53 protein-coding genes and 1 pseudogene (1 of these 54 only partly in view) are annotated in these 55389 nt (G+C 68.3%); 28 read left to right on the top strand and 26 right to left on the bottom strand.

Features of this window, described 5'->3' with window-relative positions; translation table 11 throughout:
* From NNZ72_RS05635 to glyA, 9 genes are all read right to left on the bottom strand, one after another.
* A protein-coding gene (locus NNZ72_RS05635) for a sodium-translocating pyrophosphatase (protein ID WP_257313870.1) crosses the window boundary here: on the bottom strand, positions 1 to 1431 show its 5' portion. Its footprint begins 705 nt before the window's first position; only the first 1431 of its 2136 coding nucleotides appear in the window; it begins with the start codon at positions 1429 to 1431; its stop codon lies beyond the left edge, outside the window.
* Between the two features lie 175 nt (positions 1432 to 1606).
* Positions 1607 to 2833, bottom strand: coding sequence for an MFS transporter (locus NNZ72_RS05630; protein WP_257313868.1), 1227 nt, complete (start codon positions 2831 to 2833; stop codon positions 1607 to 1609).
* A 14-nt stretch (positions 2834 to 2847) separates the two neighbouring features.
* Positions 2848 to 3336, bottom strand: coding sequence for a transcription antitermination factor NusB (gene nusB, locus NNZ72_RS05625; protein ID WP_257313866.1), 489 nt, complete (start codon positions 3334 to 3336; stop codon positions 2848 to 2850).
* A complete protein-coding gene (ribH, locus tag NNZ72_RS05620) occupies positions 3333 to 3794 on the bottom strand; it encodes a 6,7-dimethyl-8-ribityllumazine synthase (RefSeq protein WP_257313864.1) in 462 nt (153 codons plus the stop codon). The genes nusB and ribH overlap by 4 nt, the downstream gene beginning before the upstream one ends.
* Before the next feature lie 119 nt (positions 3795 to 3913).
* Positions 3914 to 5068 carry a GGDEF domain-containing protein gene (locus NNZ72_RS05615; RefSeq protein WP_257313863.1) on the bottom strand — a complete coding sequence of 385 codons (1155 nt, stop codon included), beginning with the start codon at positions 5066 to 5068 and terminating at the stop codon, positions 3914 to 3916.
* Between the two features lie 103 nt (positions 5069 to 5171).
* The gene (locus NNZ72_RS05610) at positions 5172 to 5789 is read right to left on the bottom strand and encodes a riboflavin synthase (protein ID WP_257313861.1); all 618 of its coding nucleotides are present in this window, start codon (positions 5787 to 5789) and stop codon (positions 5172 to 5174) included.
* Positions 5789 to 7009, bottom strand: coding sequence for a bifunctional diaminohydroxyphosphoribosylaminopyrimidine deaminase/5-amino-6-(5-phosphoribosylamino)uracil reductase RibD (ribD, locus tag NNZ72_RS05605; protein ID WP_257313858.1), 1221 nt, complete (start codon positions 7007 to 7009; stop codon positions 5789 to 5791). Before ribD ends, NNZ72_RS05610 begins: the two co-directional genes overlap by 1 nt.
* Positions 7010 to 7489 carry a transcriptional regulator NrdR gene (gene nrdR, locus NNZ72_RS05600; RefSeq protein WP_257313856.1) on the bottom strand — a complete coding sequence of 160 codons (480 nt, stop codon included), beginning with the start codon at positions 7487 to 7489 and terminating at the stop codon, positions 7010 to 7012. It lies immediately after the preceding gene.
* A gap of 17 nt (positions 7490 to 7506) precedes the next feature.
* Positions 7507 to 8805: a serine hydroxymethyltransferase gene (glyA, locus tag NNZ72_RS05595; RefSeq protein ID WP_257313854.1), complete on the bottom strand. Its 1299-nt coding sequence runs from the start codon at positions 8803 to 8805 to the stop codon at positions 7507 to 7509.
* Positions 8806 to 9009: 204 nt separating this feature from the next.
* Here glyA and chrA point away from each other — a divergent pair, with 204 nt between their 5' ends.
* Positions 9010 to 10227 (top strand): chromate efflux transporter, encoded by a 1218-nt coding sequence (chrA, locus tag NNZ72_RS05590; RefSeq protein ID WP_257313853.1) that lies wholly within the window; start codon positions 9010 to 9012, stop codon positions 10225 to 10227.
* A 65-nt stretch (positions 10228 to 10292) separates the two neighbouring features.
* Here the strand turns inward: chrA and NNZ72_RS05585 are convergent, their stop codons facing one another.
* The 3 genes from NNZ72_RS05585 to NNZ72_RS05575 form a co-directional block, all read right to left on the bottom strand.
* The gene (locus tag NNZ72_RS05585) at positions 10293 to 11624 is read right to left on the bottom strand and encodes a L,D-transpeptidase family protein (protein WP_257313852.1); all 1332 of its coding nucleotides are present in this window, start codon (positions 11622 to 11624) and stop codon (positions 10293 to 10295) included.
* Between the two features lie 252 nt (positions 11625 to 11876).
* Positions 11877 to 12386: a transcriptional regulator LdtR gene (ldtR, locus tag NNZ72_RS05580; RefSeq protein ID WP_257313850.1), complete on the bottom strand. Its 510-nt coding sequence runs from the start codon at positions 12384 to 12386 to the stop codon at positions 11877 to 11879.
* A gap of 129 nt (positions 12387 to 12515) precedes the next feature.
* Entirely contained in the window at positions 12516 to 12899 is a 384-nt protein-coding gene (locus tag NNZ72_RS05575) for a DUF6163 family protein (RefSeq protein WP_503473618.1), read from the bottom strand.
* 195 nt (positions 12900 to 13094) lie between these two features.
* On the opposite strand from NNZ72_RS05575, the gene hemB reads away from it, so the two are divergent.
* The 6 genes from hemB to NNZ72_RS05545 all read left to right on the top strand — a co-directional run bounded on the left by hemB (position 13095) and on the right by NNZ72_RS05545 (position 17300).
* Positions 13095 to 14111 carry a porphobilinogen synthase gene (gene hemB / locus NNZ72_RS05570; protein ID WP_257313846.1) on the top strand — a complete coding sequence of 339 codons (1017 nt, stop codon included), beginning with the start codon at positions 13095 to 13097 and terminating at the stop codon, positions 14109 to 14111.
* A gap of 265 nt (positions 14112 to 14376) precedes the next feature.
* Positions 14377 to 14838 (top strand): RDD family protein, encoded by a 462-nt coding sequence (locus NNZ72_RS05565; protein ID WP_257313844.1) that lies wholly within the window; start codon positions 14377 to 14379, stop codon positions 14836 to 14838.
* Between the two features lie 92 nt (positions 14839 to 14930).
* Entirely contained in the window at positions 14931 to 15701 is a 771-nt protein-coding gene (locus NNZ72_RS05560) for an arginyltransferase (protein ID WP_257313841.1), read from the top strand.
* Between the two features lie 9 nt (positions 15702 to 15710).
* The gene (locus NNZ72_RS05555; protein WP_257313839.1) at positions 15711 to 16628 is read left to right on the top strand and encodes a DMT family transporter; all 918 of its coding nucleotides are present in this window, start codon (positions 15711 to 15713) and stop codon (positions 16626 to 16628) included.
* A 58-nt stretch (positions 16629 to 16686) separates the two neighbouring features.
* Positions 16687 to 16908: an AbrB/MazE/SpoVT family DNA-binding domain-containing protein gene (locus tag NNZ72_RS05550; RefSeq protein WP_257313837.1), complete on the top strand. Its 222-nt coding sequence runs from the start codon at positions 16687 to 16689 to the stop codon at positions 16906 to 16908.
* A complete protein-coding gene (locus NNZ72_RS05545; RefSeq protein WP_257313834.1) occupies positions 16905 to 17300 on the top strand; it encodes a type II toxin-antitoxin system death-on-curing family toxin in 396 nt (131 codons plus the stop codon). Before NNZ72_RS05550 ends, NNZ72_RS05545 begins: the two co-directional genes overlap by 4 nt.
* Here the strand turns inward: NNZ72_RS05545 and parC are convergent, their stop codons facing one another.
* The gene (gene parC / locus NNZ72_RS05540; RefSeq protein WP_257313831.1) at positions 17301 to 19553 is read right to left on the bottom strand and encodes a DNA topoisomerase IV subunit A; all 2253 of its coding nucleotides are present in this window, start codon (positions 19551 to 19553) and stop codon (positions 17301 to 17303) included.
* A gap of 189 nt (positions 19554 to 19742) precedes the next feature.
* Here parC and NNZ72_RS05535 point away from each other — a divergent pair, with 189 nt between their 5' ends.
* From NNZ72_RS05535 to NNZ72_RS05525, 3 genes are all read left to right on the top strand, one after another.
* A complete protein-coding gene (locus NNZ72_RS05535) occupies positions 19743 to 20936 on the top strand; it encodes an aq_1923 C-terminal domain (protein WP_257313828.1) in 1194 nt (397 codons plus the stop codon).
* 187 nt (positions 20937 to 21123) lie between these two features.
* Entirely contained in the window at positions 21124 to 22539 is a 1416-nt protein-coding gene (locus NNZ72_RS05530) for a cytochrome P450 (RefSeq protein WP_257313825.1), read from the top strand.
* Positions 22536 to 23540: a lysophospholipid acyltransferase family protein gene (locus NNZ72_RS05525; protein WP_257313823.1), complete on the top strand. Its 1005-nt coding sequence runs from the start codon at positions 22536 to 22538 to the stop codon at positions 23538 to 23540. Before NNZ72_RS05530 ends, NNZ72_RS05525 begins: the two co-directional genes overlap by 4 nt.
* A 144-nt stretch (positions 23541 to 23684) precedes the next feature.
* Here the strand turns inward: NNZ72_RS05525 and aspS are convergent, their stop codons facing one another.
* Positions 23685 to 25472: an aspartate--tRNA ligase gene (gene aspS / locus NNZ72_RS05520; RefSeq protein ID WP_257313820.1), complete on the bottom strand. Its 1788-nt coding sequence runs from the start codon at positions 25470 to 25472 to the stop codon at positions 23685 to 23687.
* A 131-nt stretch (positions 25473 to 25603) separates the two neighbouring features.
* On the bottom strand, positions 25604 to 26773 hold the full coding sequence (locus tag NNZ72_RS05515; RefSeq protein ID WP_257313818.1) for a hypothetical protein: 1170 nt from the start codon (positions 26771 to 26773) through the stop codon (positions 25604 to 25606).
* A 155-nt stretch (positions 26774 to 26928) separates the two neighbouring features.
* On the opposite strand from NNZ72_RS05515, the gene NNZ72_RS05510 reads away from it, so the two are divergent.
* The 3 genes from NNZ72_RS05510 (at position 26929) to rnd (ending at position 30867) form a co-directional block, all read left to right on the top strand.
* Complete coding sequence (locus NNZ72_RS05510) at positions 26929 to 28176, top strand: MFS transporter (RefSeq protein ID WP_257313816.1); 1248 nt, start codon at positions 26929 to 26931, stop codon at positions 28174 to 28176.
* Positions 28177 to 28250: 74 nt separating this feature from the next.
* Positions 28251 to 29633, top strand: a complete 1383-nt coding sequence (locus tag NNZ72_RS05505) for a multicopper oxidase family protein (protein WP_257313814.1) — start codon at positions 28251 to 28253, stop codon at positions 29631 to 29633.
* Positions 29634 to 29721: 88 nt separating this feature from the next.
* Positions 29722 to 30867: a ribonuclease D gene (rnd, locus tag NNZ72_RS05500; protein ID WP_257314217.1), complete on the top strand. Its 1146-nt coding sequence runs from the start codon at positions 29722 to 29724 to the stop codon at positions 30865 to 30867.
* 43 nt (positions 30868 to 30910) lie between these two features.
* Here the strand turns inward: rnd and NNZ72_RS05495 are convergent, their stop codons facing one another.
* The 6 genes from NNZ72_RS05495 to NNZ72_RS05470 all read right to left on the bottom strand — a co-directional run bounded on the left by NNZ72_RS05495 (position 30911) and on the right by NNZ72_RS05470 (position 38364).
* Positions 30911 to 31984, bottom strand: a complete 1074-nt coding sequence (locus tag NNZ72_RS05495) for a calcium-binding protein (RefSeq protein ID WP_257313811.1) — start codon at positions 31982 to 31984, stop codon at positions 30911 to 30913.
* Positions 31985 to 32073: 89 nt separating this feature from the next.
* Positions 32074 to 32664 carry a DUF922 domain-containing Zn-dependent protease gene (locus NNZ72_RS05490; RefSeq protein ID WP_257313808.1) on the bottom strand — a complete coding sequence of 197 codons (591 nt, stop codon included), beginning with the start codon at positions 32662 to 32664 and terminating at the stop codon, positions 32074 to 32076.
* Between the two features lie 11 nt (positions 32665 to 32675).
* Positions 32676 to 34196 carry an exopolyphosphatase gene (ppx, locus tag NNZ72_RS05485; protein WP_257313805.1) on the bottom strand — a complete coding sequence of 507 codons (1521 nt, stop codon included), beginning with the start codon at positions 34194 to 34196 and terminating at the stop codon, positions 32676 to 32678.
* An 11-nt stretch (positions 34197 to 34207) separates the two neighbouring features.
* A complete protein-coding gene (locus NNZ72_RS05480) occupies positions 34208 to 36421 on the bottom strand; it encodes an RNA degradosome polyphosphate kinase (RefSeq protein WP_257313803.1) in 2214 nt (737 codons plus the stop codon).
* A 130-nt stretch (positions 36422 to 36551) separates the two neighbouring features.
* Entirely contained in the window at positions 36552 to 37238 is a 687-nt protein-coding gene (gene hdaA, locus NNZ72_RS05475) for a DnaA regulatory inactivator HdaA (protein ID WP_257313800.1), read from the bottom strand.
* A 7-nt stretch (positions 37239 to 37245) separates the two neighbouring features.
* Entirely contained in the window at positions 37246 to 38364 is a 1119-nt protein-coding gene (locus NNZ72_RS05470) for an AI-2E family transporter (protein WP_257313796.1), read from the bottom strand.
* A 562-nt stretch (positions 38365 to 38926) separates the two neighbouring features.
* On the opposite strand from NNZ72_RS05470, the gene purM reads away from it, so the two are divergent.
* The 3 genes from purM (at position 38927) to NNZ72_RS05455 (ending at position 40979) form a co-directional block, all read left to right on the top strand.
* Complete coding sequence (gene purM, locus NNZ72_RS05465; protein ID WP_257313795.1) at positions 38927 to 40000, top strand: phosphoribosylformylglycinamidine cyclo-ligase; 1074 nt, start codon at positions 38927 to 38929, stop codon at positions 39998 to 40000.
* Positions 39997 to 40662, top strand: a complete 666-nt coding sequence (purN, locus tag NNZ72_RS05460) for a phosphoribosylglycinamide formyltransferase (RefSeq protein WP_257313793.1) — start codon at positions 39997 to 39999, stop codon at positions 40660 to 40662. The genes purM and purN overlap by 4 nt, the downstream gene beginning before the upstream one ends.
* A 65-nt stretch (positions 40663 to 40727) precedes the next feature.
* Positions 40728 to 40979, top strand: coding sequence for a hypothetical protein (locus tag NNZ72_RS05455; protein WP_257313791.1), 252 nt, complete (start codon positions 40728 to 40730; stop codon positions 40977 to 40979).
* Between the two features lie 96 nt (positions 40980 to 41075).
* Here the strand turns inward: NNZ72_RS05455 and NNZ72_RS05450 are convergent, their stop codons facing one another.
* Both NNZ72_RS05450 and NNZ72_RS05445 read right to left on the bottom strand, forming a co-directional pair.
* Positions 41076 to 41681, bottom strand: coding sequence for an NUDIX domain-containing protein (locus NNZ72_RS05450; RefSeq protein WP_257313789.1), 606 nt, complete (start codon positions 41679 to 41681; stop codon positions 41076 to 41078).
* A gap of 26 nt (positions 41682 to 41707) precedes the next feature.
* Entirely contained in the window at positions 41708 to 43834 is a 2127-nt protein-coding gene (locus NNZ72_RS05445) for a molybdopterin-containing oxidoreductase family protein (protein ID WP_257314214.1), read from the bottom strand.
* Positions 43835 to 43884: 50 nt separating this feature from the next.
* Here NNZ72_RS05445 and NNZ72_RS05440 point away from each other — a divergent pair, with 50 nt between their 5' ends.
* Genes NNZ72_RS05440 through NNZ72_RS05425 form a run of 4 tightly spaced genes read left to right on the top strand, consistent with a single transcriptional unit; the run spans position 43885 to position 46498 of the window.
* A complete protein-coding gene (locus tag NNZ72_RS05440; RefSeq protein ID WP_257313787.1) occupies positions 43885 to 44742 on the top strand; it encodes a 23S rRNA (adenine(2030)-N(6))-methyltransferase RlmJ in 858 nt (285 codons plus the stop codon).
* A gap of 49 nt (positions 44743 to 44791) precedes the next feature.
* On the top strand, positions 44792 to 45187 hold the full coding sequence (locus NNZ72_RS05435) for a hypothetical protein (RefSeq protein ID WP_257313785.1): 396 nt from the start codon (positions 44792 to 44794) through the stop codon (positions 45185 to 45187).
* A 3-nt stretch (positions 45188 to 45190) separates the two neighbouring features.
* Positions 45191 to 45892, top strand: coding sequence for a ribonuclease T2 family protein (locus NNZ72_RS05430; protein ID WP_257313783.1), 702 nt, complete (start codon positions 45191 to 45193; stop codon positions 45890 to 45892).
* 15 nt (positions 45893 to 45907) lie between these two features.
* Positions 45908 to 46498, top strand: coding sequence for a glutathione S-transferase (locus NNZ72_RS05425; protein WP_257313782.1), 591 nt, complete (start codon positions 45908 to 45910; stop codon positions 46496 to 46498).
* A 58-nt stretch (positions 46499 to 46556) separates the two neighbouring features.
* On the opposite strand, the gene NNZ72_RS05420 is transcribed toward NNZ72_RS05425, so the two are convergent.
* A complete protein-coding gene (locus NNZ72_RS05420) occupies positions 46557 to 47195 on the bottom strand; it encodes an outer membrane protein (RefSeq protein WP_257313779.1) in 639 nt (212 codons plus the stop codon).
* 357 nt (positions 47196 to 47552) lie between these two features.
* Here NNZ72_RS05420 and NNZ72_RS05415 point away from each other — a divergent pair, with 357 nt between their 5' ends.
* From NNZ72_RS05415 to NNZ72_RS05395, 5 genes are all read left to right on the top strand, one after another.
* The gene (locus tag NNZ72_RS05415; RefSeq protein ID WP_257313777.1) at positions 47553 to 48317 is read left to right on the top strand and encodes an SDR family oxidoreductase; all 765 of its coding nucleotides are present in this window, start codon (positions 47553 to 47555) and stop codon (positions 48315 to 48317) included.
* Positions 48314 to 50350, top strand: coding sequence for an excinuclease ABC subunit UvrC (gene uvrC, locus NNZ72_RS05410; protein WP_257313775.1), 2037 nt, complete (start codon positions 48314 to 48316; stop codon positions 50348 to 50350). The genes NNZ72_RS05415 and uvrC overlap by 4 nt, the downstream gene beginning before the upstream one ends.
* 100 nt (positions 50351 to 50450) lie before the next feature.
* Positions 50451 to 51053 carry a CDP-diacylglycerol--glycerol-3-phosphate 3-phosphatidyltransferase gene (gene pgsA / locus NNZ72_RS05405; RefSeq protein ID WP_257313773.1) on the top strand — a complete coding sequence of 201 codons (603 nt, stop codon included), beginning with the start codon at positions 50451 to 50453 and terminating at the stop codon, positions 51051 to 51053.
* Between the two features lies 1 nt (position 51054).
* Positions 51055 to 51309, top strand: coding sequence for a molybdopterin converting factor subunit 1 (gene moaD / locus NNZ72_RS05400; protein ID WP_257313770.1), 255 nt, complete (start codon positions 51055 to 51057; stop codon positions 51307 to 51309).
* A 4-nt stretch (positions 51310 to 51313) separates the two neighbouring features.
* Positions 51314 to 51766, top strand: coding sequence for a molybdenum cofactor biosynthesis protein MoaE (locus NNZ72_RS05395; RefSeq protein ID WP_257313768.1), 453 nt, complete (start codon positions 51314 to 51316; stop codon positions 51764 to 51766).
* Positions 51767 to 51770: 4 nt separating this feature from the next.
* Here the strand turns inward: NNZ72_RS05395 and NNZ72_RS05390 are convergent, their stop codons facing one another.
* Complete coding sequence (locus NNZ72_RS05390; protein ID WP_257313765.1) at positions 51771 to 52667, bottom strand: branched-chain amino acid ABC transporter permease; 897 nt, start codon at positions 52665 to 52667, stop codon at positions 51771 to 51773.
* A gap of 47 nt (positions 52668 to 52714) precedes the next feature.
* On the opposite strand from NNZ72_RS05390, the gene NNZ72_RS05385 reads away from it, so the two are divergent.
* From NNZ72_RS05385 to NNZ72_RS05375, 3 genes are all read left to right on the top strand, one after another.
* Positions 52715 to 53269, top strand: a complete 555-nt coding sequence (locus NNZ72_RS05385) for a CGNR zinc finger domain-containing protein (protein WP_257313762.1) — start codon at positions 52715 to 52717, stop codon at positions 53267 to 53269.
* Positions 53266 to 53763 (top strand): hypothetical protein, encoded by a 498-nt coding sequence (locus NNZ72_RS05380; protein ID WP_257313758.1) that lies wholly within the window; start codon positions 53266 to 53268, stop codon positions 53761 to 53763. Before NNZ72_RS05385 ends, NNZ72_RS05380 begins: the two co-directional genes overlap by 4 nt.
* Positions 53764 to 53826: 63 nt before the next feature.
* The gene (locus NNZ72_RS05375) at positions 53827 to 55272 is read left to right on the top strand and encodes a hypothetical protein (RefSeq protein ID WP_257313753.1); all 1446 of its coding nucleotides are present in this window, start codon (positions 53827 to 53829) and stop codon (positions 55270 to 55272) included.
* Between the two features lie 26 nt (positions 55273 to 55298).
* On the opposite strand, the pseudogene NNZ72_RS25580 reads toward NNZ72_RS05375, so the two are convergent.
* A pseudogene (locus NNZ72_RS25580) lies at positions 55299 to 55389 on the bottom strand (IS200/IS605 family transposase); the annotation flags it as partial.

Below are 55389 nucleotides of genomic sequence, written 5' to 3'. Positions count from 1 at the left end.
CGAGCCGATCGCATAGCCCTTGGTGACGGCCTTGGTGGTGTTGCCGACGGCGTCGAGCGCGTCGGTGGACTTGCGCACCTCCGGATCGAGGCCGGACATCTCGGCGATGCCGCCGGCATTGTCGGTGACGGGGCCGAAGGCGTCGAGCGCCACGATCATGCCGGCGATGCCGAGCATGGCGGTGACGGCGATGCCGGTGCCGAACAGGCCGGCGAGCTGGTAGGTGCCGATGATGCCGCCGACGATGACGATCGCCGGAAGCGCCGTCGATTCCAGCGAGACCGCGAGCCCCTGGATGACGTTGGTGCCGTGGCCGGTCACCGACGCCTGGGCGATGGAGTTCACCGGGCGCTTGTTGGTGCCGGTGTAGTATTCGGTGATCACCACGATCAGCGCCGTCACGATCAGGCCGATCAGGCCGCAGGCGAAGAGCGCGGAACCGGTGATCTCGATGCCGGCGACCGTGCCGATCGAGCCCCAGCCGATGGTGAGCGAGGTCGCCGCGGCAAGGCCGGCGATGGAGAGCACGCCGGTGACGATCAGGCCCTTGTAGAGCGCGCCCATGATCGAGCCGTTGGCGCCGAGCTTGACGAAGAAGGTGCCGACGATCGAGGTGATCACGCAGGTCGCGCAGATCGCCAGCGGATAGGCCATGGCGGAGGCGAGAACCGGCGTGCCGGCGAAGAAGATCGCCGCGAGCACCATGGTGGCGACGACGGTCACCGCATAGGTCTCGAACAGGTCGGCGGCCATGCCGGCGCAGTCGCCGACATTGTCGCCGACGTTGTCGGCGATGGTGGCCGGGTTGCGCGGGTCGTCCTCCGGAATGCCGGCCTCGACCTTGCCGACGAGGTCGCCGCCGACGTCCGCACCCTTGGTGAAGATGCCGCCGCCGAGACGGGCGAAGATGGAGATCAGCGAGGCGCCGAAGCCGAGCGCCACCAGCGCGTCGATGACGTCACGCGACGCCGGGTCCTGGCCGAGCACGGCGGTGAGATACCAGTAGTAGATCGAGACGCCGAGGAGCGCCAGGCCCGCCACCAGCATGCCGGTGATGGCGCCCGACTTGAAGGCGATGTCGAGGCCGGAGGACAGGCTGACGGATGCGGCCTGGGCCGTGCGGACATTGGCGCGCACGGAGACGTGCATGCCGATGAAGCCGGCGACACCCGAAAGGACGGCGCCGATCAGGAAGCCGATCGCGGCCGTCGCGGAGAGAAGCAGCCAGGCGCCGATGAAGACGACGATCCCGACGATGGCGATGGTCTTGTACTGGCGGGTGAGATAGGCCTGCGCCCCTTCCCGGATATAGCCTGCAATTTCCTGCATGCGGGCATTCCCCTGGTCGGCGGCAAGCACCGACCGCGTCGCCCAGACGGCATAAGCCACCGAGAGCAACCCGCATGCGATAACGCCCAACAATATGGTCATTTCGCTCTGTCCTCCTTGGGGGCTGCGGTTCCCTCCCGCAGCCGACACGCGTCCGCCGCCGCCTGCCCCTCACAGCCGGCGACCGGCGCGGGGCAAGAGTGCGTTTGCGAATCGGTTGCGTCAAGCCGCTGCGCTGCGGCAAGTCGCCCGGAGGCAAGGTTTTTTCGGCCCGCGCTCAGGCGGAGGGGCGGCCGGGGCGCAAAATCAGGAGAAGGACGAGGAAAAGGCTCACGCCCGTCACCGGCCAGAAGACCAGGTTGATGGTTTCCCAGCCGTAGGCGTTGAACACCTTACCCGAGGAGAAGGAGGAGAGCGCCACGGCGCCGAACAGGATGATGTCGTGGAAGCCCTGCACCTTGTCGGCCTCGTGCGGGCGATAGCTCGACGCGACCATGGCGGTGGCGCCGATGAAGCCGAAGTTCCAGCCGACGCCGAGCAGCACCAGCGCGCCCCAGAAGTTCCACAGCTCCACGCCCATGTGCGCGACCGCCGCGCAGGCCATCAGGATGACGAGGCCGGCGGCCACCACCTTCTCCGCGCCGAAGCGCTGGATCAGCATGCCGGTGACGAAGCTCGGCGCGAACATGGCGAGCACGTGCCACTGGATGCCCAGCGTCGCCATCTCCGTCGAGAAGCCGCAGCCGATGACCATGGCGAGCGGCGCGCCGGTCATCATGAAGGTCATCAGCGCGTAGGAGGAGATGCCGCAGACCATGCCGGTCAGGAAGCGCCGGGTCAGCACGATCTCGGCGAGCGGCCGCGCGACCGCGCCGGCGGCGAGCGCCTCCGCCTTGCGGTCGGGCAGGCGCAGCATCAGGAAGAGCAGGACCGCGACGAGGCAGAGCGGCGCGAAGGCGACGAAGGCGCCGGCGAACAGGACCGGCGTAAACAGGTCCTTGGTCAGGATCGCGACCTGCGGGCCGAGCACGGCGGAGACGACGCCGCCGGCGAGGATCCACGAGATCGCCCGCGGCTTGTAGAAGGACGGCGAGGCATCGGCGGCGGCGAAGCGGATCTTTTGCGCGAAGCCGCTCGATATGCCGACGAGCACGAAGCCGATGGAGAAGAGCCAGAAATCGCCGCGGAAGAGCGCGATGGCCGACAGGAGCCCGCCGCCCGCCCCCAGGAGCGCGCCGGCGACGAAGCCGTGGGCGCGGCCGAGCAGGCGCGCGGCGAGCGCCACCAGCGCCGCGCCGAAGGCGACGCCGAGGTTGAAGCCGGTGAGCGGGGCGGTGGCGAGCGACTTGTCGGGGCCGAGCAGGTCGTAGGCCGCAAGCGCCCCGATCGAGAAGACGATCGGCCCCGCCGAGGCGAGCAGCGCCTGCGCCATCGTCAGAAGGAACACGTTGCGGCGGGCGGCCGACAGTTCCCGTTCAAGACCTTCGACCGTACCCGTGCTCATGTCCGTCTACCGTTCTACTTGCGTGCGTCGGGGCGAAGCTGGCGGGCGATGCGATCGAGCACCGCGTTGACGAGCTTCGGTTCCTCGTCCTCGAAGAACGCCTTGGCGATCTCCACATATTCCGTGACGATCACGGCGATCGGTACGTCCTTGCGCTCCTTCAGCTCGAAGGCGCCGGCGCGCAGGATGGCGCGCACGGTGGAATCGAGCCGCGACAGCGCCCAGTCGTCCTGAAGTGCGGCGCCGATCAGCGGGTCGAGCTGGCGCTGGTCGCGCACGACGCCCGAAACGATCGAGCGGAACCAGGAGGCGTCGGCCTTGAGGTAGGTGTCGCCGTCGAGCTCCCGGCCGAGCCGGTGCTCCTCGTATTCGGCGACGGTCTCCAGCACGCCTGTGCCGCCGATGTCCATCTGGTAGAGCGCCTGCACGGCGGCAAGGCGCGCCGCGCCGCGCTGGTTGGCCGGCTTGACCGGATGCTTCTCGTTGTCCTTGTCCGCGCTCACTGTTCGCCGCCCAGTTTCTTCTTCAGCCCGATCATCGTCAGCGCCGCCCGCGCGGCGAAGCCGCCCTTGTCGCCCTCCGAGCGGCGGGCGCGCGCCCAGCCCTGCTCGTCGTTCTCGACCGTCAGGATGCCGTTGCCGATCGGCAGGCTCTCGCTCACCGACAGGTCCATCAGCGCCCGGCTCGACTCGTTTGCGACGATGTCGAAATGGTAGGTCTCGCCGCGGATCACCATGCCGAGCGCGACGAAGCCGTCGTACCAGGTGCCGCCGTTCTCCATGCCGTCGAGCGCCATGGAGATGGCGGCCGGGATCTCCAGCGCGCCCATGACGGTGACGACGTCGTAGGTGGCGCCGGCGGCGTCGAGCGCATGCTTGGCGCCGTCGAGCATCGCATCGGCCATGTCGTCGTAGAAGCGCGCCTCGACGATGAGGAGATGGGGGGTATCGGTATCGGCCATGGGTCTTACCTGAGAACTGGAAGCGGGCCGCGGCAGCCGCGGAGAGAAGCGGCGGTCAAACCACGAGTGCGCCGCCTTGGCAAGCCCCTTTCTCCGTCGCCGGCCCGCCGATGGGCGCCTCAGGCCGTCCGGCGCATCTCCCGCGAGGCCGACACGCGGTTGCGGCCCTCCTGCTTGGAGGCATAGAGCGCCTTGTCGGCGACGGCGAGGAGCGCGTCGAAGGAGAGCGGCTCGTTGCCGGCATGGGCGACGCCGGCGCTGACGGTGCAGGTGAGCGCGATCCCGGAGACCACGATGGGCTCGGCGGCGAAGGCGATGCGGATGCTCTCGGCGGCATGGGCGGCCCGGTCGGGCGGGGTGCGGTCGAGCACGAGCGCGAATTCCTCGCCGCCGAGGCGGGCGGCGATCGCCGCCGTCGGCATGTTCTCCATCAGCACGCGCGCGAAGACCCGCAGCACCGCGTCGCCCGCCGCATGGCCGTGGCGGTCGTTCACCGCCTTGAAGTTGTCGAGGTCGAACGCGATCACCGCCGCATAGGGCCCGACCGGGTCCTCGCCGTAGCGGTCGAAGAGCGCGCGGCGGTTGAGCAGGCCCGTCAGCGCGTCGGTCATGGCGGCACGGCGGTTGCTGCCGGCGATGCGCCACTGGTTGAGCGCCAGCGACATGGCGCCGATGCCGGTGATGCCGATGATCGCCATCACGAGGTTGAGGTCCTCCGCCCAGTTGTTCGGCGCACCGGCGAGCACCCAGGCGCGCGCCTTCACCAGCATGCCGGCGCACAGGAGGAACGAGGCGGCCGTCAGCATGTAGAGCAGGAAGATGCCCGTCAGCGGCAGCGGCGCCTCCTCCCGCCCCTTCCAGTATTCGCACGCCGTCAGGGCGAGCAGGACGGCGACCAGCAGGTTGAAGACGATGAAGGCGATCCCGCTCAGGCCCATCAGCAGGAAGGGCGCCGACGGCGCCATGCAGAGGAGGAAGACGAAGGCGATGCGGTGCCGGCCGGGCGAGGCCGTGCGGAAGCGGTAGGCCGCGCCGTAGATGAAGGCGAAGCCGGCGAACTGCAGGGCGAAGTAGAGGCAGCCGAGGACCGGGTCGGGCCGCTCGACGTAGAGGCCGTAGGCGGCGACGGCGAGCACGATGAAGCCGATGCCCACCGCCCAGGAGAGGAGGAAGCGTTCGACGCGCGCCGAAAGCCACGAGGCGAACAGCGTCGCCGCCAGGCACATGCCGGACAGGCCGATGGCGAGCAGAAGGGTCTTGTAGTCGGGCGCCATGCGGCGAGCGTCTCCAGAAGCGGGCGGCCCACCTTAGAAGCGAAGTGGTATCGATATCGTTACACGCCCGGAGAATGACGGCCCCGGTCCTTCCCGGAACGGGTCAGCCCTTCGGTGCCGGAAATTCCGCGAGTCTCGCCGCATAGCGCGCCATCGTGTCGACCTCGAAATTGACGAAGTCGCCGGCCCTGCGCTCGCCCCAGGTCGTGACCTCCAGCGTGTGGCGGATCAGGAGCACGTCGAAGACGGCGCCGTCGACGGCATTGACGGTCAGCGACGTGCCGTCCAGCGCCACCGAGCCCTTCGGGGCGACGAAGCGCTCCAGCCCCTCAGGCGCGCGGATGCGGAAACGGGTGGCGTCGCCCTCGGGCTCGACCGAGAGGATCTCCGCCTTGCCGTCGACATGGCCGGAGACGATGTGGCCGCCGAGCTCGTCGCCGATCTTCAGCGAGCGCTCGAGGTTGACGCGGGTGCCGGGCTTCCAGCCGGAAATGGTGGTGAGCCGCAGCGCCTCCTCCCAGGCCTCGACCTCGTACCAGCGCTCGTTCGCGCCTTCCTCCGGCAGGGCCGTCACCGTGAGGCAGGTGCCGGAATGGGCGATCGAGGCGCCCATGTCGATGGTCGCGGGATCGTAGCTCGTGCGCACGCGCAGCCGCACGCCCGCGTTCATCGGCTCGACCCGCTCGACCGTTCCGATATCGGTGACAATGCCGGTGAACATCAATCGTCCCTTTCGTATTCTTCGAAGACATCCGCGCCGTAGCGCGCCGTGCGGCGGAGCGAGAACCCGTCCGGCACGCGGCCGGACACACATGGGGATGCGACCCCGTCCTTGCCAATGGCGGCGAGGCCGGTGAAGAGCAGGATCCGGTCGACGAGGCCGGCGTCGAGGAAGGACCGCGCCGTCCGCGCCCCGCCCTCGACCAGCAGCGAGGAGATGCCGCGCGTGGCGAGCGCGGCGAGGAGGGCGTCGAGGCGGTACGGGTCGGCGGGGAGGATCTCGACGCCGGCGGCCTGCAATCTGGCTGCGCTACCCCCCTCTGGCCTGCCGGCCATCTCCCCCTCAAGGGGAGAGATCGGATGGGGGAGCCGGCTTCCCGTATCGGTCGATGGCGAGGAAGCCGCCGCTCCGTCGATCTCCCCCCTTGAGGGGGAGATGGCCGGCAGGCCAGAGGGGGGCGCCTCACCCGCGACCACCCATACCGGGACGTCCCGCGCCGTCCTTGCCAGCCGCGACGTCGCCGGCAGCTCCAGCCGCGGGTCGAGCACGATGCGGACCGGCGAGCGGCTTTCGAGCCCCGGCAGCCGGCAGGTGAGCGCTGGATCGTCGGTAAGCGCCGTGCCGATGCCGACGAGGATCGCGTCCGTCTCGGCGCGCAGCACATGCACCTGCCCGCGCGCCACCGGGCCGGTGATCGCCACCTGCCCCGCGCCCGGCCGGCCGAGCATGCCGTCTGCCGAAACGGCAAGTTTCAGAGTCACATGCGGTCGCTTGCGCACCTGGCGCATGAGGTAGCCGGCGAGCGCCGCCCTGCCCTCCTCCTCCAGCACGCCCGTCTCGACGGCGATGCCGGCGTCGCGCAGCATGGCGAGCCCGCGGCCCGCGACCCGCTCGTCCGGGTCCGTCACCGAGACGACGACGCGGACGACGCCTGCGGCAATCAGCGCGTCGGCGCAGGGCGGCGTCCTGCCGTGATGCGAGCAGGGTTCGAGCGTCACGTAGACCGTCGCGCCGCGCGCGCCCTCGCCCGCCTCGGCCAGCGCCTGCGGCTCGGCATGCGGCCGCCCGCCGGGCGCGGTGACGGCGGCGCCGAGGACGACGCCGTCCCTGACGACGAGGCAGGCGACGGAGGGATTGGTGGCGGTCAGCCCGAGATTGCGGCGGCAGAGGCGGATCGCCGCCGCCATGAAACGGGCGTCATCCTGGGTGACGCCGGACATCTAGCCGTCGGCGCCCGGGTCGCGGGCGATCTTGGCGGCGACCTCGGCAAGGATCTTCTCGAAGTCGTCGACATGGGAGAAGTCGCGGTAGACCGAGGCGTAGCGCACGAAGGCGACGTCATCGAGCGCCTTCAGCGCCTCCAGCACCTGGAGGCCGATCTCCTCGGAGGAGATCTCCGTCTCGCCGGAGCTTTCCAGCCGGCGGACGATGCCGGAGACCGCGCGCTCGATCCGGTCGCGGTCGACGGGCCGCTTGCGCAGCGCGATCTCGAAGGACCGCAACAGCTTGTCGCGGTCGAAGGGGGCCTTGCGGCCCGTCTTCTTGACGACCATCAGCTCGCGCAGCTGCACCCGCTCGAAGGTGGTGAAGCGCCCCCCGCAGTCCGGGCAGATGCGACGGCGGCGAATGGCGGCCCCGTCCTCTGCCGGACGGGAATCCTTCACCTGCGTATCCTCCGAACCGCAATAGGGGCAGCGCATGCACTTTCCTTGCTATCTTACATATACGGGTACATCGGGAACCGGTCCGTCAGCTTGACGACCTTTTCCCGGACGGCGGCTTCCACCGCGGCATTGCCCTCGTCGGAATTGGCGGCCTTGAGGCCGTCGAGCACCTCGACGATCAGGTTGCCGATCTCCTTGAACTCGGCCTCCTTGAAGCCGCGCGTCGTGCCGGCGGGCGTGCCGAGGCGAACGCCGGAGGTGACGAAGGGCTTTTCGGGATCGAAGGGGATGCCGTTCTTGTTGCAGGTGACGTAGGCGCGGCCCAGCGCCGCTTCCGCGCGCTTGCCGGTCGCGTTCTTCTTGCGCAGGTCGACGAGCATCAGGTGGTTGTCGGTGCCGCCCGAGACGATGTCGAGGCCGCCGGAGATCAGCGTCTCGGCGAGCGTCTTGGCGTTCCGGACGATCTGCGCGGCATAGTCCTTGAACTCCGGCTGCAGCGCCTCGCCGAAGGCGACGGCCTTGGCGGCGATGATGTGCATCAGCGGACCGCCCTGCAGGCCGGGGAAGACGGCCGAGTTGATCTTCTTGGCGATGTCCTCGTCGTTGGTCAGGATGATGCCGCCGCGCGGGCCGCGCAGCGACTTGTGCGTGGTCGTGGTGGCGACGTGGCAATGCGGGAAGGGCGAGGGATGCTGGCCGCCGGCGACGAGACCGGCGATATGCGCCATGTCGACCATCAGATACGCGCCCACCTCGTCGGCGATCTCGCGGAAGCGCTGCCAGTCCCAGATGCGCGAATAGGCGGTGCCGCCGGCGATGATCAGCTTCGGCTTGTGCTTGCGCGCCTTCTCGGCGACGTCGTCCATGTCGAGCCGGTGGTCGCCCTCGCGCACGCCGTAGGAGACGACGTTGAACCACTTGCCGGACATGTTGACCGGCGAGCCGTGCGTCAGGTGGCCGCCCGAGTTGAGGTCGAGGCCCATGAAGGTGTCGCCGGGCTGCAAGAGCGCCAGGAACACGGCCTGGTTCATCTGCGAGCCGGAATTCGGCTGGACGTTGGCGAAGTTGACGCCGAACAGCTTCTTGGCGCGCTCGATGGCGAGCTCCTCGGCGATGTCGACGAACTGGCAGCCGCCGTAATAGCGTTTGCCCGGGTAGCCTTCCGCATACTTGTTCGTCATGATCGAGCCCTGGGCCTCGAGCACGGCGCGCGAGACGATGTTCTCCGAGGCGATCAGCTCGATCTCATGGCGCTGGCGGCCGAGTTCCTTCTCGATGGCGCCGAAGATCTCCGGGTCGGTATCGGCGAGCGTCCGGGTGAAGAAAACGTCGGTGGCGGAAGAAAGGCTCATCCTCGAGGCTCCTTGGGCGTTGGTGGCACGGTGTTTATCGTCCTCGCATGGCAAGGGCAATACACGCTCCACGGTTTGCGCCATTTCCGCGCGGCTTATGAAACAAAAGCGACAGCGCCGGCGCGGCGCGAACGGCCGCCTCCCGTCTTCCCGCCGTCGCCTCCGGCTGATAATCCGGGCGGGAGCGCAATCGGGGAGCAGCCGATGACAGACGATGCCGCCGGCCCGCAGGCCGCATCCGGACGGGGGAGCGCCGCAGAAGTCTTCGCCGTCTTCCTCAAGCTGGGCCTCACCTCCTTCGGCGGGCCCGTCGCCCATCTCGGCTACTTCCGCGACGAGCTGGTCGTGCGGCGGCGCTGGCTGGACGAACACGCCTATGCCGACCTGGTCGCCCTCTGCCAGTTCCTGCCCGGCCCGGCATCGAGCCAGGCCGGCTTCGCGCTCGGCATGATGCGGGCGGGATGGGCGGGAGCGTTCGCGGCCTTCGCCGCCTTCACCCTGCCCTCTGCGCTCGTCCTCACGGCCTTCGCGCTGACGGCCGGGGGCATCGCGGGACCCGTCGGCGACGGCGCCCTGCACGGCCTCAAGATCGTCGCCGTCGCCATCGTGGCGCAGGCGGTCTGGGGCATGGCGCGGACGCTCTGCCCCGATCGCGAGCGCGCCGCCATCGCCGCTCTCGCCGTCGCGATCCTCGCCTTCGTGCCGGGCGCCTTCGGCATGGCCGGGGCCATCGCCGCCGGCGCGCTGCTCGGGCTCGCGCTGGACCGGGGCGCGGCGCAGCCGCCGGCCGGCCGGCTCGCCCTGCCCGTCTCCCGCGCCGCGGCCGTCGCGTCGCTCGCGGCCTTCCTCGCCCTGCTGATCCTCCTGCCGATTGCGGCCGGGCGATCCCAGGCGCTCGCCGTCGTCGACGGCTTCTACCGCGCGGGCGCGCTGGTGTTCGGCGGCGGCCACGTCGTGCTGCCGCTGCTCGACGCGGCGGTCGTGCGAAGCGGCTGGGTCACGCCCGACGTCTTCCTTGCGGGCTACGGGGCGGCCCAGGCGGTGCCGGGGCCGCTCTTCACCTTCGCCGCCTATCTCGGCGCGGCGCTCGGCCCCGTGCCGAACGGCTTGGCCGGCGCCGGCCTGGCGCTTGCGGCGATCTTCCTGCCGGGCTTCCTGCTGCTCGTCGGCGTCCTGCCGTTCTGGGATCGGTTCCGGACGATGGCGAAGGCGCGGTCCCTCATGCAGGGCGCCAATGCCGCCGTCGTCGGCATCCTCGGCACAGCCCTCCATTCGCCGGTTTTCACGACCGCGATCGGCGATCCGCGCGATCTCGCGCTCGCGCTCGCCGGCTTCGTCGCGCTGACGGCCTGGAAGGTGCCGCCGTGGATCGTCGTCGGACTGTCCGCGCTGGGCGGCGCGGCCCTCGCATTCGCCGGCTGACGGGATAACGAAAAGGCCGCGCCCTCCCGAGGAGGACGCGGCCGTTGTCCGGGACGGCGGACGAATTATTGCGGCAGGAAGTCGCTCTCGACGGCGCCGACGGCGACGCCGCCCTCCTGGCCGTAGCCGGTCTGGAGCGCCAGCTCCGTCGCGCCGTCCTTGTGGTAGATGTCGTCGCGGAACTGGACCACGCGGTCCTTGGCCGACCAGGCGGTGATGTAGGTGAAGTAGACCGGCACTTCCTCGGCGAGCTTGATCGGCGTGTTGACGCCGCTCTTGATCGTCGCCTCCATCTGCTGGCGCGACCAGCCGGGCGTCTCCTTGAGCAGCCAGACGGACAGGTCGCGCACGTTCTGCACGCGCACGCAGCCCGACGATTCGAAGCGCATCAGCTTGTTGAACAGGCCCTGCTGGGGCGTGTCGTGCATGTAGACCTGGTGCTCGTTGTGGAAGTTGATCTTGGTCGAGGACATGGCGTTGATCTTGCCGGGGTCCTGGCGGAACATCAGGTTCGGCGCCTTCTCGGCGTTCCAGTCCACCGTCTCCGGCGAGACCTCGTTGCCCTGCCCGTCGATCAGGCGGATCGCGTTGCGCTCCAGGTAGGTCGGATCCTTGCGCATCAGCGGCATGATGTCCTTCTGGATGATCGAGCGGGGCGCGGTCCAGTAGGGATTGAGGATGACCTCGTAGATCTTCGAGTTCAGCACCGGCGACTGGCGGTCGATCTTGCCGACGATGGCGGTGTGGCGCAGCGCCACGCGGCCGTTCTCGACGGCCTCGATATAGGCGGCCGGGATGTTGACCACGACGTAGCGGCGGCCGAGGTCGCCGGACATGGCCTGGAGGCGCACGAGGTTCGTCTGCAGCTGGCCGAGGCGCGTGTCCGCCGGCACGTTCAGCGCCTTCAGCGTGTATTCGCCGACCTCGCCGTCCGCCGGCAGGCCGTGGCGGGCCTGGAAGCGCTTGACCGCGCCGTCGACGTAGGAATCGAAGGCGTTCGACAGGCCGGCCGACCGCGGCAGGTCGCCGGAGACGATGAGCCGCTGGCGCAGCTGCTGGACCGCCGGATCGGCCACGCCGATCTTCAGCTTCACCTGCGTGTTGACGCTCGGCCAGCCGCCGCTGCCGACGATGTTCTGGTAGTCGTAGATCGCCTGCTGCAGGTAGTTGGTGCTGCCGGCGCCGAAGATCGGGTTGTTGGAGACGACGGCGGTCGCGGTGCGCGAGGCCTTGGCGTCGAACTGGTCGTCCCAGTTGCCGCGGCGCGGCGCGTTGAGGATATCGTCTATGGCGGTCTGCGCGGCGGCCGGGCCGACGACGGCGGCGGCGCCGAAAGTGGCGGCGGAACGCAGGAATGCGCGGCGCGAGAACACATCAAATCCGGGTTTGCGAGACATCTATCCTACCATCTTCAAAGGGGCGCCGGAAGGCGCCGGGTGCACGGGCCGACCGTCAGGTCCATAAACCATGCAGTTACCATGAACAGGGTTAACAAACGCAAACCGGCCCCGCCGCCCGCGCATACCTTAAGCCCGTCCGCTCGGTGTCACAGCAATATGGCCAATTCGTGTTCCGGGCGGATGCGCGAAAGCCGGACGCGCAGGGACGCGTCCGGCTTTTCGGGAGGAGATCGGCAAAGATCGACGGCGTTACAGCCGGTACAGGATGCTGTCGTTCCAGAAGCGGTCGAGGCGCTGCAGCAGCTTGTTCATCTGCGTGAACTCGTTCTCGCCGATGCCGCCGACCTTCTGGATCGAGCCGATGTGGCGCTCGTAGAGCTTCGCCACGGTCTCGGCGACCTCCTGGCCGGTTTCCGTCAGGCTGATGCGGACCGAGCGGCGGTCGATGCGCGAGCGCTGGTGGTTGATGAAGCCGAGGTCGACCAGCTTCTTGACGTTGTAGGAGACGTTCGAGCCGAGATAGTAGCCGCGCGAGCGGAGCTCGCCGGCGGTCAGCTCCGAATTGCCGATGTTGAAGAGGAGCAGCGCCTGGACGGCGTTGACGTCGGACCGGCCGGCGCGGTCGAACTCGTCCTTGACGACGTCGAGCAGGCGGCGGTGCAGGCGCTCGACGAGATGGAGGGATTCGAGATAGAGATTGCGGATCGCCTCTTCCTGCGGATCGACGGCGACGGCCTGCGGCTTCATCTTGGTGTTCATGTTACTGCCTCACTGTTTCGCTTGGCGGTGTTGGTTCGTTTCCCGCCTTGAGTGAGACCCTATCGAATGCGCCTAAAATTCTACTTAAACCGCAGCCTTAACAGCACCTTACCCGGAGCCGACGCTGTTTCAGGGTGAATCAGTCCTTACCGCGCGCGCCTGGCGGCGCCGCTCGATGAAGAGGGCGACGCGGAAGAGGAGGAAGACGACGGCGACGGCGATGTGCATGAAGACGACGAGCCGGTTCACCCCGAAGATCGAGGGATAGACCTCGTGCATAGCGATCTCGGTGGCCGCCGCGATCAGCCAGATCACCGGCCCCCAGGAGACGAGCAGCCAGAGGCCGACGGCGGCGACGGGGAAGAGCACGGCAAGCGCGGTGGAGGCCGCCTTCCAGGCGGTCGGCAGCAGGTCGAAGCGCCCCTGCCCGCCGAAGCCAAAGCCCGTCAGCATCGCCCAGTATTGCAGCGCGAACCACAGGCAGGCCGCCGACACCAGCCGCAGGAACACCACGAACAGCGTTTCGGTCAGGCTCGGCCTTGGGCCTTTTGCAGAATCAGCAGCCATGGGCGGACAGTAAGGGCAAGACCGCCCCGCATAAAGCCGCAAAGGGGCTGACACCTGTCAATATGTAGCAGTTCGTCCCGGTTTGCCGTGCGCCCCTCGCGTGGTATGAGGCCGCGACGGACAGCGCAAGGACGAACGCCCATGACCGGCAGCATCAACATCGTCGACGAGATCACAGGCCACCGCCGCATGCGGCGCAACCGCAAGGCCGACTGGACCCGCCGCCTCGTGCGGGAGAACCGGCTGACGGTGGACGACCTGATCTGGCCGGTCTTCGTCGTGCCCGGCACGAACGTGGCCGAGCCGGTGCCGGCGATGCCCGGCGTCGAGCGCATGAGCGTCGATCGGCTAGTCGAGGCGGCGAAGGAGGCGGCCGACCTCGGCATCCCGGCGATCGCCACCTTCCCGAACGTCGAGATGGCGCTGCGCGACGAGACCGGCTCCAACAGCCTTTCCGCCGACAACCTGATCAACCGGGCGACGCGGGCGATCAAGCAGGCCGTGCCGGGGATCGGCGTCATCACCGACGTCGCGCTCGACCCCTTCACCAGCCACGGCCACGACGGCGTGCTGCGCGACGGCGTGATCGTCAACGACGAGACGGTCGACCTCATCGCGCGCGCGGCCGTGATCCAGGCGGATGCCGGCGCCGACATCATCGCGCCGTCCGACATGATGGACGGGCGAATCGGCGCGATCCGCCGGGCGCTCGACGCCGCCGGCCACCAGGACGTCGGCATCATGGCCTATGCGGCGAAGTTCGCCTCCGCCTTCTACGGCCCCTATCGCGACGCGATCGGCACCGGCGGCCTGCTCAAGGGCGACAAGAAGACCTACTACCTCGATCCGGCGAACGGCACCGAGGCGCTGCGCGAGGCGGCGCTCGACGTCGAGGAAGGCGCCGACATGCTGATGGTCAAGCCGGGCCTTCCCTATCTCGACCTCTGTTGGCGCATGAAGGATGCCTTCGGCCTGCCGGTCTTCGCCTACCAGGTGTCGGGCGAATACACGCAGATCAAGGCGGCCGCGCTGAACGGCTGGATCGACGGCGAGCGGGTGATTCTGGAGACGCTGCTCTCCTTCAAGCGCGCCGGCTGCGACGGCATCCTCAGTTATTTCGCGATGGACGTGGCGCGGCTGCTGGCGAAGCGGGGATAGCAGGTTTCCTCTCCGTCCGCGGATGCCGGCCGCCTTCTTCGCGCAGGCGGGAAGAAGGGATTTGCCGCATTGCTTTCCCGAACTGCCACCGTTTCCTGCGGGCAAGGCCCCTTCTCCGCTTGCGGGGAGACGTCGGGGCGAGGCGCAAAGCCGCTTCCGCGACAGCCCGGCAGGCAGCGGAGCTATCGGCAGCGCGCACGTCGCCCGTTGTTTTCCGCCGCCCCGTCCCCATATCAGGGGCATGTTCCATTCGGGAGACAGACAGATGAGCGCTGATTTCAACGACACGCGCGCGCCGACCACGGACTGGCGCGCCTATCGCGGCGTGCTTTCGCGCCGGGTGTTCGCCTTCCTGATCGACTACGCGATCGTGGCCCTGCTCTGGGTCCCGGCGGCGGTCATCGTCTTCTTCCTCGGCATCCTGACGCTCGGCCTCGGCTTCTTCCTCTATCCGGCGCTCTTCGCCATCGTCGCCATGCTCTATTTCGGCCTCACCATGGGCGGACCGCGCCAGGCGAGCGCCGGGATGAACGTGATGGGGCTGGCGCTCGCCCGCGTCGACGGCAGGCCGATCGACTTCCTGACGGCGATCGTCCACCTCGTGCTGTTCTGGATCGGCAATGCCGTGCTGACCCCGTTCATCGTCCTCGTCGGCCTCTTCACCGACCGCGGCCGGCTGCTGCACGACCTGCTGCTCGGCACGGTGATGGTGCGCCGCGACTATTGACGGAGCGCGAGAGGGACGATTGACCTTTTCTTCAACTGCGCCATGGTAAGACTCCGGCAACCACGCGGACCGACGGAGTCCCCCGACGAGCAATGAACACGCAAGCCACTCCCTCCCCGCAGTTCTATCTGACCGCGCCGGCGGCTTGCCCATACCTGCCGCAGGAAATGGAGCGGAAGGTCTTCACCCATCTCGTCGGCGAGCGGGCGCCGGAACTGAACGACCTGCTCACCCAGGGCGGCTTCCGCCGCTCGCAGAACATCGCCTACCGGCCGGCCTGCGAGACCTGCCGCGCCTGCATCTCCGTGCGCATCCTCGTCAACGAGTTCAAGCCGAGCCGTTCCATGCGCCGGGTGCTCGCGGCCAATGCCGACCTCGTCTCGCACGAATATCCGGCCGAGCCGTCGAGCGAGCAGTACTCGCTCTTCCGCCGCTATCTCGACGCGCGCCACCAGAAGGGCGGCATGTCGGACATGTCGGTGCTCGACTATGCGATGATGGTCGAGGACACGCATGTCCACACCAAGATCATCGAGTACCGGCTGCGCGAGGAGGGCGCGGGCCTCAAGGAGAAGCCGCAGGGCGAGCTGCTCGCCGCGGCGCTCACCGACCGCATGGGCGACGGCCTGTCGATGGTCTACTCCTTCTACGATCCCGAGCTGACGCCGCGTTCGCTCGGCACCTTCATGATCCTCGACCACATCCGCCGCGCAAGCGCGCTCGGCCTGCCGCACGTCTATCTTGGCTACTGGGTCAAGGGATCGCGCAAGATGGATTATAAAACAAAGTTCTTGCCGCAGGAGCACCTGATGCCGCGCGGCTGGGAGCGCTATAACGAGAGCGAATCCGCCCTCCATCCCTAGGGTCACCCCTTGTCCCAGACGAACGATCCCGCCCTTCACCGCAAGGGCCTCCTCATCACCGCCGTCGGCGGCCTCTCGCTCTCCTTCGACATCCCGCTCGTGCGCGCCTCGAACGGCGAGGTCTGGTCGGTGCTGGCCGTGCGCTGCTTCGCCACCTTCCTCGTGGCGCTCGCCGCCTGGGGCGTCCTGCACTTCCTGCTCGGCCGGCGCATCGCGCTCATCCCGGGCTGGACGGGCCTCCTGATCGGGCTGTGCTATGGCGGCAACTCGCTCGCCTTCATGCTGGCGGTCTTCAACACGGCGACGGCCAACGTCGTCTTCATCTATGCCTTCACCTCGATGTTCGCGGCGATCCTCTCCTGGGTCTTCCTGCGCGAGCGGCCGACCAACGCCACGCTCGTCACCATGGCGGTGATGATCGGCGGCATCGGGCTGATCGTGCAGGACGGGCTGCAGAGCGGCAATTTCTTCGGCGACGCCATGGCGGCGGCGGCCGCCTTCATGGTGGCCTCGGCGATCACGCTCAGCCGCAAGAGCGGGGCGGACATGGGCCTCGTGCCGCTCGCCACCGCCGTCATCCCCGGCATCGCCGCGCTGGCGCTGCTGCCGGCCGGCGGCATCGCCATCGCAAATCCGGGCTTCATCCTCTTCGACGGCCTGATCATGATCCCGCTCGCCTTCTGGTGCCTGGCGACGGGCCCGCGCTATCTCTCCGGGCCGGAGGTCGGCATGTTCTACCTGCTCGAAACGGTGCTCGCGCCCATCTGGGTCTGGATCGCCTTCTCCGAAACCCCGACCACCCAGACCCTCGCCGGCGGCGCCATCCTGATCCTCGCCCTGCTCGGCCACTCGCTCTGGCAGATGCGCCGCAAGGCGAAAGCCGCCCGCGCCGCGGACGTGGCGGCGGAGTTTCCCTTCTCGGGATGACGGTTGCCTTGGCCGGGACGACACGTTATAACCTTGTTATAACATGAGGACCGAAACCATGAACGTCACCATCCGCAAGATCGGCAATTCCGAAGGCATCATCATCCCGCGCGAGGTTCTCGACCGCATGGGGGTCAAGGCCGGCGACGAGATCCGGCTGGAGGAAACGGACGGCCGGCTTCATCTCATCCCGCAGGATGCCGACCTGGCCGAGCAACTGAAGGCCGCGCGCCTCGGCATGGACAAGTACCGGGTCGCGTTGCGCGAACTCGCCAAATGAACGACATCAAATGGCTCGCCCGGCAGGCCGTGGAGAACATGCATGACGAGCAGCTGCGCGAGCACGGCGGCCTCACGGGGCTGAAGGATGCGAACGCGCTGGAGGCGGCGCTGGCCCGGCCGCTCAACAAGGCCGCCTACGGCCAGCCCGACCTGTTCGAGCTGGCCGCCGCCTATCTCTACGGCATCGTCCGCAACCATCCGTTCTCGGACGGCAACAAGCGCACGGGGTTCTTGGCCGCCTTCACCTTCTTGCTGATTAACGGCTTCCTGATCGAGGCCTCGCAGGCGGATATCATCGCCTTCGTGCTGGCCGTCGCCGCCGGCGAGATCGACGAGGAGGGCGCGACGCGGTTCCTGCGCGACGTCAGCGTCCCCTACCCGCCCGCCTGATCACCCGCTGAACTTGCCGCTCCTCGGGAAACCCTTCGGCACGGTGCGGCCGGCGCCGGCGCGGTCGCCGAGCCATTCGGTGAGCTCCTCCTTCGTGCGCACGAAGGTGCGGCCGGCGCTGTCGTCCCAGGTGAGGCCCTCGGCGATGGCGAAGCAGCGGAGATCGGAGATGCCGCCGTCCTTGTAGCGCTGCAGGCGCACGCCCTTGCCGCGCGCCATCTCCGGAAGCTGGACGAGCGGGAAGATCAGCATCTTGCGGTTCTCGCCGACGACGGCGACGTGGTCGCCGCGCACCGGCACGACGAGCTTCGTCTCGTCCGGCATGGAGACGTTCATCACCTGCTTGCCCTTGCGGGTGTTGGCGACCATGTCGGCCTCCGACACCACGAAGCCGTTGCCCGCCTGCGAGGCGACGACGACCTTCTGCGCCGGATCGTGCACGAAGGCGGTCAGCACGTCCTGGTCGTTCTCCATGTCGACCATGATGCGCAGCGGCTCGCCGTGGCCGCGCCCGCCCGGCAGCTTGTCGGCGCCGAGCGTGTAGACCTTGCCGCCGGTGGTGACGATGAGGATCCTGTCCGTCGTCTGCGCCGGAAAGGCGACCTTGAGGGCGTCGCCCTCCTTGAACTGCAGGCCGGACGTGTCGGCGATATGGCCCTTGAGCGCGCGGATCCAGCCCTTCTCCGAGATGACGACCGTCACCGGCTCCTTCTCGATCATCGCCTGCTGGATCGCCTCCTCGTCCGCCTCGGGGGCGGAGGCGAACTGGGTGCGGCGGCGGCCGAGCTCGGTCGCCTTGGCGAATTTCTTGCGCACCTCGCCGATTTCCCAGGCGACCGTCTTCCACTGCTGCGCGTCGGAGGCAAGCAGCGCCTCGATCTCCGCCTTCTCCTTCGACAGCGTGTCGAACTCGGTGCGGATCTCGAACTCCTCCAGCTTGCGCAGCGACCGCAGCCGCATGTTGAGGATGGCTTCCGCCTGCACGTCGGTGAGCGAGAAGGTCTCCATCAGCACCGGCTTCGGCTCGTCCTCCTCGCGGATGATGCGGATCACCTCGTCGAGGTTGAGATAGGCGACGAGATAGCCGCCGAGGATCTCCAGCCGCCGGTCGATGGCCGCGAGCCGGTGGCGCGAGCGGCGCAGCAGGACCTCGCGCCGGTGGTCGAGCCATTCGACCAGCACGTCCCTCAGGCCCATGACCTTCGGCACGCGGCCCATGGAGAGCACGTTCATGTTGAGCGGGATGCGGCTTTCGAGCTCGGAGAGCTTGAACAGCGATTCCATCAGGATGGTCGGATCGACGGTGCGGCTCTTCGGCACCAGCACGATGCGCACATCCTCGGCCGATTCGTCGCGCACGTCCTCCAGGAGCGGCAGCTTGCGGGCGATCAGGAGCTCGGCGATCTTCTCGATCAGCCGCGACTTCTGCACCTGGTAGGGGATCTCGGTGACGACGATCTGGTAGCCGCCGCGGCCAAGGTCCTCCGTCTGCCACTTCGAGCGCACGCGGAAACCGCCGCGCCCGGTCCTGTAGGCCTCGATGATGCTCTCGCGGCTGTCGATGATGATGCCGCCGGTCGGCAGGTCCGGGCCCTGCACGAACTCGACGAGCTTCTCCACCGTCGCCTCGCGGTCGCGGATGAGATGCAGTGCCGCATCGCAGAGCTCGTGCACATTGTGCGAGGGGATCGAGGTCGCCATGCCGACGGCGATGCCCGAGGCGCCGTTGGCGAGCAGGTTCGGGAAGGCGCCGGGAAGGACGACCGGCTCCTCGTCCTCCTCGTTGTAGGTCGGACGGAAGTCGACGGCGTCCTGGTCGATGCCTTCGAGCAGCAGCGAGGCGACGTCCGTCATGCGCGCTTCGGTGTAGCGGTAGGCGGCCGCATTGTCGCCATCGATATTGCCGAAGTTGCCCTGGCCGTCGACGACGGGATAGCGCTGCGAGAAGTCCTGGGCGAGGCGCACCAGCGCGTCGTAGACCGACTGGTCGCCGTGCGGGTGGAACTTGCCGATGACGTCGCCGACGATGCGGGCGCACTTCTTGAAGGAGGAGTTGGAGCGCAGCCCCATCTCGCTCATCGCATGGATGATGCGGCGATGGACCGGCTTCAGCCCGTCGCGCACGTCCGGCAGCGCGCGGTGCATGATGGTCGACAGCGCATAGGCGAGATAGCGCTCTTCCAGCGCCGCCTTGAGGTCGACCGGTTGGATGTTGTCGTCTCCGCCGTCCGGCGGCGTCGTTTGCTGTCCCATGGGGCTTGACTAGCCCTTCGGCCGATTCGCGGCAAGGAATCCGGGCGATCGGCCTGTGGATAGTATTTCGGAAAGCCTGCCGCCGGAAAGGTCTGGAAAGGCGGACCGGGCCGAATATAGTGGCGCCGCCGCCCGTTACGAGCGGTAACGGCAAGGCCGCCGTCAAGAACACGAAAGAGAGCCATACCCATGATCCGAACCCCGCATCTCCGTTCCCTCCTCGCCGGCGCGGCGCTCGCCTTCGCAGCCAGCCCCGCCCTCGCGCTCGACGGCGCGGACCTGATGGCCAAGCTGAACGCGACCTATGCGGCGGGCGGCATCTCCATCGGCTATTCGAACCTCTCCGTCGACGGCTCGACCGTGACGCTGGACGGGGCGGAGCTGAAGGCCGGCTCGCAGACGCCGGCGAAGATCGGCACCGTGACGATGGAGGGCGTCGAGGAGGACGGCAGCGGCGGCTACACGATCGAGACCGTCTCCTTCGAGGACATCAACGTCACCGACAAGGGCGCGACCGTCTCGGCGCGCGACCTGTCGCTCACCGGCGTCACCGTCCCGGCCAACGCGACCGGCGGCACGCTCGATTCGCTCCTGATGTACGAGACGGCGAGCACCGGCCCGATCTCCGTCTCGAAGGACGGCAAGGAGCTCTTCTCCATGTCCGGCATGGAGGCGAACGTGACGCGCACGGACGGCGACGCCGGCCTCGAATTCGACGCGACCTTCTCCGACCTCAAGGCCGACATGACGCAGGTCGAGGATCCGAAGGCCAGGGATACGCTGCAGAAGCTCGGCATCTCGTCGCTGGAAGGCACCGTCAGCATGGCCGGCAGCTGGGAGCTCGCCGACGGGCGCATCAGCGTCGACGAATACGCCTTCGACTTCAAGGATATCGGCCGCCTCAACCTGGCGCTGGAGATCTCCGGCTACACGCTCGACTTCGTCAAGGGCATGCAGGAGGCGATCAAGGCCGCCGAGTCCAACCCCAACAAGGAGGAGGCGAACGCGGCGATGGGCATGTCGATGATGGGCCTCGTCCAGCAGCTCACCTTCAACAGCGCCTCGATCTCGTTCGAGGACGCCTCGATCACCAAGAGGCTGCTCGACTTCGCCGGCGCCGAACAGGGCGTGACCGGCGAGCAGATGGCGCAGTCGCTGAAGGGCCTCGTGCCGATCATGATCGCCCAGCTCAACATGCCGGAGCTGCAGAACCAGATCGCCGCCGCGGTCAACACCTATCTCGACGATCCGAAGAACCTGACGATCAGCGCCGAGCCGGAAAACCCCGTTCCCTTCCCGATGATCATGGGTGCGGCCATGGGGGCGCCGAACACCATCCCGCAGGTGCTCGGCGTGAAAGTCACGGCGAACGACGAGATGTGAGACGCCGGCGACCGGCCTTTCCGCCCGGCGCGCCCCGCGCCGGGCTTTTCTCTTGTGCATCGCACGTCGGCGGTTGACAGCCGGACGCCGGGCGCTAAACCGGAAGCTTGTGTTTTCCCGCAATTCCGGACGCAAGACCGCTGCACACCCTTGCCGGAATCGCTTCAGTCAAGCAGATGGACGTGACATGCTTTCCTGGCTCCAGCAACCGGTGAACTTCAGGGAGGTGCTGTCCGACGAGGCCTTCGAGCCGGCGCATGCCGAATACTATTCCGGCCCGCCGGGCAAGCCGCTGAAGCTGCTCCTGCAGGCGCGCACCGACTTCCTGTCGATCTGGCGCGCGACCGACTATGCCGAGAAGGTGTCGCAGATCCGCATCCTCGGCCGGCAGGTGGTGCTGGTCAATTCGCCGGAGCTCATCCGCCAGGTCGTCGTCAAGCGGCACGAGAACTTCGAGCGCAAGAGCCCGCAGATGCGCCGCGCGCTGGAATATCTCCTCGGCGACGGGCTGTTCATCTCCGACGGCGAGACCTGGAAGCAGCGGCGCGGCCTCGTCGCCGACATCGTCCACATGAACCGCGTGCCCTCCTTCGGCCCGATCATGGAGAAGACGGCGGGCGAGCTGGTCGAGCGCTGGGCCGGGATTCCCGAGGGCCAGACGCTCAACGTGCTGCACGAGATGGCGGGGCTGACGGCCGAGATCATCTCGCGCAGCGTCTTCGGCAACCAGCTCGGCGAGGACAGCGCCAACGCCGTCACCGACAGCTTCACCAGCTACCAGTCGCTGATCGATTCCATCAACCTCGGCTATTTCATCGGCTTCGACGAGGGCCTGCCGGTCCTGCGCACGCCGTCGCTGCGCCGCTCGGTCAAGCGCCTGCACCGCATCATCGACAAGGTGGTGGAGGATCACCTCGCCGGGCGCGGCGACCACAATTCCATGGTCGAGCTCCTGATCCGCCGCCAGCAGCGGAGCCCCGAGCTGAAGCTCGACGTGGTGGCGCTGCGCAACGAGGCGGCGACGATCTTCATGGCCGGCCACGAGACCACCGCCGCCACCCTCACCTGGGCCTGGTATCTGCTGTCCCGCGCGCCCTGGGTCGAGCGCGCCGTGCATGCGGAGCTCGACCGCGTCTGCGGCGGCCGCGCGCCGACCATCGACGACGTGCCCCGGCTCGAATGGTGCAAGGCGGTGATCGAGGAATCGCTCCGGCTCTATCCGCCGGTGCCGATCCTCGCCCGGCAGAACAAGCAGGCCGACACGATCGGCGACATCGACGTCGCCCCCGGCTCGCTGATCCTGATCGTGCCGTGGCTGCTGCACCGCACGCCGAGCCTGTTCACGGCGCCGCACGAATTCCGCCCCGAGCGCTTCATGGGCGGCAAGCGGCCGACGCCCTACAGCTACATCCCCTTCGCGAGCGGCCCGCGCGTCTGCCCGGGCCTGCATTTCGGCCTCACCGAGGCGGTGCTGTGCCTCGCCATCCTCGCCCAGCGCTTTCGCGTGCGGGTGGCCGAAACGCACAAGGTCGAGCCGATGTGCCGGCTGACGCTGCGCCCGCGCGGCGGCCTGCCCGTGACGCTGGAACGGAGGGCGGCATGACGGAGGAGAGCGCGAAGCCGCGACCCGTCTCGCGCCGCAGGGCGTGGATCTTCACCCGCCGCGACCGGCCGGGGCTTCGCGCCTTCCTGGCGGGCGGCGAGGAGCGCAAGGCGTTCCTGCGCCACTGGGTGCACGACAACCTCTGGAACGCCGCCAATCTGCTGGGCCATTTCTCGATGAAGCTCCTGCCGATGGACGCCTGCTCGGCCTTCGGCGCGAAGCTCGGCGTCTATGCAATCCCGCGCTTCCACAGACGAGCCGAGAAGCGCGCGCGCGCCACGATCCGCCAGCTCCGCCCCGATCTCTCGCCGGCCGGGCAGGAGGCCCTGCTCGTCGAGAACTGCAAGGCGCAGGGCCGGCTGATGACGGAGTTCTCCGTCGTCAACCGCATCGCCAGGCACCCGGAGCGCATCAGCCTGCACGGGCTGGAGATCATCGAGAAGGCGACGCGCGAGGGACCGACGATCATCGTCGGCCTGCACCTCGGCAACTGGGAGATCGGCCCGATCATCCTGCAGAGGATCGGCGTGTCGCCGCACGCCTTCTACGTGCCGCCGGTCGGCCGGGCCAAGGCGTGGATCGCCGAGCGCGTGCGCCGCAAGGCGGGCCTCAACTTCCTGCCGCCCGGCTTCCAGGGCGTGCGCCCGGCGGTGAAGATCCTGCGCGAGGGCGGCGTCGTCAGCGCCTTCTGCGACGAGGGCTTCGCCACGGTGATCCGCGGCCCCTTCTTCGGCCGGCCGCCGCACATGGAGGGCAACATCGCCCTCGTCGTCCGCCTCGCCCGCATGACCGGGGCGACGATCTGCCCCTGGTACAACATCCGCACCGACGGCTTCCGCTTCGAGGCCCATGCGCTCCCGGCGATCAAGCTGCCGCCGGAGGAAAAGCCCGGCGAGCGGGCGGTCGAGGACATGCTCCTCCTCAACGCCGCGGTCGAGCCGATCGTGCGGGCGCATCTCGATCAATGGTACTTTTTGGATAATTCGCTGCGGCCGCTGTGAGGCGGGCGGCTTAGCCCCTCACCTGCCTGCCGGCATCCTCTCCCCCAAGCGGGGCGAGGAACGATGGGCGCACCGTTTTCCCCTTCTCCCCGCCTGCGGGGAGAAGGTGGCGGCAGCCGGATGAGGGGCAATCCCCGAGCGCCCTCAGTCCTTCTTCGACGGCACCACGCGCAGCGCCAGCTCGCGCAGTTGCGTCGGCGTCGCGGGGCTCGGCGCGCCCATCAGCAGGTCCTGCGCCTGCTGGTTCATCGGGAAGAGCGAGATCTCGCGGAGGTTCTTCGCGCCGACGAGCAGCATGACGACGCGGTCGATGCCGAAGGCGCAGCCGCCGTGCGGGGGCGCGCCGTACTGGAAGGCGCGGTAGAGGCCGCCGAAACGCTCCTCGACGTCCGCCTGCGACAGGCCGACCTTCTCGAAGGCCTTGACCATCAGCTCCGGCGACTGGTTACGGATCGAGCCCGAGGCGATCTCGAAGCCGTTGCAGACGGCGTCGTACTGGTAGGCCTTGATGGAAAGCGGATCCTCGCCCTCCAGCGCCTCCAGCCCGCCCTGCGGCATCGAGAAGGGATTGTGGGCGAAGTCGACCTTCTTCTCGTCCTCGTTCCACTCGTAGAAGGGGAAGTCGACGATCCAGCAGCACTCGAAGCGGTCGCGGTCGACGAGGTTCAGCTCCTCGCCGGCGCGGGTGCGCGCCTCGCCCGCGAACCTGTGGAACTTGGCCGGGTCGCCGGCGACGAAGAAGCAGGCGTCGCCGTCGTCGAGACCGAGCTGCGTGCGGATCGCCTCGGTGCGCTCCTCGCCGATGTTCTTGGCGAGCGGGCCGGCGCCCTCGAGCTTCTCGCCCTCCTTGCGCCAGAAGATATAGCCGAGGCCCGGCTGGCCCTGGCTCTGCGCCCAGGCGTTCATGCGGTCGCAGAAGGCGCGGGAACCGCCGGTCTTCGCGGGGATCGCCCAGACCTCGACCTTCGGGTTGGACGCGATCATGTTGGCGAAGACCTTGAAGCCGGAGCCGGCGAAATGGTCGGTCACGGCCTGCATGACGATCGGGTTGCGCAGGTCCGGCTTGTCGGAGCCGTATTTGCGGATCGCCTCGTCATAGGGGATGCGCGGCCAGTCGTTCGTCACCGGCTTGCCGTCGGCGAACTCCTCGAAGACGCGGGTCATCACCGGCTCGACCGTCTCCCAGATGTCCTCCTGGGTGACGAAGCTCATCTCCAGGTCGAGCTGGTAGAACTCGCCCGGCAGCCGGTCGGCGCGCGGGTCCTCGTCGCGGAAGCAGGGGGCGATCTGGAAATAGCGGTCGAAGCCCGCGACCATCAGGAGCTGCTTGTACTGCTGCGGCGCCTGCGGCAGGGCGAAGAACTTGCCCTCGTGGATGCGCGACGGCACGAGGAAGTCGCGCGCGCCCTCCGGCGAGGAGGCCGTCAGGATCGGGGTCGCGTATTCGCCGAAGCCGGCACCGTTCATCTCGCGGCGCATGGCGGCGATGATCTGCGTGCGCTTGACGATGTTGCGGTGGAGCGTCTCGCGGCGGAGATCCAGGAAGCGGTATTTCAGGCGCACGTCCTCCGGATAGTCCGGCTCGCCGAAGACCGGCAGCGGCAGCTCCTTCGCCGCCGACAGCACCTCGATCTCCTGCGCGTAGAGCTCCACCTCGCCGGTCGGCATGTTCCTGTTGACCGTCTCTTCGGTCCGCGCCTTGACGAGGCCGTCGACGCGGATCACCCATTCGCCGCGCACGGTCTCGGCCAGCTTGAAGGCCTTCGAGTCCGGGTCGGCCACGACCTGGGTGATGCCGTAATGGTCGCGCAGGTCGATGAAGAGCACGCCGCCGTGGTCGCGGACGCGGTGGACCCAGCCCGAGAGGCGGACGGTCCCGCCGACGTCGGACTTGCGGAGGGCGGCGCAGGTGTGGCTGCGGTAGCGATGCATCGTCTTATCCTGAAATGCTGATGGCCGCGCCGGGGAAGCCCCACGCGGCAACGTCGCGAAAGTCGCGCGGAAAAGCGCATGGTCGGCTCGATTTGTCAAGGCTGGCGGGTCTTTTGCCGGGGCGGCCGCGCTCAGGCCCTGTCCGGCGCGTCGATCGGCTTGCCGACCTCGTTCTGGACGATGAGGAGGATCGACGTCGTTATCACGTCGATCCAGCGGTAGAGGACCCGAACCAGCTCGGGCTCCGGCGGCTCGGCCTCGGAATCGAAATCCACCGTATCCTGCTCCAGGTGGCCGTAGTGCTGGTGCACGACCGAGGACAGGCGCGGATAGGTGATGTCGTGGAACATGTCTCCGAGCGGCGAGATGTGCGCCTTGCGCCGCGTGCTCCGGAAGAGGCCGTCGAACCCGCCGAGGGCGTGCGCCAGCTCCTCCCGGCTGCGCGCGTTCTCGCTGCTCTTCGGCTCCCGGAGTCGGGTTTCGAGGCGGCTGAATATCTGCATGCGCGGACCGATGAATTCGGGGCTGAGCCAGTCCACGTAGAGATTCAGGAAGGCCTCGTAGGCCATCCTGACGATGGCGGACGCCTGCTCCAGGTGCCCATCCGACAGGAGCTGCCGGATGACGGTCAGCGACGTCACGTGGCGCCGGAGCAGGCTGTCGAGCATCTGGTGGAAATGCAGCTCCCCGCCCGGTCCGAGGTGGAACTCCCGCAGGGCGGCGCGGCTTTCCGCACAGAAGCCCATCAACCGGTCGAGGACGAGCGGCTGGTTGTGCTCCTCGTCCGGCACGAGGCCGGGGAGATACGCCTTCTGGCGGGAGGGAATGCACTTCCTGCAGGTCAGCACGTCGTCCTTGTGCAGGACCACGACGGCATGGGCGCTCCTTGCCGCGGGAGGCTTGTAGATGGCGCAGGGCACCCATTTGATGTTGAGCTCGCGATAGGCGAAGAACGAGACCTCGTCGTCGGGGCAGACCCATTTCGACGGTTTCGGGCAGAGCGGATTCCAGTAGATTTCCAGCAAGGGGCGGAACCCCCGCCTGATCCGGGCGACGCTGTTGGGAACGGCGCGCTCGTCGAACTGCAGGACGTGCCGGACCTCGCCGGCCTCCCACAGATAGAAGCCCGGCGTGATGTCATCGATCCGCATCCTCGTGAGGCCGACATCGACGAGGCCCATGAAGTGCCCCGAGAACAACCGGGAATACTGCGGGTCCGGGATGAGGTCGGGCTCGACATGGATCCGCTCGGGCGGGATCCATATCGTCTTTCCGACGCGGGAATGCGTTTTCTCGTCCATCGCAAGCCGATCCTGCGCCCTCGTGGAAGACATGGACGGCCATGCTATCGCCGCGGGGCGGCCGGGCGCAACAATTCCGGCCCGGAACGGGTCATTCCGTCCCTCCGGGCCGCCTGCCCTCTCCCATTCCGGAAATCCTCAGCCATAGTGCCGGCATGTCGCAGATTCGCCCCCTGATTCCCCTCCTCGTCACCGCCGGCATCCTCATCGGAGGCAACGGCCTGCAGGGGACGTTCATCTCGCTCAGGGCCGCCGAGGAGGGATTCTCCACCTCGCTGATCGGCCTCGTCGGCGCCGGCTACAGCATCGGCTTCGCCATCGGCTGCGTCTACGTCACCCGCGTGCTGAGGGCGATCGGGCATATCCGCGCCTTCTCGGCCATGGCGGCGATCGCCGCGTCGGCGGCGCTGTCGATGGTGCTCGTCATCGATCCCCTCTTCTGGTTCGCGATGCGGCTCGTCTCCGGCATCTGCTTCGCAGGCCTCTTCGCCACCGTCGAAAGCTGGCTCAACGCCGCCGTCACCAATTCCAACCGCGCGCGCACGCTCTCCATCTACCGCCTCGTCGACCTCGGCTCGGTGACGGCGGCGCAATATCTCATCCCCGGCGTCGGCATCGGCGGCTTCCAGCTCTTCGCCATCATCTCCATGGCGCTGACGCTGTCGCTCGTGCCGATCTCGCTTGCCGACCGCTCCAGCCCCACCGTGCCGGAGGCGATCCGCTTCGACGTCAAGAAACTCTGGAACATCTCGCCGCTCGCCACCATCGGCTGTATCGTCGTCGGCCTGACCAACGCCGCCTTCCGCAACCTCGGGCCGATCTACGCGCACGAGATCGGCCTCTCCGTTACCGCCATCGCCAGCTTCATGAGCGCCGGCATCGTCGGCGGCGTGGTGCTGCAATATCCGCTCGGCATCTATTCCGACCGGCTCGACCGGCGGATCGTCATCATCGTCTCGACGCTCGGCTCGATGCTCGCGGCCCTCTTCCTCGCCTTCCTCGCCGGCTCCGACGAATGGCTGAATCTCGCCGGCATCTTCGTCTTCGGCGCCTTCGCCATGCCGCTCTATTCGCTCTGCTCGGCGCATGCCAACGACCACGCGGCCGACGGCGAGCACGCGCTGGTCTCGGCCGGCCTTCTGTTCTTCTGGTCGTGCGGGGCGATCATCGGGCCGCTCTTCGCCTCGATCCTGCTCGACCTGTTCGGGCCGCAGGCGCTGTTCCTCTACACCGCCGTCGTGCTCGCCGCCTTCATGGCCTATACGGTGCTGCGCATGGGCGCGCGGCCGGCCGTGCCCGCCGGCGACGAGCGGCGCAGCCGCTTCCGCACGCTGCTGCGCACCTCCTTCTTCTTCAACAAGCTCGCCGCCGCCGCCGAGAAGGAACGCGACCGCAAGCGCTGAGCTGCGGCGAAGTGACAGCATTGCTGACGGTTCCGCTCAGGTTTAAGAAGGGGCGGCAGCCAGAGGAGACCACCATGCTGAAGAGACGCACGCTTCTCAAGGGCGCGCTCGTCGCCGGCGCCTATGCGGGCGGGCTCGCCCTTGCCGGGCGCTTCTCCGGCGCCGCGGCGCGGAGCACGACGACGCTTGCCGCGCGGCCGACCGAGGCGCTGATCACCGACGGGGCGCCGACCCGCGGCGCCATGACCTACGGCGACGGCGAGGTCCCGCCGGTGCTGCGCATGACGCGCGGCGCACCCTTCTCGCTCAGGCTCGACAACGCGCTCGACGAGCCCACCACCGTGCACTGGCACGGGCTGCGCATCGATAACGGCATGGACGGCGTGCCCTTCCTCACCCAGCCCTACGTCTATCCCGGCGACGGCTTCGACTATGCCTTCACGCCCCCGGACGCCGGGACCTTCTGGTACCATCCCCATTGCAACACGCTGACGCAGATCGGCCGCGGCCTTGCCGGCGTCGTCGTGGTGGAGGACCCGGCCGATCCCGCCTTCGACGCCGAGATCGTCCTCAACCTGCGCGACTGGCGGCTCGGCGGCGACGGCCAGTTCATCGCCCAGTTCAAGCCGCGCGACGCCGCGCGCGCGGGCACCTTCGGCACGGTGCGCACGGCGAACTGGCGCCAGTCCCCGCAATATGACGCGCCGGCCGGCGGGCTGGTGCGGCTGAGGCTCGCCGCGACCGACGTGACGCGCATCCTCTCGCTCGTCGTCGAGGGCGCGCAGGCGCAAGTGATCGCGCTCGACGGCAATCCCGTCGCCGAACGCTTCGCGCTCGACAGGCTGCTGGTCGGCCCCGGCCAGCGGCTCGACCTCTGCCTCAGGATGCCGGATGCCGAGGGCGCTGTCGCGGCGCTGCGCGACCTGCGCGGCACGAAGCCGGCGACGCTCGCCACCTTCCGCGCCGTCGGCAGCCCGCTGAAGCGCGACGTCCGCGACCTCTCCGCGCTTGCCGCCAATCCGCTTGCCGAGCCCGATCTGTCCGCCGCCACGGAGATCCCCTTCGTCCTCAGCGCGTCCGCCGAGGAGCGGCCGAAGGACGGCATCTGCGGCTCGCTCGGCTACAATTTCTGGGCGATCAACAAGGTGCCGTGGGCCGACGACACGGGCGACCCGACCGCGCCGCTCGCCGAGATGAAGGCCGGCCGCACCTATGTCTTCAACGTCGAGAACCCGACGCCGCAGGCGCATCCCCTGCACCTGCACGGCCTCGTCTTCCGGCCGATGAACTCCAGCAAGCAGGTGCTGCGCCCGCATTTCTCCGACACCTATCTCATCCTGCCGGACGAGAAGGTGCAGCTCGCGCTCGTCGCCGACAATGTTGGCGACTGGGTGTTCCATTGCCACATCATCGAGCACCAGAAGACCGGCATGACGAGCTACGTGCGGGTGACGTGAGGCGGAACTTTTCGATTGTGGCAAAACGGTGGACCGTCTAAACCTGCCCGATCAAAAATCCTGAAAGCCCGCCCGAACCGACATGCAGATCATCGAAACCACCGCGGCCCTCGCCGAAGCCTGCCGGACGCTCGCCCGTTCCGAGTTCCTGACCATCGACACGGAGTTCCTGCGGGAAACCACCTTCTGGCCGGAACTCTGCCTGATCCAGCTCGCCGGGCCCGAGACCGAGGTGATCGTCGACCCGCTGGCCAAGGGGCTCGATCTCCAGCCCTTCTTCGAGCTGATGGCCGACGCGTCGGTGCTGAAGGTCTTCCACGCCGCGCGGCAGGACATCGAGATCATCGTCAACCGCGGCGACCTCATCCCGCATCCGATCTTCGACACGCAGGTCGCCGCCATGGTCTGCGGCTTCGGCGACAGCGTCTCCTACGACCAGCTCGTGCAGAAGATCAAGGGCGTGCACATCGACAAGTCCTCGCGCTTCACCGACTGGAGCCGCCGGCCGCTCTCGGAAAAGCAGCTCGAATACGCGCTCGCCGACGTCACGCACCTGCGCGACGTCTATCTGGCGCTGAAGGACAAGCTGGAGAAGGCCGGCCGCTCGCTCTGGCTCACCGAGGAGATGGCGATCCTGGAGGCGCGCGAGACCTACGACCTGCACCCCGACGACGCCTGGAAGCGGCTGAAGCTGCGCGTCAAGAAGCCGGTGGAGCTCGCCGTGCTGCAGAAGGTCGCCGCCTGGCGCGAGCGCGAGGCGCGCGCCCGCAACGTGCCGCGCTCGCGCATCCTCAAGGACGACACGATCTACGAGATCGCCCAGCAGCAGCCGGCCGACGCCGAGGCCCTGGCGCGGCTGCGCACCATCCCCAAGGGCTGGGAGCGCTCGCAGGCCGGCACCGCGCTGATCGAGGCGATCCGCGAGGCGCTGGCGATCCCGAAGGCGGACCTGCCGCGCCTGCCGCGCCAGAACCACGTGCCGGAAGGGGCCGCGGCCGCAAGCGAGATGCTGAAGGTGCTGCTGAAGCTCGTCGCGGAGAAGGAAGGCGTGGCGGCGAAGATCGTCGCCAATTCGGATGACCTGGAACGGATCGCCATCGAGGGCGAGGATGCCGACGTGCCGGCGCTCTCCGGCTGGCGCCGCGAGCTCTTCGGCGAGACCGCGCTGAACCTCATCGGCGGCAAGGTGGCGCTGCGCTTCGTCGACCGCAAGATCGAGGCCGTCGAGCTTTGACGTTCCCGCGGGCGCCGGATGCGACGCCCGCGAAAGCCAAGCGTCAGAGGATGAAGTCGCCCTTCACGAAGTCGATCGCCCCTCTGAAGAGGATCGAGAAGTCCGCCTTTCCGTCTCCGTTCACGTCGCCGTAGAGATAGGTGTTGCTGCCCTTCTTCTCGTAGCGCAGCTCGCCGGCTTTGCCGCTGAAGGCGTCGTCCTCGATGAAGGTGAAACTCTGGTCGCTGTAGCTGCCTCTCTGCTGGTTGGCGTCGATCGCCTTGAGGTTGATCTTGTCGCCCTGGCCGTGCGAGAAATCGTACACCGTGTCTCGGCCCGATTTCGCCACGGTCGACTCCGCGATTGACTTGAAGACAAAGACATCCGCGTTCTTGCCCCCGGAGAGCTTGTCGGCGCCCCTGCCGCCGTAAAGCGTGTCGCTGCCGGCATCGCCCTTCAGGGTGTCGTTGCCCGTACCGCCGTGAAGCGTGTCGCCGCCGGTGCCGCCGATCAGGGTGTCGTTGCCGGAGCCGCCGATGAGCGTGTCGTTGCCGCTGCCGCCCTGCAAGATGTCCTTGCCCGAGTCGCCGGATATCAAATCGGCGCCCGAGCCGCCGAAGAGCTTGTCGTTGCCGCTGCCGCCCGAGAGCCTGTCGTTGCCCGTGCCGCCGTCGAGCGTGTCCCGCCCGGCGCCACCCGAAAGCACGTCGCGGCCGCCCCCGCCCTTGATGACGTCGTTGCCGGCGCCGCCGGAAAGCTGGTCGGCATATTTGGTGCCGGTGATCTTGTCATGGCCGGACAGGAGGTAGTTCAGCGCCCCCTTGGCGTTGTTCTCCTCGAAATAGTCGTAGATCTTCGAGGCCTTGAGGTTGAGGCCGGTGACGGAGAGCAGCTTCGCGCCGCTCACCACGACGTCCAGGCCCTTGACCGTGCCGGCGGTGACGTCCTTGAGCGTGCCGCCCGACTGCTTGAACCTGATGCCGCTGCCGCTGAAGAGCGTGTAGTTCGACGCATTGTCGTAGAGCTTGACGGACTTGGATGTCGCCCGCCAGAAATCGTAGCCGGCGAGCGCCTCGATATCGAGTGCCGCGAACTCGACGCCCGCCCCTCCGACCGCCTTCGTCTTGAAAGTCGCCATATCAATCTCCCCTTGCCGAAACGCGTTCCTGACCAACTGCCGCGGATGCTACCGGAAGGCGCCCGGCAAGACAACACGGCGGCGTTTTGCTAGCGCGGATCAACCAGCCCGAGCACGAGCTGGTGGACATTGCCGCCCTCGCCCATCTCGACGCGGTCGAACTCGCGGCTGCGGGCGCGCTGGGCGTTGGAGAGCGCGCCGAGGCGGGCCTGCAGGTCGGCGCGGATCTTGCGGCATTCCGGATCGTTCTCCGCCGTCAGGCCGACGCTCATCGCCTCGATCTCGCGCACCATGTCCTTGATGAAGTCGCCATGCACCTTCTCGTGCGCGGCGACACCGGCCGCAAAGGTCTCCCAGCGGCTCCTCAGCGGCTCGGAAAGCTTTCCCTTCGCCTTCGGCAGCGTGTAGGTGATCACGAGCTTCGGCCGGTTGACGGCGATGACGCAGGCGTCGCCGCGCCGCTCGTACTTGCGCGTCCAGGTGAGCTTGAAGGTGGTATGGGCGATGACGCGGGCGAGCCCGAGCTTCGGGCCGCGCGCGCCGATCGAGCGGTAGAGGTCGATGCCGCTCTGCCCCTCCACCGCATAGGTCTCGACGCGCTCGACGGCCTGCCAGTCCTGCGCCGCCGCGGCGGTCGGGAAAAGCAGGCCGGCAAGAAGGAGGAGGCTCGTCGTCCGCACGGCACACGCCCTCACAGGAACCGGAAGGCGAGGTTCTTGCCGGTGAGCCGGGCGAGCTGCTGCAGCCGGCCGTCGAGCCGTTCGCCGGCAAGCTCGGAATAGTCCGGCGGCACGACGAGGTCGAGGTCGATGCCGGGCGCCGGCGACGGGCGGAAGGCGAGGCTCGGCACCACGCCGGGCATGGAGGCGGAGAAGAGATAGGCGATGCGCAGGAGCCCGCCGAGCAGCTTGGCGAGCGACCGCAGCCGCGGCGTGGCGATCGCCGAGAGCGGCCCCGTCTCGCCGTCGTCGTTGAGGCCCTCGAAGCGGTAGTAGTTGGCGAGCGCGATATAGGCGCGGCCGGGATGGCTGATGCCGGTGAAGGTGCCGTGGGCGATGATGTTGAGCGCCTGCAGGCCGCGATAGTCCGGATGCGCGCGCCAGCTGATGTCGGCGAGCAGGCAGGCGGCCTGGCGGTAGCGGCTCTCCTCCTCGCTCTCCTCGATGCCGAAGACGGGCATCATCCGCCCGGTCCAGTCGGCGATCTCGCGGGCGTGCTCGGGCGAGCGGGCGCGCAGGATGGCGAGCTCGCCGGCGGCTGCCAAGAGCGGATCGCGCGCCTTCTCGCGCTCCGGCAGCAGCGAATAGAGATAGCCCTCGCGCACGCCCTGGCCGGAGAAGACGACGCGCGACGGCTTCATCAGCGCGATCGTCTCCTGCATCGCCACCGCCCCGAAGGGCAGGAGGCCGCGGCGGGCCTTGGAGATGGCGGCATAGGCGCCGTCCTTGGTGTCCTTCGCCGTCACCACGTCCGTCAGGAAGTCCATCGCCTCGGAAAAGCCGATCTCGTAGCCTTGGATCATGTGCAGGGGATAGTCGCACATCTGCATGTGCAGGGCGCCGAGCGCGCGCCAGGTGCCGCCGACGGCGTAGAAGGCGCGGCCCTGGCCCGCCTTCAGCGCCGCGGCGTTGCGCAGGTATTTCCGCGCCACGGTGCGGGCCTGGGCGACGGAGCCGCCGGAGGCCTCCGACAGCCGGATGCCGCCGAGCGGCAGGGTGACGCCCTTGCCGATGCGCCCGCCCGCCACGTCCACGAGCTCCAGCGAGCCGCCGCCGAGGTCGCCGACGACGCCGTCCGGGTCGTGAAAGCCGCTGACGATGCCGAGCGCGGAGAAATAGGCCTCCTCCTCGCCGGTGAGCACCCGCACCCGGCCGCCGAGGATCATCTCCGCCTGGCGGATGAAGTCCGGGCCGTTCTCCGCCTCGCGGGCGGCGGCGGTGGCGAGCGCGTAGATGGTGGAGGCGCGGGCCTGTTTCGACAGAGCCTTGAAGCGGTGGAGGGCGGCGAGCGCGCGCACGACGCCCGCCTCGTCCATGCGGCCGGTCTTCGCCAGCCCCTTGCCGAGACCGCACATGACCTTCTCGTTGAAGAGGATGGCCGGCGTGCGGTTCATGCCCTCGTAGATGACGACGCGAATCGAGTTCGAACCGATGTCCACGACGGAGACCGGGGCAATTCCAGGCAGACGCCCCTGGGCTTCAGATTCGACCATGCATGTCCAGTTTACTTCTTCCGGCGGCCTTGCCAGCCCGCGATCGCCTTCGGTGCGCTGGACTTCAGGGCCTCGCCCCGGCCCGACAGGCTGGGGTTGGTCATGAAGTAGTGCTGAGCGTTGAACGGCTCGGTTCCGGGCTGCACCTCCATGCGCCGCGACGTGCCGTCGGCCAGGATCTCGTAGCTCTGCTGGTTGTCGATCAGATTGCCCAGCATGATCTGCGAGAGGACCTGCTCATGCACCGTCCGGTTGATCAGAGGCACGAGTGTCTCGACCCGCCGGTCCAGGTTGCGCGGCATCATGTCCGCCGAGCCTATATAGACCAGCGCCTTGTCGGAGGGAAGCCCGTGGCCGTTGCCGAAGCAGAAGATGCGGGAGTGCTCCAGGAAGCGGCCGACGATGGATTTCACGCGGATGTTGTCGGACAGACCCGGCACCTGCGGGCGCAGGCAGCAGATGCCGCGCACGACGAGGTCGATCTCGACGCCCGCCTGGCTGGCGCGGTAGAGCGCGTCGATGATCTCCGGGTCGACCAGCGAGTTCATCTTCATCCAGATCGCCGCCGGCGCGCCGTTCCTGGCGTGCTGGATCTCCTCCTCGACGTGCTTGAGGATGCGCGGGCGCAGCGTATAGGGCGAGAAGGCGAGCTTCATGCCGGCCTCCGGCTCGCCGTAGCCGGTGATGAAGTTGAAGATGTTCGCCATGTCGTTGGCGATCGTCGTGTTGCAGGTGAAGAAGGACAGGTCCGTGTAGATCTTCGCCGTGACCGGATGATAGTTGCCGGTGCCGAGGTGGCAATAGGTCCTGAGCCGGCCCTCCTCGCGGCGCACCACCATCGACATCTTGGCGTGGGTCTTCAGCTCGATGAAGCCGAAGACGACCTGCACGCCGGCGCGCTCCAGGTCGCGCGCCCAGCGGATGTTCGCCTCCTCGTCGAAGCGGGCCTTGAGCTCGACCAGCGCCGTCACCGACTTGCCGGCCTCGGCCGCATCGACCAGCGCGCGCACGATCGGGCTGTCGTTGGAGGTGCGGTAGAGCGTCTGCTTTATCGCCAGGACGTCAGGATCGCGCGCAGCCTGGAGCAGGAACTGGACCACCACGTCGAAGCTCTCGTAGGGATGGTGGACCACCATGTCCTTCTCGCGGATGGCGGCGAAGCAGTCTCCGGCGTGCTCGCGGACGCGTTCGGGAAATCGCGCATTGTAGGGCTCGAACCTGAGGTCGTCGCGCGGCGCCTTGGCGATCTCCGACAGCGTGTTGAGGGCGAGCAGGCCGGGGAGGACCGCGACGCGGTTGTCCGGCACGCCGAGTTCGCCGACCACGAAGCGGCGCAGCGATTCCGGCATCTCCGAATCCGTCTCGATGCGGATCACCGAGCCGCGGCGGCGGCGCTTGAGCGCCGTCTCGAAGAAGCGCACGAGATCCTCGGCCTCCTCCTCCACCTCGATATCGCTGTCGCGGATGATGCGGAAGGTGCCCGAGCCGCGCACGATATAGCCGGGGAAGAGCTTTCCGATGAAGAGCCCGACGACGTCCTCCAGCGTGATGTAGCGGATCGTCTGGTCGACGTCCGGCAGGCGGATGAAGCGGTCGAGGGCGACGGGCAGGCGCAGGAGCGCCGTCATCGGCTCGCGCCCGTGCGTGCTGTCGAGCTGCAGGCCGATCGAGAAGCCGAGGTTCGGGATGAAGGGGAACGGGTGCGCCGGGTCGATGGAGAGCGGCGTCAGCACCGGGAAGATCGACTGGTTGAACTCCTGCTGCAGCCAGACCTTGTCCTCGTTGGAGAGCGCGGAGGGCCGCACGATCAGGATGTCCTCGCGCGCGAGATACTGCTGCAGCACGGCGAGCGAGGCCTGCTGCTCCATCTGCAGGTTGTCGATCTCCTTCAGGATGTCGTCGAGCTGCTCGGCCGAGGTTTTCCCGTCGGGGCTGCGGATGCCGACGCCCTGGCGCACCTGGCCTTCCAGCCCGGCGACGCGCACCATGAAGAACTCGTCGAGGTTCGCCGCCGAGATCGACAGGAAGCGCACCCGCTCCAGGAGCGGATGGGCCGTGTTCAGCGTCTCCTCGAGGACGCGGCGGTTGAACTGCAGCCAGGAGAATTCGCGGTTGATGAAGCGCGTCGGGCTCGCCATCAGCTCGGCGACGGGATCGGCCGCGCCACCTTCGGGCACCGCCTCCGCCGGCTGTTCCAGAGAGGCTTGCGAAGCTGCTGTATCCATTTCAAAATCCGCCCTGAAGCCTTTGTGTCACGCATTGTCCTTGCGCAAAACCGCGTTCCGCGCTTTTGCTGGAAATGCTCCGTGCCCGATACCCGGCTCGTACAGCAGTTTGACGACGGAACTGTGACAGTCAATCCTCGCCGCCGACCATCTCGCCGAGCACTTGCCGCGCGAGCGCGCGGGTGATGCGGCTGCCGCGGGAGAGCGCCAGCCGGTCGAGGCGCTCCACCAGCGTCTGCGCCGCCTCCAGCGAGCGCTCCATGCGCGCGACGATGTAGGCGACGAGGCGGTCGTCGACGAAGAGCTGGCGGTCGGCGAAGAGCTTCACGATCACCTGCGAGAGGAGCTCGTCGTCGGGCTCGCCGATCTCCACCACCGTCGCCGCCTTGAGGCGCGAGGCGAGGTCCGGCAGCGTGACCGGCCAGGACATCGGCCAGAGGCGGCTCGTCATCATGAGCGTGTGGCCGTTCTGGCGGACGGTGTTGATCATGTGGAAGAGCGTGCGGTCGTCGAAGCCGTCGCGGTCGGCGTCCTCGACCAGCACCGGGCCGCGGGCAGCCGCCTCCTCCGCGCCGGCGCCGGGCCGGGCGACGACGAGGGCCGCGCCCGCCTTCTCGCGCCAGACGGCGGCGAGGTGCGACTTGCCGGAGCCGACCGGGCCGGCGATGACGGCGACCGGCGAGCGCCAGTCCGGCCAGGCGTCGACCAGCGCCACGGCCGCGTTCACGGGTGCGGCGACGAGCAGGTCGTCGCGGCCCGTCGCAGGCTCGTGCCCGAAGGCCAGCGGCAACTGTTCGGCGGTCTTTCGCGATGTCATGGCATTCTCATTCCGGCGGAATGTTCTCTTCGACGAGGGTCGGCTTGCTGTGGCCGTGGTAGAGATCGCTGTCAAGGTAACGCTCGATGCCGAAGCGCACAAGCACGCCGACGGCCGCCGCCGCGGGCACCGCGACGAGCAGGCCGACGAAGCCGAACAGCGCGCCGAAGGCGACGAGCGCGAACATCAGCCAGACCGGATGCAGCCCGACGCGCGAGCCGACGAGCTTCGGCTGGAGGATGTTGCCCTCGATGAACTGGCCGACGAAGAAGATGGCGACGATCATGCCGACCGACATGTAGTCCGGCCAGAACTGGACGACGGCGACGCCGACCGACAGAACGAGGCCGACCAGCGAGCCGACATAGGGGATGAAGCTGATCAGCCCGGCGAAGAGGCCGATGAGCAGGCCGAAGTTGAGCCCGGCGAAGGAAAGCCCGATGCCGTAGAACAGGCCGAGGATGAGGCAGATCGAGCCCTGGCCGCGCACGAAGCCGGCGACCGCGTCGTTCACCTCCTGCGCCAGCCGCCGGACGGTCTCGACATGGTCGCGCGGCACCATGGCGTCGATCTTGGCGATCATCCGGTCCCAGTCGAGCAGCATGTAGAAGGCGACGACCGGGGTGATGACGAGCAGCGAGGCGATGTTGACCAGCGCCATGCCCGAGTTCCAGATCTGCTTGACGACCGTGCCGAGGAAGCCCGCCCCCTCGCCGAGGATGGTCGAGAAGCTCTGCTTGATCGTGCCCATCTGGCTGCTGATCCAGCCCGGCAGAAGCTGCGGGTCGAAGCTCGTGACGAGCTCCTGCAGCTTGGCGATGTAGCCCGGCAGCTTCTCCAGGAAATCCGCCGCCTGGGTGGCGAGCAGCGGGATGACGATCATCAGCGACAGCGCGAAGAGCACGACGAAGGCGATCAGGATGACGACCGTCGCCATCGTCCGGGAAAGGCCGAGCCTCTCCAGCCGGTCGGCCACCGGATCGAGGAAATAGGCGAGCGCGAGGCCGGCGATGAAGGGCAGCAGGATGTCGCTGAAGACCATCAGGAACAGGATGAAGGCGGCGAGCGCGATCAGCCAGAAGACGACCTGCCGCTTCAGTCCCGCGCCGCTGATATGGGCTGCCATCGCTCGTTTTCCCGCTTCCTTTGCTGAGGAGATAGGATGCGGGGGGAAGAAAGGTCAAGGCTCGGCGGCACGGCCGAACGGCCGGCGGCCCGTGGATCGCCGTGTTTTCGGCTTGGAGGGCCTACGGTTTTCCTCGATTTCCCCAGAGTGTATCCCTGGGCACTCGCCTCTGGCCTGCCGATCTCCCCCCTTTGTGGCAGGCGATCGCATGTGGCAAGGCGATCGCATATGGAAGGAACCCGTTGCGGCACTCCCTTCTCCCCCGCGGGGAGAAGGTGCCGGCAGGCGGATGAGGGGGATGCCGAAGGCAAGAAAACGCAAAGGATTTCCACCCGTATCACCCCCTCATCCGACCCTTCGGGCCACCTTCTCCCCGCCGGGGAGAAGGGAAGAACGGCGACGTCGCATTCCATATGCGATAGCCCTTCCCGCAAGGGGATGCCCGGCAGGGAGGGGGTACACCCAGCGGTAAAAAAATCCCCGTATTCCCGGCATTCTCCTTGCACTTGCCGCCCCGCCATGCCAATCGGGCGGCAAGAGCCTCAAGCCGGAGACGAGAGCCATGAGCCAGTCGGAAAAGAGCGGTCTGACCTACAGCGACGCGGGCGTCGACATCGACGCGGGCAACCTGATGGTCGAGAAGATCAAGCCCGCCGTCCGCTCCACCCGCCGTCCCGGCGCCGACGGCGAGATCGGCGGCTTCGGCGGCCTGTTCGACCTCAAGGCGGCCGGCTTCACCGACCCCGTGCTCGTCGCCGCCAACGACGGCGTCGGCACCAAGCTCAAGATCGCCATCGACGCGGACCGCCACGACACCGTCGGCATCGACCTCGTCGCCATGTGCGTCAACGACCTCGTCGTGCAGGGCGCCGAGCCCTTGTTCTTCCTCGACTATTTCGCCACCGGCAAGCTCGATCCCGCGCAGGGTGCGGCGATCGTCGAGGGCATCGCCGAGGGCTGCCGGCAGGCGGGCTGCGCGCTGATCGGCGGCGAGACGGCGGAGATGCCCGGCATGTATTCGCATGGCGACTACGACCTCGCCGGCTTTGCCGTGGGCGCTGCCGAGCGCGGCAAGCTGCTGCCTTCCGGCGACATCGCCGAGGGCGACGTGATCCTCGGCCTTGCCTCTTCCGGCGTCCATTCCAACGGCTATTCGCTGGTGCGCCGGATCGTCTCGCTCTCCGGCCTCGGCTGGGACGCGGCGGCCCCCTTCGACACGGGAAAAAGCCTCGGCGAGGCTCTGCTGACGCCGACGAAGATCTATGTGAAGCCAATTCTGAAAGCGATCCGCGAGACGGGCGCGATCAAGGCGCTCGCCCATATCACCGGCGGCGGCTTCCCGGAGAACATCCCGCGCGTGCTGCCGAAACACCTCGCCGCCGAGATCGACCTCGACGCGGTGAAGGCGCCGGCCGTGTTCTCGTGGCTCGCGAAGACCGGCGGCGTCGCGGCAACGGAAATGCTGCGCACCTTCAACTGCGGCGTCGGCATGATCGCCGTCGTGCCCGAAGACAAGGTCGAGGCGGTGTCCGCCGTGCTGACGCGCGAGGGCGAGAGCGTCTTCCGCCTCGGCCGCATGGTGGCGCGGAGCGAAGGCTATACCGGCACCGTCTACAAGGGCGCGCTCGCCCTATGAACGGCCCGCGCAAGCGCGTCGTCGCCTTCATCTCCGGCGGCGGCTCCAACATGCTGGCTCTGGCGAAGGCGGCCGCGGCACCCGATTTCCCCGCCGAGATCGTCGCGGTCTTCTCCGACAAGGCGGAGGCCGGCGGGCTCGAAAAGGCAGCAGCCCTCGGCATCCCGACCCGGGCCTTCCCGCGCAGGGATTTTTCCGGCAAGGAGGCGCACGAGGCGGCGATCCTTGCGGCCCTCGACGCCCACGCGCCGGATCTCATCTGCCTCGCCGGCTACATGCGGCTCCTCTCCGCCGCCTTCATCGCCCGCTACGAGGGCCGCATCCTCAACATCCACCCGGCGCTGCTCCCCCTCTTCCCGGGCCTCGACACGCACCAGCGCGCCATCGACGCCGGCATGCGGATCGCCGGCTGCACGGTGCATTTCGTGACGGAAGGCATGGACGAGGGCCCTTCGATCGTCCAGGCCGCCGTGCCGGTCCGGCCGGACGATACGGCCGGGACGCTCGCCGCGCGGGTGCTGACGGTCGAGCACAGGAGCTATCCGCTGGCGCTCCGGCTGGTGGCGGAAGGCCGCGTGCGCATGGAAGGCGGCAGGGCCGTCGCCGACGGTCCGCTGCCGTCCGTCGAGGGCGCCTGCCTCATCTCGCCGGCGGCGATCTGAGCCGCCGTTCCCGGAACCTCCACGCTGCCGGAACGTTGGTCTTCAAGATCAACGGGAGAAGCGCCATGCCCCATGCGCCAAAGACGGCCGGAGCGCCGGACATCAAGGACCAGGACGTCACCAACGAGACCACCGACGCCTCGCTGAAGGGCCGCGACGGCCGCAGGGAGGTCGAGCCGGACGACGTCATGTCGAAGCGGGCCGCGGCGGAAGAGCTGCGCCAGGCGGGACATGCCGGCGACAGCTTCATCGTCGCCTCCGACCTCGAGGACGACGACGAGCGCGATGCCGCGCCGGGCACCCGGGAGCAGCCCTGACGGCAGAGGCACCGCGCGTCCGAACGGACGCGCACCTACATCCTTGAATCGAAGCCACCTTTCCGCGCTCGGGCAATTCCGTCCAGGCGCGGAGTTCTAGGCTTTGGGCACGAATTCCGCGCGGTTCAGCATCAGCCATTGCAGCAGGATGATCGTCTTGGCGTCGAGGATGCCGCCGGAGGCGACGAGGGCGCAGGCCTCGTCGATCGGCATGACGACGATCTCGATGTCCTCCCCCTCGCCCTCCACGCCGCCGCCCTTGCCGGCCGGCCGGCCGGCGTCGACCGTGGCGACGAAGCAGCTCACCCGCTCGGTCACCGTGCCCGGGCTGACATAGGTGTCGAAGAGATGGCGCGCGCCGGAGACGGCATAGCCGGTCTCCTCCATCGCCTCGCGCTCCACCGTCGCCGCAGGGCTTTCGCCTTCGAGAAGGCCGGCCGGCACCTCCAGCAGGAAACCGTCTTCATGGCCGCCGAAGAAGGCGCCGGGACGGAACTGCCGCACCAGCACGACCGCCTGGCGCGCCGGGTCGACGAGAAGCACGGCGGCCGCGTGGCCGTGGTCGTGCACCTCGCGGTCGAGCCGCTCGGTGCGGCCGTCGGCGCGGGTCTGCTCCAGCACGATGGTGCGCAGGTGGATGAAGCGCTTCCAGACGGTGGTCTCGTCGGCGATGCGGATGGCGGAGGCGGTGTCGGCCGTCATGGAGGGTCCTTGGGCAGTCGGGGAAATCAGGCCTTTTGCAGCCAGACGCGGTTGTCGTGGAAGGCCGCGCCGCCATAGGGGGCGACCGGATCGGCGCCGGTGAGCACGTTGATGCCCTCGCCGTCGAGATGGGCGTCGTTCGGCCAGATGCCCTCGGCGATCAGCACGCCGGGCTTGGCGGCCTCGGTGACCTTCGCATGCAGGCGGATGTCGCCGCGATCGTTGCCGAGGCGCACGACGTCGCCCTCGCCGATGCCGTGTCGCGCCGCGTCTTGCGGATGGATCATCACCTCCGGCCGGCCTTCCCGCTCGCGCGAGCTCTTCATCTCGGTGAAGGAGGAGTTGAGGAAGGTGCGGGCGGGCGAGGTGGCGAGGCGGAAGGGATGCGCCTCGTCCGCTACCTCGATCACCGCCACGTAGTCCGGAAAGACCGGCAGCGCCTCGTGCGGGCCGAAGGCGCCGAGCGATTTCGGCGGCCGGTTCGGCGCCGGCGTCCCGGTCCAGTCCGGGCGGAAGCGGAACCTTCCGTCGGGGAAGTTGAAGCCCTTGAGGAAATGCGCCGTCTCGAAATCCGGCTGGCAGTCGATCCACCTCTCCTCTTTCAAGCCGTCGAAATCGAGGTCGTAGTGCGGCAGCATGCGGGTGATGTGCTCGCGCTCGCAAAGCCCGAAGCCCGGCCGGTCGGCGACGCCGAGGCGCTTCGCCAGCTCCTCGATGACGAAGAGATTGGTGCGCACGGTCGGCGGCGGCTCCACCAGCTTGGGGCCGAGCAGGATGTGGCTCTGGCCGCCGCCGCGATAGATGTCGTCGTGCTCGACGAACATCGTGGCGGGCAGCACGACGTCGGCGAGCCTGGCCGTATCGGTCATGAACTGCTCATGCACGGCGACGAAGAGATCGTCGCGCAGGAAGCCGCGCTTCACCAGCCGCTGCTCGGGCGCGACATTGGCCGGATTGGTGTTCTGGATCAGCATGGCGGTGACGGGGCCGCGATGGCGCAGCGCCACGGCGTCGCCCGTCAGGATCCTGCCGATCTGCGACTGGTCGAGCATGCGGATGTCCGGATCGGCGACGCCGATCAGCTCGCTCTTCCTCAGCCGGAAGATGTCGGAATTGCTGTGGAAGGCCCCGCCCCCCTCGTATTGCCAGGAGCCGAGCACGGTCGGCAGCGACAGCGCCGCATGCATCGACACCGCCCCGTTGCGCCCGCGGGTGAAGCCGTAGCCGAGGCGGAAGAAGGTGCGCTTCGTGCGGCCGACGAGTGCGGCGAAGGCCTCGATCTCCTCCACCGTCAAGCCCGTGATCTCCGCCGCCCAGACGGGGTCGCGGGTCGAAAGATGCGCCTCCAGCCCCGCCGGATCGTCGGCGTATCTCGCCATGTAGGCGCGGTCGGCATGGCCGTCGCGGAAGGCGACGTGCATGGCGGCGCAGGCGAGTGCCGCGTCGGTGCCAGGGCGCAGCTTCAGCGCCATGTCGGCCTGCTTCATCGTCGGATTGTCGTAGACGTCGACCACGACGATCGGCGCGCCGCGCTCCTTGCGGGCCTTCACCGCATGGGTCATCACGTTGACCTGGGTGGAGACCGGGTTGGTGCCCCAGATGACGATGCAGTCGGACGTCGCCATCTCGCGCGGGTCCGGGCCCCTCAGCGTGCCGGCGCCCATGGTGAAGCCGGTCCAGGCGGTGTTGGTGCAGATCGAGCCGAAGAAGCCGGAATAGCGCTTGGCATGGCGCAGGCGGTCGATCGAATCGCGCTGCACCAGCCCCATCGTGCCGGCGTAGTAATAGGGCCAGACGGCCTCGCTGCCATGCGCCTGCTCGGCCCTGACGAAGGCCTCCGCAACGGCGTCGAGCGCGGCCTCCCAGGAGATGTCGGCCCAGTCGCCACCGCCCTTCTCGCCCTTGCGGATCATCGGCTTCATCAGCCGGGCGGGATGGTAGAGGCGCTCGGCATAGCGCGAGACCTTGGCGCAGACGACGCCCGCCGTGTAGCTGTTGTCGGCGCTGCCCTTGACGCGGCCGATGCGGCCGTCGGCGCCGATCTCCACGTCCAGCGCGCAGGTGGAGGGACAGTCGTGCGGGCAGGCCGAATGGCCGATCCGGGCTTTTCCGAGATGGGGGGTCGCAACGTTCATGGCTTTTCTATAGGACAGGGCGGGAGCGACCAAAAGGCATATCTTTCCAAGACAGGCGCGGGAGCGGCATGAACTATCGCCATATCTATCACGCGGGCAATTTCGCCGACGTCCTGAAACATGCCGTGCTCGCCCGCCTCGTCACCTACATGCAGGGCAAGGACAAGGCCTTCCGCGTGCTCGACACCCATGCCGGCATCGGCCTCTACGACCTTGCGAGCGAGGAGGCGCAGAAGACCGGCGAATGGCGGGACGGCATCGGCCGCCTCCTCGAGGGCGACATGCCGCCGGACGTCGCCGAGATCCTTGCACCTTATCTCGAAGTCGTTCGCAAACTGAATCCGGACGGGGGGCTAAGCCGTTATCCCGGCTCGCCGAAACTCGCGCGCATGCTGTTCCGCCCGCAGGACCGGCTGTCGGCGATGGAGCTGCATCCCGACGACTACGAGACCCTGCACCGCCTCTTCGACGGCGACTTCCAGAGCCGGATCACGCGGCTCGACGGCTGGCTCGCGCTCGGCGGCCACCTGCCGCCGAAGGAGAAGCGCGGCATCGTGCTGGTCGACCCGCCCTTCGAGGTCGAGGGCGAGTACGAGCGGCTGGCCGAGGGGCTGGAGAAGGCCTGGCGGCGCTTTCCCGGCGGCGTCTACTGCCTGTGGTATCCGCTGAAGAAGGGCGCGCCGGTCGCAGCCTTCCACCAGGCGCTGAAGGAAAGCGGCATCCCGAAGATCCTCTGCGCCGAACTCTCGGTGAAGAGCGACCGCGAGCCGGGACTGGCGGGCTCCGGCCTCGTCGTCGTCAATCCGCCCTATACGCTGAAGGGCGAGCTCGACGTGCTGCTTCCCTTCCTCAGGGCGCGGCTGGCGCAGGACCGCTTCGCCTCGGCGCGCGCCTTCCGGATCGCCGGCGAGGCGAAGTCCTCTTGACCGGAACGGCAAGGCCGAAGCAATGTCGGGCGAACATCGGGAGACGACCATGAAGCCAATCCTTGCGGCGATCGCCGCGCTGCCGCTCGCCGGGTTCGCGGCGCCGGCGGCAGCGGGCGGCGCCTGCGGCGAGCCGGCCGTGCTGGAGACCATCGCGCGGGACTTCGCACGCCACGCGCCCGTCTACCAGGGCATCGATGCGACGATCGACGCGATCGACGGCATCCGCCTGACGCGCGCCGAGCCGCGCACGGCGGACATCTCGTCCGTCGAGCGGCACTATTGCCACGCCGACATCGCGCTCTCGGACGGCGGGCGGCACGATCTCTGGTACCTGGTGGAGCACGGCATGGGCTTCGCCGGCTACGGCCTGCATGTGGAATTCTGCGTCGCCGGCCTCGATCCCTGGCACGTCTACGGCGCCGCCTGCCGGTCCCTGCGCTGATCCATGCCGCGATTCCTGCCGTCCGCCGCAGCCGGGCTCGCCCTTCTCCTCGCCGCCTGCGGCGAGGAGCAGCCGGCCGGCGGCCATGCGGAGACCGCGCCGGCGCATGAAAGCCGGGCGGCGACACCGCTCGGCAAGGGCTTCGACTTCTACGTCCTGTCGCTCTCCTGGTCGCCGAGCTGGTGCGCGGAGAACGACGCGGGCGGCGGCGGCGAGCAGTGCCGCAAAGGCGGCGGATACGGCTTCATCGTGCACGGCCTGTGGCCGCAATACGAGCGCGGCTATCCGGAATTCTGCCCGACGCGCCAGCCGGACCGGGTGCCCGACGCGCTCGGCCGCACCGTCATGGACATCATCCCCTCGATGGGCCTGATCGGCCACCAGTGGCGCAAGCACGGAAGCTGTTCGGGCCTAGGCCAGAAGGACTATTTCTCCGTCGTGCGCGCCGCGCGCGAGCGCATCGCCATCCCGCCCGGGCTTGCCCGCATCCGCGCGACGGAGCGCATGAGCCCGGAGGCGGTCGAGCAGGCCTTCCTTACCGCCAATCCCGGCCTGGCGCGAAAGGGCGTCGCCGTCACCTGCGAGGACGGGCGCCTCGCCGAGGTCCGCATCTGCCTGACGAGCGACCTTGCCTTCCGCCCCTGCCCCGAGGTCGACCGCGCCGCCTGCCGGGCGAAGACCGTCGAACTGCCGCCGATCCGCTGAAACAGGACCACGCCCATGAAGATCTTCTCCTCCGACCTCTCGCCCTATTCCACCAAGGTCCGCATGGCCGCGCACTATGCCGGCCTTGCGGCGACGACCGTCTCCGTCGACACCAATGCCGATCCGGCCGAGCTCATCGCCGCCAATCCGCTCGGCAAGATCCCGGCCCTCCTCACCGACGAGGGCCTGGCGATCTACGACAGCCGCACGATCATGCACTATATCGACCGGCAGACGCGCGGCTCGCTCTACCCGCGCAACGCGGCCAGGCGCACGGAGGTGGAGATCCTCGAGGCGACCGCCGACGGCGTCTGCGACAGCCTGCTTGCCATCGTCTACGAGCGCCGCATGCGGCCGGAGGAGAAGGTGCACCAGCCGTGGATCGACCGGCAATGGGCGAAGGTGGAGCGCGCGCTCGACCATCTGGAGGCCAACATGCCGCGCCTCGGCCGGAAGCCGCATGCCGGCCATTTCGCGCTCGCCGCGATGCTGCGCTACATCGAGCTGCGCTTTGCCGGCAAGTGGCAGCGCGGCCGGCCGAAGCTGAAGCGCTTCCTCGCCCGCTTCGAGGCGGTGTTCCCCGACTACGCCCTGTTCAAGGGCTGACGGAAACGCGAAAGGCCGGGCTTTCGCCCGGCCTTTCCGTATTGCGCGACCGCAGGGATCAGAACTTCACGCCGAGGCCGACGCGGACGCTGTGGTCGTTGAGGCCCGAGCGGACGTTGCCGCTGTCGAGGTTGAAGTCCTTCTTGCCGTAGTCGCTGTAGCGGTACTCGACGCGCGCCGTGATGTTGTTGGTCACGAAGGCTTCCGCGCCGACGCCGGCCGTCCAGCCGTAGAGGGTGCGGTCGTCCTTGCTCGTGGCGTCCTCCATCTGGGCGTTCGAGGCGGCCACGCCGGCGGTGCCGTAGAGCAGGACCGGGTTCAGGTCGACGCCGACGCGGGCGCGGACCGAACCGTTGAGACCCTGCTGGGCCTCGCGCACGGCGTTGCGGGAATCGATGCCCGAATAGTTCAGGTCGCCTTCGCCGCCGTAGACGATCTGGCCGCTCTGCATGTTGTAGCCGCCGTAGACGCCGCCGCCGGCACCGTAGGCCTTGTTGCCGCTCTGGCGCTTGAAGACGCCCTTCTGCCAGCTCGCCGTACCGCCCGCATAGGCGCCGGCCCAGTTGCCGACGGCCGGCTCGGAATATTCGGCGGCCGGAGCCTGCGGAATGTCCATGACCGCATCGGCGGCCTGGGCAGCCTGGAAGGCGACGAGCGAAAGAGCCGAAGCCGCCAGCGTGGTGATGAGTGTACGCATGCCATTCTCCTTTACTAAACGATGCCCGCCGAGCGAGGTCGGCGAGGCATCGCCACTTGAATTCGTCCCGCCCGGTTGAGAGGAAATTGAATAAAGATTGAGGAATTGAAAGAGCGAAAATGTGAAATTATCGAGGCAGGCATGCGGCAGGAATTGGATGTGACTTTCCCGTAACAGGCGATTTGTTAACCATAAAATCAGAAAGTCTATTATTATTGAAAATACACATGGAAATACTTGAAAGTAACTTCCGACGTTAATTTTTCCGCAATCAATTGCCCGAGGGAGTTTAAGCCTGCGCGTTCTTGTCTATATCTTTTGCCGGTTGATCGAATGAATCGGCAGGACGGACTTTTCTTGAAGACGCATAAAAAAACCGCCCTCGTGACGGGCGGCGCGAGACGCATCGGCAGGGCCATCGTGGAAGACCTCGCCGCCCACGGCTTCGCTGTGGCGATCCACGCGAACCGATCGCTCGCCGAGGCCGAGGCGCTGGCGCGCGCGCTCGCGGAGCGCGGCCTTTTGGCGGCGGTCGTGCAGGGCGACCTTGCCGACGGGAAGGCGACGGCAGGGCTCGTCGAGAGCGCCCGCGCGGCGCTCGGCCCGATCGGCCTCCTCGTCAACAACGCCTCGCTGTTCAAGCCGGACACGGTGGAGGATTTTTCCGACGCGCTGTGGGAGCGGCATTTCGCCGTCCACGTCAAGGCGCCGTCGATCCTCGCCCGCGACTTCGCCCGCCAGCTTCCGGACGGCTGCGAGGGAGCGATCGTCAACATCATCGACCAGCGCGTCTGGAACCCGACGCCGCGCTACTATTCCTACACGCTGTCGAAGTCGGCGCTGTGGATGGCGACGCGGACGATGGCGCAGGCCTTCGCGCCGAGGATCCGCGTCAACGCCATCGGCCCGGGCCCGTCGCTGCCGAACGAGCGGCAGGACGATGCGGCCTTCCAGGCGCAGGTCGAGGGGCTTATCCTGAGGCGCGGGCCGCGACTCGACGAGTTCGGCCGCACCGTGCGCTTCCTGTTCGAGACGCCCTCGATCACCGGGCAGATGATCGCCCTCGACGGCGGCCAGCACCTCGCCTGGGAAACGCCGGACGTGGCGGAGATTGCGGAATGAACAGCCGGAAGGTGGAGGATGGCGGCATCCTCTACGACGAGAACGAAACGGACGACGAGGACGAGCTTGCCCCCGAAGGCCCGGCCGCCGGCACCGCCACGCCCGGCATCGACTGGAACGAGGGCGGCGACGTGCCGGAGGGCCTTTCCGGCGCGGCGCTGATCCAGGAGCTCGTCAAGCGCCTGCCGAACAGCCCCGGCGTCTACCGCATGTTCAACGCGGACGGCGACGTGCTCTATGTCGGCAAGGCGCGCAGCCTCAGGAAGCGCGTCACCAACTACGCCCAGGGCCGCGGCCATTCCAACCGCATCGCGCAGATGATCCGCCTGACGGCGAACATGGAATTCGTCACCACGCGGACCGAGACGGAGGCGCTGCTTCTCGAGGCGAACCTCATCAAGCGCCTGCGCCCGCGCTTCAACGTGCTGCTGCGCGACGACAAGTCCTTCCCCTATATCCTCGTCACCGGCGACAGCCGGGCGCCGGCGATCTTCAAGCACCGCGGCGCGCGGAGCCGCAAGGGCGACTATTTCGGCCCCTTCGCCTCGGCCGGCGCCGTCGGGCGCACGATCAACTCGCTGCAGCGCGCCTTCCTGCTGCGCACCTGCACCGACAGCGTGTTCGAGACGCGCACGCGCCCCTGCCTGCTCTACCAGATCAAGCGCTGTTCCGCCCCCTGCACCTACGAGATTTCCGACGCCGACTATGCCGAACTCGTGCAGGAGGCCAAGGATTTCCTCTCCGGCAAGAGCCAGAAGGTGAAGGCGGAGATGGCGGCGGCGATGAACGCGGCGGCCGAAGAGCTCGATTTCGAGCGCGCCGCCGTCTACCGCGACCGCCTCGCCGCCCTTTCCCACGTCCAGAGCCACCAGGGCATCAATCCCTCCGGCGTCGAGGAGGCGGACGTCTTCGCCATCCACCACGAGGGCGGCGTCTCCTGCATCCAGGTCTTCTTCTTCCGCACCGGGCAGAACTGGGGCAACCGCGCCTATTTCCCCAAGGCCGACCCGCAGCTTTCCGGCAGCGAGGTGCTGAACGCCTTCCTCGCCCAGTTCTACGACGACAAGCCCTGTCCCCGGCAGATCCTGCTCTCCGAGACGGTGGAGGAGATCGACCTGCTCAGCCGGGCGCTCACGGAGCGCTCCGGCCACCGGGTGTCGATCCAGGTGCCGCAGCGCGGCGAGAAGAAGGACCTCGTCGACCACGTGGCCGCCAACGCCCGCGAGGCGCACGGCCGCAAGCTCGCCGAGACGGCCTCGCAGTCGCGCCTGCTCGAGGGCTTCGCCGCGACCTTCAAGCTGCCCGCCGTGCCGCGCCGCATCGAGATCTACGACAACTCGCACATCATGGGCACCAACGCCGTCGGCGGCATGGTGGTGGCGGGGCCGGACGGCTTCGTGAAGGGGCAGTACCGCAAGTTCAACATCCGCTCGACCGAGATCACGCCGGGCGACGACTTCGGCATGATGAAGGAGGTGATGACGCGGCGCTTCTCCCGCCTCATCAAGGAGGAAGGCCTGCCGGACCGCGGCGCCGAGGCGGGTGCGGACGCCGCCGACCTCCCCTTCCCCGCCTGGCCGGACGTGATCCTGATCGACGGCGGCCAGGGACAGATGACGGCCGTCCGGGCGATCCTGGAGGAGCTCGGCATCACCGACCAGGTGGTGGCGATCGGCGTCGCCAAGGGCGCCGACCGCGAGGCCGGGCGCGAGCGCTTCTTCATGAAGGGCGTGCCGGACTTCTCGCTGCCGCCGCGCGACCCCGTGCTCTATTTCGTGCAGCGGCTGCGCGACGAGGCGCACCGCTTCGCCATCGGCTCGCACCGGGCGCGGCGCAAGAAGGAGCTGGTGAAGAACCCGCTCGACGAGATCGCCGGCATCGGCCCGACGCGCAAGCGCGCGCTGCTCCAGCATTTCGGCACCGCCAAGGCGGTCTCGCGCGCGGCGATGAGCGACCTGATGGCCGTGGAGGGCATTTCCGAGAGCGTCGCCCGCCTCGTCTACAACCACTTCCACGAGGATGCGGCGCTCTAGCCGGGCACAACCGCAAATTCGCCACGAAAGGACGGAAACAACGGTTGACGGCACGCCCGCAAAGCCCTCATCTAGCGGAAACACCGAGACCGAAGAATCCATGGCTTCCCCCGCGTACAACATTCCGAACCTCCTCACCTATGGCCGGATCCTCGCCGTGCCGCTGATCGTGCTGTGCTTCTTCGTGGAGGGTCGGCTGCAGTCCTCGGACTTCGCGCGCTGGTCGGCCTTCTGGCTGTTTGCGGCGGCGTCGATCACCGACTATCTCGACGGCTACCTCGCCCGCATCTGGAACCAGACCTCGAACATCGGCCGGATGCTCGACCCGATCGCCGACAAGCTGCTGGTCGCCTCGGTGCTGCTGCTGATGGCCGCCGACCGGACCATCGCCGGCTGGACGATCTGGGCGGCGATCATCATCCTGTGCCGGGAGATCCTCGTCTCGGGCCTGCGCGAATATCTCGCCGGCCTCAAGGTCTCCGTGCCGGTGACGCGCATCGCCAAGTGGAAGACGGCGATCCAGATGGTGGCGATCGCCCTGCTGCTCGTCGGCCCCGCGCTCGACGACATCCCGCCCGAGGCCGCCGACACGGGGCTCGCCACCGGCATCGGCATCGGCCTGCTGTGGATCGCCGCGCTCATCACCATGTATACCGGCTACGACTATTTCCGCGCCGGGCTCAAGCACATCGTGGACGAGTGAGATGGCGCGGCTCGTCTACTTCGCCTGGGTTCGCGAGCGCATCGGCAAGGGCGAGGAGGAGATCGCGCTTCCCGCCTCCGTGCGCACCGGCGCCGATCTGATCGCCCATCTGAAGACGCTCGGCGAGGAATATGCCCATGCGCTGGAGCACGGCGACGTGATCCGCATCGCGATCGACCAGGAGCATGTCGAGCACGACGAACCGATCGCGGGCGCGCGGGAGATCGCCCTCTTCCCGCCGATGACCGGGGGCTGAGGCCGTGATCACCGTGCGCGTCGGGCCGGAGGATTTCGACGTCGCCGCCGAGACCGCCCGCCTGACCGCTGGCCGCGCCGACATCGGCGCCGTCGTCGCCTTCACCGGGCTTTGCCGGAACGAGGACGGACGGCTCTCGGGCCTGGAGCTGGAGCACTATCCCGGCATGGCCGAGGCGGAGATCTACCGCATCTGCGGCGAGGCCGTCGCCCGCTTCTCGCTTACCGCCGTCACGGCGATCCACCGGGTCGGCCGGATCGCGCCCGGCGAGAACATCGTCCTCGTGCTTGCCGCCGCCCCCCACCGCCACGCCGCCTTCGACGGCGCCTCCTTCGTGATGGACTACCTCAAGACCTCCGCGCCCTTCTGGAAGAAGGAGCATTTTACCGACGGCTCCGCGGGCGGCTGGGTAGAGGCGAAGGACAGCGACGACCGGGCGCGGGACAAGTGGTCCTGAGGCCTCACGGCACCGGCCGCTCGCGGCGGAAGAGGACGAGCAGCAGGACGAGGCCGGAGAAGATGACGAGATCGCGCCAGAGGACGGCGCCGTAGGCGCTCCACAGCGTCTCGGCGAGCCCCATCGCCGCGCCGCCGAGTGCCGCGTGCGCCGGCCGCCCCGCCCCGCCGATGGCGGCGACGAACAGCACCTTGACGCCGAAGACCAGCCCCGCGCCGAAATCCATCGTGCCGTAATAGGCGGTGGCGAGGATGCCCGCGAGGCTCGCGACGAGCGCCGCGCCGGCATAGGCGGACAGGAACACGGCGGCGGCGTCGACGCCGCAGAGCTCCGCCGCCAGCCGGTCCTCCGACACGGCGCGCCAGCGCCGGCCCCAGGCGGAGCGCGACAGGAAAAGGTGGCCGGCGGCGACGATGCCGGCCATCGCCGCGGTGTTCAGCATCTGCAGCATCGTCAGCGCCACCGGGAAGGCAGGATCGTCCCACAGCACGATCGGCGCCTCGAGGAGCGGCGGCAGCCAGAAGCTCCTCGTGTCGGCGGCAAGCCGCGCCGTCTCCATCAGCACCAGCACCACACCGAGCGCCGCGACCACCACGGTGTTGCCCGAGGAGAAGGCGAGCGGCCGCATGACATGGCGGCCGACGACGAGGCCCGCGCCGACGCCGTAGACGAGGCCCGCCGCCGCGCCGAGCGCAAGGGCCGCCGGCAGCACCAGCCAGAAGCCGCTCCAGCCGATGACCGAGAAGAGCACGAAGACCTGCCCAGCGAAGGCGAAGAGCGCGCCATAGGCGATGTCGGCCCGCCGCGTCACCGCGAAGGCGACGGAATAGCCGAAGGCGAGCACCGCATAGAGCGCGGCGACCGGCGCGGCGTTGGCGATCTGCTGCAGGACATAGGCCATGGCGGATTTATAACTGGTAAAATCGCTTTTGCCAGTTAGAATATGCCATGACCTTCGCCTGGACCCCGCACCGTTTCTCCGGCGGCTCGCTCGCCCTCGACGTGGCGAACTCGGTCGTGCTGCGCGACGATCCCGCCCGGCGGATCGACCGCTTCGCCGACCCGGCGCTGATCGGCGCCTTCGCCGGAGGCGCGAACCGGCACGGGGCGGAGCGCGACCGCTTCGGCCGGCTGGAGCCGGTCGCGGCCGATGCGCGTGAAAACTTCCTGGCGCTGCGCGAGGCGATCGACCGGCATTTTCGCGCGCAAGCGCGCGGCGACGGATCGCCCGCGCTGCTCGCCGACCTGCTGGAACGCGTCGCCGAAACGCTGCGCCGCTCCGGCGACCGGCCGCAGGCGCTCGACACGGCGACGGCGCGCTCGGCGCTGTCGCTCGTCGCGTTGTCCGAACCGGACCGGTTGAAGATCTGCCCGAACTGCCGCTGGCTCTTCCTCGACCGCAGCCGCAACCGCTCGCGCGCCTGGTGCGACATGGCCGTCTGCGGCAACCGCGTGAAGGCGAGCCGCCACTACCGCCGCCGCAGGAAGGAGATCCGCCCGTGAAGCCCCTCGTCGTGATCCTCGCCCTCCTGCTCGCCGCCTGCCAGCGCGAGGGCGGCGACGAGCCGCTGGTGCTCTCCGGCAAGCTCTTCGTCTTCAACTACCGGCTCGCCTATGCGACCTATCTCGTCACGCTCGACCGGGCGCAGCCCGTTCCGGAGGGCTCGGTGGTGCGGGCGGAGTTCGAGAACCCGGCCGGCGGCGCGCCGCTGACGCTGGAGCGCCGGCTCTTCGCCCACCAGCAGCGCGTGGTGCTGGAAAGCCCGGACGTCACCTGCGTGAGGAAGGACAGGCCGTACAAGGTCTCGATCGCCGTCGTCGCGCCGGACGGCGGGACGCTGCAGCGGCTCGAAACGACGGTGACATCCAGCGCCGACCAGAGCGGCACGCTCCCCGCCAAGGCCCTCGTCGTCGGCCCGGCCTACGAGAAGAACCCGGAGGTCTTCAGGGACGGCAAGGCGCCGGCGACATTCGAGATGGCGGCCTGCGACCGTTGAGCGAATAATCGCGAGCGCCCATGCGTTCCGCCCGAAAGGGTCTTTTCGGGACGGATGCGACACATGAGGCCTCTCCTTCTCCTCGCCGCCATGACCTTGGCCGCCCTGCCGGCACGGGCGCAGGACTGCCCCGCCGAGCCCGCCATCCTGGCGCTCTCCGACATGGTCCTCGCCGAGCGCGCCGCGCTGCCGAGACTGAAGGCCAGGGGCGCGGGCGCGGAGGCGGCCTATCTGAAGATCCGCTACGGACGCCTTCCGGCCGACAGGGCGCTCGACCTCGCGCGCGGGCTTCGCGCGGATGGCGTGCGCGAGGCCGCCGACCTCGCCGGCGCGCTGGAGGCGACGCATGGCGGCCTCGACGCCGTCGCAGCCTCGACCGGCAACCTGGCCGAGATCGGCACGCTCGTCTCGACGCTCCGCGCCGTCCTGCTCTACGGCGACGGCGAGAAGCTGCTCGCGGCCCTGGCGGCGCTCCCGGCGGAACGGCGCGAGACGGCAAGCCCGCGCATCGTCGCGGCGGTAATCGACCGGCCGGACGCGGAGAAGGCGGCGCTCGCCGAAGCCGCCGGCCGCCACGGCCTGCCCCTGCTGCAGGCGGGCCTGATCGCCACGCAGGAGAGCGCGGACGCCTGGACGGCCTTCGCCGAGACCCACCCCGACAGGGATCGGCTGGCCGATCTCACGCGCCTATGGAGCTGGGCGCCGGCGCTCGTCGGGCGCCCCGCCCTTCCGGCGGTCGCGGCCGTCGAGCCGGACGTCGCCCTGTTGCGCGAGAGCCTCCACGCCGCCCAGATCGCCGCGGCGCGCCAGCCGGAGCGGGATTTCCTCATGACCTATGTGAACCAGACGGGCGACACGGCCGCCGCCGCGAAGGCGGGCGCGGCGCTTGCCGCCGCCATCGGCGACGGCACCGTCCGCAGCAGGGGCACGTTCGACGCCGCCTGGCTCGTCGTCTACCGGGCGCTTCACGGCGCGGTCGACAACGTCCCGGCGATGGACGGCACGCTGGACATCGTCACCTTCACGTCGGCCCGCTACCCGCAGGCGAGCGGCGGGATTTCCGTGCGCGCCGTCATCGACCGGCTCCTCGCGGTCGAGGCGCTTTCGCCCTATCTCAGGGGAGAGACCGGCACGCTGCCGGCCATGCCGGCGGAGCTCGGCGCGCCGTTCCGCGCCGAATGGCCGCTCTGGACGGAGGTCGCGCAAGCGCTGAAGGGCGCGCCGCTTGCCGCCTTCGCGAAGGACCCGGCCAGGGCGGCGGTGGCGGCGGAACTTCTCCATGCGGCCGGCGAAAGCGGCCGGCTTGCCGACCTCGTCCTTTCGGTCACCGACACCGAAACGAAGATCGCGCTCGCGACCGACTTCTCGATGCGGCTCGACCGCGGCTGCGCCTCCCATTTCCACCATCGCGGCGAGGCGGTGCTGCTCGCCGGCCAGCCGATCTTCAGGTTCGACCCTGCAAAAGTCATGACCTCCACCAGAGGTGGAGGTTTGAAACGCTGCGCTTGAACCGCTAGAAGCGGTTTTGTTATAAGTTAGTAGCTACGATTAAAGAGGTCGGCAAAGTCGGAAGCTTTGTCGGCCTTTTCCTGATTACGGATATAACGTCTGACGACCTGCTGATCA

Source organism: Shinella pollutisoli, from assembly GCF_024609765.1.
GTDB lineage: Bacteria > Pseudomonadota > Alphaproteobacteria > Rhizobiales > Rhizobiaceae > Shinella > Shinella pollutisoli.
The sequence above is the reverse complement of the archived record's forward strand: the minus strand, read 5'-3'. Positions and strand labels throughout refer to the sequence as shown.

Excerpts from the sequence above, each read along its gene's own strand:
- NNZ72_RS05610 (WP_257313861.1), bottom strand. The coding sequence starts at position 5,789 with ATGTTCACCGGCATTGTCACCGATATCGGAACGGTCGAGCGGGTCGAG.
- NNZ72_RS05615 (WP_257313863.1), bottom strand. The coding sequence starts at position 5,068 with ATGGCGCCCGACTACAAGACCCTTCTGCTCGCCATCGGCCTGTCCGGC.
- NNZ72_RS05495 (WP_257313811.1), bottom strand. The coding sequence starts at position 31,984 with ATGGCGACTTTCAAGACGAAGGCGGTCGGAGGGGCGGGCGTCGAGTTC.
- NNZ72_RS05420 (WP_257313779.1), bottom strand. The coding sequence starts at position 47,195 with ATGCGTACACTCATCACCACGCTGGCGGCTTCGGCTCTTTCGCTCGTC.
- chrA (WP_257313853.1), top strand. The coding sequence starts at position 9,010 with ATGACAGACGATGCCGCCGGCCCGCAGGCCGCATCCGGACGGGGGAGC.
- purN (WP_257313793.1), top strand. The coding sequence starts at position 39,997 with ATGAACGGCCCGCGCAAGCGCGTCGTCGCCTTCATCTCCGGCGGCGGC.
- NNZ72_RS05455 (WP_257313791.1), top strand. The coding sequence starts at position 40,728 with ATGCCCCATGCGCCAAAGACGGCCGGAGCGCCGGACATCAAGGACCAG.
- NNZ72_RS05525 (WP_257313823.1), top strand. The coding sequence starts at position 22,536 with ATGACGGAGGAGAGCGCGAAGCCGCGACCCGTCTCGCGCCGCAGGGCG.
- NNZ72_RS05560 (WP_257313841.1), top strand. The coding sequence starts at position 14,931 with ATGAACACGCAAGCCACTCCCTCCCCGCAGTTCTATCTGACCGCGCCG.
- parC (WP_257313831.1), bottom strand. The coding sequence starts at position 19,553 with ATGGGACAGCAAACGACGCCGCCGGACGGCGGAGACGACAACATCCAA.
- NNZ72_RS05435 (WP_257313785.1), top strand. The coding sequence starts at position 44,792 with ATGAAGCCAATCCTTGCGGCGATCGCCGCGCTGCCGCTCGCCGGGTTC.
- NNZ72_RS05425 (WP_257313782.1), top strand. The coding sequence starts at position 45,908 with ATGAAGATCTTCTCCTCCGACCTCTCGCCCTATTCCACCAAGGTCCGC.
- NNZ72_RS05545 (WP_257313834.1), top strand. The coding sequence starts at position 16,905 with ATGAACGACATCAAATGGCTCGCCCGGCAGGCCGTGGAGAACATGCAT.
- NNZ72_RS05565 (WP_257313844.1), top strand. The coding sequence starts at position 14,377 with ATGAGCGCTGATTTCAACGACACGCGCGCGCCGACCACGGACTGGCGC.
- NNZ72_RS05450 (WP_257313789.1), bottom strand. The coding sequence starts at position 41,681 with ATGACGGCCGACACCGCCTCCGCCATCCGCATCGCCGACGAGACCACC.
- NNZ72_RS05385 (WP_257313762.1), top strand. The coding sequence starts at position 52,715 with ATGACCTTCGCCTGGACCCCGCACCGTTTCTCCGGCGGCTCGCTCGCC.
- NNZ72_RS05630 (WP_257313868.1), bottom strand. The coding sequence starts at position 2,833 with ATGAGCACGGGTACGGTCGAAGGTCTTGAACGGGAACTGTCGGCCGCC.
- pgsA (WP_257313773.1), top strand. The coding sequence starts at position 50,451 with ATGGCTTCCCCCGCGTACAACATTCCGAACCTCCTCACCTATGGCCGG.
- glyA (WP_257313854.1), bottom strand. The coding sequence starts at position 8,805 with ATGAGCCTTTCTTCCGCCACCGACGTTTTCTTCACCCGGACGCTCGCC.
- NNZ72_RS05510 (WP_257313816.1), top strand. The coding sequence starts at position 26,929 with ATGTCGCAGATTCGCCCCCTGATTCCCCTCCTCGTCACCGCCGGCATC.
- NNZ72_RS05505 (WP_257313814.1), top strand. The coding sequence starts at position 28,251 with ATGCTGAAGAGACGCACGCTTCTCAAGGGCGCGCTCGTCGCCGGCGCC.
- ribH (WP_257313864.1), bottom strand. The coding sequence starts at position 3,794 with ATGGCCGATACCGATACCCCCCATCTCCTCATCGTCGAGGCGCGCTTC.
- NNZ72_RS05515 (WP_257313818.1), bottom strand. The coding sequence starts at position 26,773 with ATGGACGAGAAAACGCATTCCCGCGTCGGAAAGACGATATGGATCCCG.
- moaD (WP_257313770.1), top strand. The coding sequence starts at position 51,055 with ATGGCGCGGCTCGTCTACTTCGCCTGGGTTCGCGAGCGCATCGGCAAG.
- NNZ72_RS05535 (WP_257313828.1), top strand. The coding sequence starts at position 19,743 with ATGATCCGAACCCCGCATCTCCGTTCCCTCCTCGCCGGCGCGGCGCTC.
- ribD (WP_257313858.1), bottom strand. The coding sequence starts at position 7,009 with ATGTCCGGCGTCACCCAGGATGACGCCCGTTTCATGGCGGCGGCGATC.
- nrdR (WP_257313856.1), bottom strand. The coding sequence starts at position 7,489 with ATGCGCTGCCCCTATTGCGGTTCGGAGGATACGCAGGTGAAGGATTCC.
- NNZ72_RS05480 (WP_257313803.1), bottom strand. The coding sequence starts at position 36,421 with ATGGATACAGCAGCTTCGCAAGCCTCTCTGGAACAGCCGGCGGAGGCG.
- NNZ72_RS05440 (WP_257313787.1), top strand. The coding sequence starts at position 43,885 with ATGAACTATCGCCATATCTATCACGCGGGCAATTTCGCCGACGTCCTG.
- NNZ72_RS05530 (WP_257313825.1), top strand. The coding sequence starts at position 21,124 with ATGCTTTCCTGGCTCCAGCAACCGGTGAACTTCAGGGAGGTGCTGTCC.
- purM (WP_257313795.1), top strand. The coding sequence starts at position 38,927 with ATGAGCCAGTCGGAAAAGAGCGGTCTGACCTACAGCGACGCGGGCGTC.
- NNZ72_RS05550 (WP_257313837.1), top strand. The coding sequence starts at position 16,687 with ATGAACGTCACCATCCGCAAGATCGGCAATTCCGAAGGCATCATCATC.
- hdaA (WP_257313800.1), bottom strand. The coding sequence starts at position 37,238 with ATGACATCGCGAAAGACCGCCGAACAGTTGCCGCTGGCCTTCGGGCAC.
- NNZ72_RS05390 (WP_257313765.1), bottom strand. The coding sequence starts at position 52,667 with ATGGCCTATGTCCTGCAGCAGATCGCCAACGCCGCGCCGGTCGCCGCG.
- aspS (WP_257313820.1), bottom strand. The coding sequence starts at position 25,472 with ATGCATCGCTACCGCAGCCACACCTGCGCCGCCCTCCGCAAGTCCGAC.
- NNZ72_RS05470 (WP_257313796.1), bottom strand. The coding sequence starts at position 38,364 with ATGGCAGCCCATATCAGCGGCGCGGGACTGAAGCGGCAGGTCGTCTTC.
- NNZ72_RS05585 (WP_257313852.1), bottom strand. The coding sequence starts at position 11,624 with ATGTCTCGCAAACCCGGATTTGATGTGTTCTCGCGCCGCGCATTCCTG.
- hemB (WP_257313846.1), top strand. The coding sequence starts at position 13,095 with ATGACCGGCAGCATCAACATCGTCGACGAGATCACAGGCCACCGCCGC.
- ldtR (WP_257313850.1), bottom strand. The coding sequence starts at position 12,386 with ATGAACACCAAGATGAAGCCGCAGGCCGTCGCCGTCGATCCGCAGGAA.
- uvrC (WP_257313775.1), top strand. The coding sequence starts at position 48,314 with ATGAACAGCCGGAAGGTGGAGGATGGCGGCATCCTCTACGACGAGAAC.
- ppx (WP_257313805.1), bottom strand. The coding sequence starts at position 34,196 with ATGGTCGAATCTGAAGCCCAGGGGCGTCTGCCTGGAATTGCCCCGGTC.
- NNZ72_RS05375 (WP_257313753.1), top strand. The coding sequence starts at position 53,827 with ATGAGGCCTCTCCTTCTCCTCGCCGCCATGACCTTGGCCGCCCTGCCG.
- NNZ72_RS05430 (WP_257313783.1), top strand. The coding sequence starts at position 45,191 with ATGCCGCGATTCCTGCCGTCCGCCGCAGCCGGGCTCGCCCTTCTCCTC.